The 51,226-nt window shown below is 59.1% G+C and carries 37 protein-coding genes and 2 pseudogenes (1 of these 39 running past the window's edge); 20 read left to right on the top strand and 19 right to left on the bottom strand.

The window, feature by feature from the left end; genetic code table 11:
• Positions 1-255: 255 nt before the first annotated feature.
• Both BK659_RS12110 and BK659_RS12105 read right to left on the bottom strand, forming a co-directional pair.
• Complete coding sequence (locus BK659_RS12110) at positions 256-1,092, bottom strand: mechanosensitive ion channel family protein (RefSeq protein ID WP_123425281.1); 837 nt, start codon at positions 1,090-1,092, stop codon at positions 256-258.
• Between the two features lie 135 nt (positions 1,093-1,227).
• Entirely contained in the window at positions 1,228-1,713 is a 486-nt protein-coding gene (locus BK659_RS12105; protein WP_019693270.1) for a YajQ family cyclic di-GMP-binding protein, read from the bottom strand.
• 142 nt (positions 1,714-1,855) lie between these two features.
• Here BK659_RS12105 and BK659_RS12100 point away from each other — a divergent pair, with 142 nt between their 5' ends.
• Genes BK659_RS12100 through BK659_RS12090 form a run of 3 tightly spaced genes read left to right on the top strand, consistent with a single transcriptional unit; the run spans position 1,856 to position 5,439 of the window.
• The gene (locus BK659_RS12100) at positions 1,856-2,773 is read left to right on the top strand and encodes a putative 2-dehydropantoate 2-reductase (protein ID WP_123425280.1); all 918 of its coding nucleotides are present in this window, start codon (positions 1,856-1,858) and stop codon (positions 2,771-2,773) included.
• A 45-nt stretch (positions 2,774-2,818) separates the two neighbouring features.
• Positions 2,819-4,855, top strand: coding sequence for an ATP-binding protein (locus tag BK659_RS12095; protein ID WP_123425279.1), 2,037 nt, complete (start codon positions 2,819-2,821; stop codon positions 4,853-4,855).
• A gap of 2 nt (positions 4,856-4,857) precedes the next feature.
• Entirely contained in the window at positions 4,858-5,439 is a 582-nt protein-coding gene (locus BK659_RS12090; RefSeq protein ID WP_123425278.1) for a cob(I)yrinic acid a,c-diamide adenosyltransferase, read from the top strand.
• Between the two features lie 129 nt (positions 5,440-5,568).
• On the opposite strand, the gene BK659_RS12085 is transcribed toward BK659_RS12090, so the two are convergent.
• The 4 genes from BK659_RS12085 to secA all read right to left on the bottom strand — a co-directional run bounded on the left by BK659_RS12085 (position 5,569) and on the right by secA (position 11,390).
• Positions 5,569-6,513 carry a Nudix family hydrolase gene (locus BK659_RS12085; RefSeq protein ID WP_123425277.1) on the bottom strand — a complete coding sequence of 315 codons (945 nt, stop codon included), beginning with the start codon at positions 6,511-6,513 and terminating at the stop codon, positions 5,569-5,571.
• Positions 6,510-7,142: a glutathione S-transferase family protein gene (locus BK659_RS12080; protein ID WP_123425276.1), complete on the bottom strand. Its 633-nt coding sequence runs from the start codon at positions 7,140-7,142 to the stop codon at positions 6,510-6,512. Before BK659_RS12080 ends, BK659_RS12085 begins: the two co-directional genes overlap by 4 nt.
• Before the next feature lie 156 nt (positions 7,143-7,298).
• Positions 7,299-8,516, bottom strand: coding sequence for a bifunctional glutamate N-acetyltransferase/amino-acid acetyltransferase ArgJ (gene argJ / locus BK659_RS12075; protein ID WP_054593724.1), 1,218 nt, complete (start codon positions 8,514-8,516; stop codon positions 7,299-7,301).
• A gap of 138 nt (positions 8,517-8,654) precedes the next feature.
• The gene (gene secA / locus BK659_RS12070; protein WP_123425275.1) at positions 8,655-11,390 is read right to left on the bottom strand and encodes a preprotein translocase subunit SecA; all 2,736 of its coding nucleotides are present in this window, start codon (positions 11,388-11,390) and stop codon (positions 8,655-8,657) included.
• A 306-nt stretch (positions 11,391-11,696) separates the two neighbouring features.
• Here secA and BK659_RS12065 point away from each other — a divergent pair, with 306 nt between their 5' ends.
• From BK659_RS12065 to BK659_RS12045, 6 genes and pseudogenes are all read left to right on the top strand, one after another.
• Positions 11,697-12,152, top strand: coding sequence for a DUF721 domain-containing protein (locus tag BK659_RS12065; RefSeq protein WP_123425274.1), 456 nt, complete (start codon positions 11,697-11,699; stop codon positions 12,150-12,152).
• A 294-nt stretch (positions 12,153-12,446) separates the two neighbouring features.
• Positions 12,447-13,478, top strand: a pseudogene (locus BK659_RS28455) (HAMP domain-containing protein); the annotation flags it as partial.
• A gap of 93 nt (positions 13,479-13,571) precedes the next feature.
• Complete coding sequence (locus tag BK659_RS28450) at positions 13,572-14,336, top strand: methyl-accepting chemotaxis protein (RefSeq protein WP_475847595.1); 765 nt, start codon at positions 13,572-13,574, stop codon at positions 14,334-14,336.
• A gap of 232 nt (positions 14,337-14,568) precedes the next feature.
• Positions 14,569-15,657: an N-acetylglucosaminyl phosphatidylglycerol synthase gene (locus tag BK659_RS12055; protein WP_185015350.1), complete on the top strand. Its 1,089-nt coding sequence runs from the start codon at positions 14,569-14,571 to the stop codon at positions 15,655-15,657.
• Positions 15,650-16,426, top strand: a complete 777-nt coding sequence (locus BK659_RS12050) for an N-acetylglucosaminyl phosphatidylglycerol deacetylase (RefSeq protein WP_123425271.1) — start codon at positions 15,650-15,652, stop codon at positions 16,424-16,426. The genes BK659_RS12055 and BK659_RS12050 overlap by 8 nt, the downstream gene beginning before the upstream one ends.
• A complete protein-coding gene (locus BK659_RS12045) occupies positions 16,423-17,418 on the top strand; it encodes a glucosaminyl phosphatidylglycerol flippase (RefSeq protein ID WP_123425270.1) in 996 nt (331 codons plus the stop codon). The genes BK659_RS12050 and BK659_RS12045 overlap by 4 nt, the downstream gene beginning before the upstream one ends.
• 203 nt (positions 17,419-17,621) lie before the next feature.
• On the opposite strand, the gene BK659_RS12040 is transcribed toward BK659_RS12045, so the two are convergent.
• On the bottom strand, positions 17,622-17,828 hold the full coding sequence (locus BK659_RS12040; protein ID WP_123425269.1) for a hypothetical protein: 207 nt from the start codon (positions 17,826-17,828) through the stop codon (positions 17,622-17,624).
• Positions 17,829-17,908: 80 nt separating this feature from the next.
• Positions 17,909-18,757, bottom strand: a complete 849-nt coding sequence (purU, locus tag BK659_RS12035) for a formyltetrahydrofolate deformylase (protein WP_123425268.1) — start codon at positions 18,755-18,757, stop codon at positions 17,909-17,911.
• 480 nt (positions 18,758-19,237) lie between these two features.
• On the opposite strand from purU, the gene mvaT reads away from it, so the two are divergent.
• Positions 19,238-19,612: a histone-like nucleoid-structuring protein MvaT gene (gene mvaT / locus BK659_RS12025; protein ID WP_005790963.1), complete on the top strand. Its 375-nt coding sequence runs from the start codon at positions 19,238-19,240 to the stop codon at positions 19,610-19,612.
• Between the two features lie 100 nt (positions 19,613-19,712).
• Here the strand turns inward: mvaT and sbcB are convergent, their stop codons facing one another.
• Complete coding sequence (sbcB, locus tag BK659_RS12020; protein WP_123425266.1) at positions 19,713-21,140, bottom strand: exodeoxyribonuclease I; 1,428 nt, start codon at positions 21,138-21,140, stop codon at positions 19,713-19,715.
• 173 nt (positions 21,141-21,313) lie between these two features.
• Here sbcB and BK659_RS12015 point away from each other — a divergent pair, with 173 nt between their 5' ends.
• The 6 genes from BK659_RS12015 (at position 21,314) to BK659_RS11990 (ending at position 28,197) form a co-directional block, all read left to right on the top strand.
• Positions 21,314-22,039, top strand: a complete 726-nt coding sequence (locus BK659_RS12015; protein WP_123425305.1) for an RDD family protein — start codon at positions 21,314-21,316, stop codon at positions 22,037-22,039.
• Entirely contained in the window at positions 22,036-23,016 is a 981-nt protein-coding gene (locus BK659_RS12010) for a stage II sporulation protein M (protein WP_123425265.1), read from the top strand. Before BK659_RS12015 ends, BK659_RS12010 begins: the two co-directional genes overlap by 4 nt.
• Positions 23,003-24,541 (top strand): DUF4129 domain-containing protein, encoded by a 1,539-nt coding sequence (locus tag BK659_RS12005; RefSeq protein ID WP_123425264.1) that lies wholly within the window; start codon positions 23,003-23,005, stop codon positions 24,539-24,541. The genes BK659_RS12010 and BK659_RS12005 overlap by 14 nt, the downstream gene beginning before the upstream one ends.
• A complete protein-coding gene (locus BK659_RS12000) occupies positions 24,538-25,698 on the top strand; it encodes a DUF4350 domain-containing protein (protein WP_123425263.1) in 1,161 nt (386 codons plus the stop codon). Before BK659_RS12005 ends, BK659_RS12000 begins: the two co-directional genes overlap by 4 nt.
• Positions 25,695-26,696, top strand: coding sequence for an AAA family ATPase (locus tag BK659_RS11995; protein ID WP_123425262.1), 1,002 nt, complete (start codon positions 25,695-25,697; stop codon positions 26,694-26,696). Before BK659_RS12000 ends, BK659_RS11995 begins: the two co-directional genes overlap by 4 nt.
• Positions 26,697-26,865: 169 nt before the next feature.
• On the top strand, positions 26,866-28,197 hold the full coding sequence (locus BK659_RS11990) for a DUF58 domain-containing protein (protein ID WP_123425261.1): 1,332 nt from the start codon (positions 26,866-26,868) through the stop codon (positions 28,195-28,197).
• A gap of 73 nt (positions 28,198-28,270) precedes the next feature.
• Here BK659_RS11990 and BK659_RS11985 read toward each other — a convergent pair whose 3' ends face one another.
• From BK659_RS11985 to BK659_RS11970, 4 genes are all read right to left on the bottom strand, one after another.
• The gene (locus BK659_RS11985; protein ID WP_123425260.1) at positions 28,271-32,587 is read right to left on the bottom strand and encodes an Ig-like domain-containing protein; all 4,317 of its coding nucleotides are present in this window, start codon (positions 32,585-32,587) and stop codon (positions 28,271-28,273) included.
• 47 nt (positions 32,588-32,634) lie between these two features.
• Positions 32,635-36,759, bottom strand: a complete 4,125-nt coding sequence (locus BK659_RS11980) for a Tc toxin subunit A-related protein (protein ID WP_123425259.1) — start codon at positions 36,757-36,759, stop codon at positions 32,635-32,637.
• A gap of 72 nt (positions 36,760-36,831) precedes the next feature.
• On the bottom strand, positions 36,832-40,497 hold the full coding sequence (locus BK659_RS11975) for a Tc toxin subunit A (protein ID WP_123425258.1): 3,666 nt from the start codon (positions 40,495-40,497) through the stop codon (positions 36,832-36,834).
• Positions 40,498-40,654: 157 nt separating this feature from the next.
• On the bottom strand, positions 40,655-43,753 hold the full coding sequence (locus tag BK659_RS11970) for an Ig-like domain-containing protein (RefSeq protein ID WP_259740246.1): 3,099 nt from the start codon (positions 43,751-43,753) through the stop codon (positions 40,655-40,657).
• Positions 43,754-44,225: 472 nt separating this feature from the next.
• Between BK659_RS11970 and BK659_RS11965 the strand changes: the two genes are divergently transcribed.
• Positions 44,226-44,597: a DUF6124 family protein gene (locus BK659_RS11965; RefSeq protein ID WP_123425257.1), complete on the top strand. Its 372-nt coding sequence runs from the start codon at positions 44,226-44,228 to the stop codon at positions 44,595-44,597.
• 43 nt (positions 44,598-44,640) lie between these two features.
• Here BK659_RS11965 and BK659_RS11960 read toward each other — a convergent pair whose 3' ends face one another.
• Positions 44,641-45,015, bottom strand: a complete 375-nt coding sequence (locus BK659_RS11960) for a tetratricopeptide repeat protein (protein ID WP_123425256.1) — start codon at positions 45,013-45,015, stop codon at positions 44,641-44,643.
• A gap of 221 nt (positions 45,016-45,236) precedes the next feature.
• On the bottom strand, positions 45,237-45,533 hold the full coding sequence (locus BK659_RS11955) for an Ig-like domain-containing protein (protein ID WP_123425255.1): 297 nt from the start codon (positions 45,531-45,533) through the stop codon (positions 45,237-45,239).
• Between the two features lie 245 nt (positions 45,534-45,778).
• Between BK659_RS11955 and BK659_RS11950 the strand changes: the two are divergent.
• Together BK659_RS11950 and BK659_RS11945 are read left to right on the top strand one after the other, a co-directional pair.
• Positions 45,779-45,889 (top strand): annotated as a pseudogene (locus tag BK659_RS11950) (pyruvate kinase); the annotation flags it as partial.
• Positions 45,890-45,934: 45 nt separating this feature from the next.
• Positions 45,935-46,306, top strand: coding sequence for a DUF6124 family protein (locus BK659_RS11945; protein ID WP_123425254.1), 372 nt, complete (start codon positions 45,935-45,937; stop codon positions 46,304-46,306).
• Positions 46,307-46,463: 157 nt separating this feature from the next.
• Here BK659_RS11945 and BK659_RS11940 read toward each other — a convergent pair whose 3' ends face one another.
• The 3 genes from BK659_RS11940 to BK659_RS11930 all read right to left on the bottom strand — a co-directional run bounded on the left by BK659_RS11940 (position 46,464) and on the right by BK659_RS11930 (position 48,022).
• Complete coding sequence (locus tag BK659_RS11940) at positions 46,464-46,823, bottom strand: PilZ domain-containing protein (RefSeq protein WP_123425253.1); 360 nt, start codon at positions 46,821-46,823, stop codon at positions 46,464-46,466.
• A gap of 307 nt (positions 46,824-47,130) precedes the next feature.
• Positions 47,131-47,505 carry a tetratricopeptide repeat protein gene (locus BK659_RS11935; protein WP_123425252.1) on the bottom strand — a complete coding sequence of 125 codons (375 nt, stop codon included), beginning with the start codon at positions 47,503-47,505 and terminating at the stop codon, positions 47,131-47,133.
• Between the two features lie 220 nt (positions 47,506-47,725).
• Positions 47,726-48,022: a hypothetical protein gene (locus BK659_RS11930; protein WP_123425251.1), complete on the bottom strand. Its 297-nt coding sequence runs from the start codon at positions 48,020-48,022 to the stop codon at positions 47,726-47,728.
• 246 nt (positions 48,023-48,268) lie between these two features.
• Between BK659_RS11930 and pyk the strand changes: the two genes are divergently transcribed.
• Complete coding sequence (pyk, locus tag BK659_RS11925) at positions 48,269-49,720, top strand: pyruvate kinase (protein WP_123425250.1); 1,452 nt, start codon at positions 48,269-48,271, stop codon at positions 49,718-49,720.
• Positions 49,721-49,797: 77 nt separating this feature from the next.
• On the opposite strand, the gene BK659_RS11920 is transcribed toward pyk, so the two are convergent.
• Positions 49,798-51,226: the 3' portion of an RHS repeat domain-containing protein gene (locus BK659_RS11920; protein WP_123425249.1), read on the bottom strand. 1,388 nt of this gene lie beyond the right edge of the window; only the last 1,429 of its 2,817 coding nucleotides appear in the window; its start codon lies beyond the right edge, outside the window; its stop codon occupies positions 49,798-49,800.

Below are 51,226 nucleotides of genomic sequence, written 5' to 3'. Positions count from 1 at the left end.
ACCCGTTTTCCAGTAGACCGTAAGGCTGCTCCGCTTAAGTGAACAGCATTACCATCACTGATGGGCCTTTTTTTGTGCCTGCTTTATGGCAATACAAAACCAACTTTAATAAATAGCCAGCTAATAATAAGCCAGCACCCTATTCCAGTTTCAGAGCAACAAAACAGCAGACTGTAAAAACACTCAAGGGGCTTATCGCCCCTTGAGTTCGTCGCCGATACTTGACCAAAAGGCCAAGTAACAAACCGGTACTTGTTACGCCGCTTCCTGAACCACGCGAATCACGCGCTGAGGAAACGGAATATCAATACCGGCGGCTTTCAGACGATCACGGGAATGTTCGTTGAACTGGAACAGCACATCCCAATAGTCGGCAGTATTCACCCAGACACGCAAGGACACGGTGATCGAGCTGTCACCCAAGGTCGAGACCACGGCCACCGCTGCAGGATCGGTCAGTACGCGTTTATCCTTGGCCAGTTCCAGCAGCACCTCACGGGCTTTTTGCAGGTCAGCGTCATAGTTCACACTAACGTCGAACACAACTTTGCGAGTCAGCTGACGGTTGGTGTTGGTGATGATGCCGTTGGACAAAATGCCGTTGGGCACGATGACCGTCTTGTTGTCGCCAGTGCGGATCACGGTATGGAAGATCTGGATACTGTCGACCGTACCCGCAGTGCCTTGGGCTTCGATCCAGTCACCGATCCGGAACGGACGGAACAACAGAATCAGCACGCCGCCAGCGAAGTTCGCCAGACTACCCTGCAACGCCAGGCCGATGGCCAGTGTCGCCGCACCGATAGCCGCCACGAACGAGGTGGTTTCCACACCGATCATCGAGGCTACGCTGACAATCAGCATTATCTTGAGAACGATGTTCGCAAGGCTGGTGACAAACCCCTGCAACGCCAGGTCGGCATTACGCATGGCCAGCAATTTGCCAACCTTGGCGGTCAGCTTGTTGATCAGCCACCAGCCAATGGCCAGGGTAATGACCGCCAGCAGCACACGGCTGCCGTATTCCATGATCATCGGGATCCAGGCCTGGGAAGCCTTGACCAGGTTGTCCACTTCAGCATTTATGTCCATTTGTCTCTCCTGATTCCCGGCTACCCGGCTTGTTGAAACTGAGCGGCAGAAAGATCGAACCGTCAGGGTTCAATCATTTCTGCCATTGCTTGGGCCTCGGACGTCAATAACGCCCGGAGGTTCCCTGAAGACTGATCAGTCGCGGAAGTTGTTGAACTGCAGCGGCATGCCAAATTCCTTGGCGCGCAAGGCCGCAATGGCTTCTTGCAGGTCGTCACGCTTCTTGCCGGTGATCCGCACCTGCTCGCCCTGAATGGCGGCCTGGACCTTGAGCTTGGCGTCTTTGACGTGAGCGACGATCTTCTTCGCCAGCTCCTTGTCGATGCCTTCCTTGAGCACGGCGTCCTGCTTCATCAGCTTGCCGGAAGCATAGGCGTCTTTTACCTCAAGGCACTGCACATCGATCTTGCGCTTGACCAGGGCCAGCTTGAGGATCTCGATCATCGCTTCAAGCTGGAAGTCGGCCTCGGCGGTCAGGTTGACGGTCAGGTCCTTTTCCTTGAACTCGAAGCTGCCTTTGCCTTTCAAGTCATAACGACGGTCGAGTTCCTTGACGGCGTTCTCGACCGCGTTGGTGAGTTCGTGTTTGTCCAGTTCGGATACCACGTCGAACGACGGCATGTAATTTCTCCAATAAAAAGGGCGCGCTCAATAGAGATGGAACACGCCTGGCTTGCGGTTAAAATCCGCGCTGATTATAACGGGTCTTTACCTTCCTACGCTGCGAGCCTCACATGCACCTGCCAATCCGAGCAAAACACTGATGTCGACCACCTGGCACGTCCTTGGCGCCGGCAGTCTGGGTACCCTGTGGGCCACGCGCCTGGCGCGGGCTGGCTTGCCGGTGAAACTGATTCTGCGCGACGCGGCGCGATTGCAGGCCTATCGTGCTGCAGGCGGGCTGACCCTGGTCGAACAGGGCGAAGCGCAGTTGTATGCGGTTCCCGGCGAGACCGTCGACAGCATCGGTCCAATACAGCTCCTGCTGGTGGCCTGCAAAGCCTACGATGCAGAAGCAGCGGTCGCACAACTGGCGCCGCGCCTTGCACCCGACGCCGAGCTGATTCTGTTGCAGAACGGTCTTGGCAGCCAGGACGCGGTGGCCGCACGCGTCCCGCAGGCGCGCTGCATCTTTGCCTCAAGCACCGAAGGCGCGTTTCGCGATGACGACTGGCGCGTGGTGTTTGCCGGTCATGGGTTCACCTGGCTCGGCGATGCCAGCCACCCCACCCCACCGATCTGGCTGGATGACCTGAGCGCCGCCGGCATCCCCCACGAGTGGAGCACGGACATCCTGACCCGTTTGTGGCGCAAACTCGCGCTCAATTGTGCGATCAATCCCCTGACAGTCCTGCATGATTGCCGCAACGGTGGCTTGCAACACCACCATTGCGAAGTCGCCACCCTCTGCGCCGAGCTGAGCGAGTTGCTGCAGCGTTGCGGTCAGCCGGCCGCCGCACAGAACCTGCAAGAAGAAGTCGAGCGGGTGATTCAAGCGACCGCCGCCAACTACTCGTCGATGTACCAGGACGTCGCCAACCAACGCCGAACCGAGATCAGCTATCTGCTGGGGCATGCCTGCACCGTTGCGTCGAGGCACCAACTGGTGCTGCCGCACCTCAACCAATTGCAGCAGCGGCTGATCACGCACTTGCACACGCACGGATTGCCCAGCGACTGAGCAGCGGCTACGCTGCCTTCCTGTTCCTTTTTAGCGACGACCCCGATGCCATTGCGCCAGCGCCTTGAAAACCTGCCGGTCGGCCAGAAACTGCTGGCCGCCCTGTTGGTGCTGTTGACCACCGTATTGCTGGTGGCCAACCTGACCTTTATCAGCGCCGCCTATTGGATCTCCCAGGAAAGCATGGCCCCGCAGGCCTTGCAGACCATCGGCCGCCTGGTGGCCAATCCGTCAATCGCCGCCCAGGCGCTCAACTCGCCAGAAGAAGCCCAAAGGCTGCTCAACGAACTCAACAGCTATTCACCGCTCAAAACGGCGGCGCTGTATGACGCTAAAGGCCAACTCCTGGCCCAGGTGCAGCACGGCGAAAAACTCAAGTTGCCCGAGCTCTATCGGAATATCGAAGCGTGGCAGGCCACCGAATTTCGCAGCAATCAACTGATCACCCTCCTACGCCCAGGCGAGGCGCCGGGCCATCTGCTGCTGGTAGCCAGCAGCGAATTGCCGATGGCTTTCTATACCGGTACTTTGACCGCCAGCCTCGGGATTCTGATATTCAGCGTGCTGTTGTGGCTGGTCATTGCCCGGCAGATCAAACGCCTGATCACCCGACCGATCCATGAACTCGAAGAATTGTCCCGGCAGGTCACTCGCGAAGAAAACTACGCCTTGCGTGCCTCTCGCGGTAACCACGACGAAATCGGCAGTCTCGCCGAAGCCTTCAATACCATGCTCTCGCGCATCGAAGCTCGCGAGCAGCAACTCAAGCGCGCGCGAGACGACTCCCAGGCTGCCTACGACCAGGCTCAGGGCCTGGCCGAAGAAACCCGTCACACCAACCGCAAGCTGGAGCTGGAAGTCCAGGTGCGGAGCAAGATCGAGAAGAAACTCACCGGCTTTCAGAACTACCTCAACAGCATCATCGACTCGATGCCTTCAGCACTGATTGCCCTCGATGAACAGCTCTACGTGACCCAATGGAACCAGGAAGCCAGCGCACTTTCCGGCACGCGCCTGGACGAAGCGCTGAACCAGCCGATCTTCCTCGCCTTTGAACCGCTTAAACCTTTCCTGCCGCAGCTCAAGGAAACCGTCGAGCAGCACAGCGTGGCCAAGATCGAGCGCGTCACCTGGATCAAGGACGACGAACCCAGGCATTACGCACTGACCTTTTATCCGTTGATGGGCGGCGCCGGGCGTGGCGTGGTCATCCGGATCGACGACATCACCCAGCGCCTGTCCCTGGAAGAAATGATGGTGCAGTCGGAGAAGATGCTCTCGGTCGGTGGCCTCGCCGCTGGCATGGCCCACGAAATCAACAACCCTTTGGGCGCGATCCTGCACAACGTGCAGAACATTCGCCGGCGCTTGTCGGCGGACCTGCCCAAGAATATGGAAACCGCCGAACAGCTCGGCCTCGAGCTGGACAGTGTCAATCGCTACCTGCAAAACCGCGAAGTACCGCAACTGCTCGATGGCATTCAACAGGCCGGCGCCCGGGCGGCGAAGATCGTCACCCACATGCTCAGTTTCAGTCGTCGCAGCAACCGCCAAATGGCCCCGTGCGACCTCCCGGCACTGATCGATCAAGCCGTGGAGATCGCCAGCAATGACTTCGATCTGGCCATCGGCTTCGACTTCAAGGGCCAGGCCATCACGCGCCAGTTCGACCCGCAGTTGGGCCCGGTGCCAGGCACCGCCAACGAACTGGAACAAGTGCTGCTCAACCTGTTGAAAAACGCTGCCCAGGCAATTCACCAGCGCGAAGACGACAGAGAACCCGGGCGAATTATTCTGCGCACCCGATTGAACCCGCCGTGGGCGGAAATTCAGGTGGAAGATAACGGCGTGGGCATGAGCGAGAACGTGCGAAAACGCACCTTCGAACCGTTCTTCACCACCAAGGAAATCGGCCAGGGCACCGGCCTCGGACTGTCGGTGTCGTACTTCATCATCACCAACAATCACAAGGGTCAGATGGAAGTGCAATCGACCCTCGGCCAAGGCACGTGTTTCACCTTGCGCCTGCCATTGGCGGGCACCCCGCTCGCCTCTCACGAACTCAAACAACTGGAGCGCTAAGCATGGGTTTTCGCTTGTCGAAGATTTACACCCGCACCGGCGACAAAGGTGAAACCGGGCTTGGCGACGGTCGCCGCGTGCCCAAGGATCATCCACGGGTTGAGGCCATCGGCGAAGTCGATGCGCTGAACAGTCAGTTGGGATTGCTGCTGGCCGGATTGGCCGAGCAATGCCGCGAACATCCTGACCTGGCTGAGGTGATCGAGGTGCTTGAACCTTGCCAGCACCGGTTGTTCGACTTGGGTGGCGAACTGGCAATGCCGGTGTATCAGGCCTTGAATGCGGCGGAAGTCGAACGCCTGGAAGCGGCGATCGATGCCTGGAACGAAGAGCTGGGGCCACTGAAGAACTTCATTCTGCCCGGTGGTTCCGCCTTGATTGCCCAAGCCCACGTCTGCCGCAGCCTGGCGCGCAGTGCCGAGCGACGTTGCCAGCATCTGAATGCGCTGGAGCCGTTGGCCGGGGTTGGCCTGGCGTATATCAATCGCTTGTCGGACCTGCTGTTTGTGGCGGCTCGGCTGATTGCCAAGCGTCAAGGGATTGCCGAGATTTTATGGCAGGCGGCGGACAAACCCAAGGTTTAGTCAGCTGAAGATCTGGCGTCTATCAGGCCGTCATCGCGAGCAAGCTCGCTCCCACAGTGGATTGGGGTGTACACAGATCCAATGTGGGAGCGAGCTTGCTCGCGATGGGGCCAGTAGCTACAACGCAAATCAGGCCTCAGGCCAAAACGCCCGAATCCCCGCCACGCCCTGCGCGCCCGCTTCCCAGGCTTTCTGCCGTTCAGCAGGCCCTACACCACCGAGCAGGAACACCGGTTTGCTGAAGCCTGCAATCAACTGCGAGGCCTGCTCCCAACCGAGTGGTAACGCATCCGGATGAGTCTGGGTCGGCTGAACCGGTGACAGGGTGACGAAGTCCACACCCATCTGCTCGGCCAGGCTCAGCTCCTCGGCGTTGTGGCAGGAGGCCGCCAACCAGCGCGAGGCTGGCAACGGACGCCCGGCGCTGGCGTATTTACGCAGTTGCGCGGCGGTGATGTGCCAGCCGGCGGCCGGGAAGTCTCCCAGCCACTCGAACGGGCCCTTGAGCATCAGCTGCGCCTTGCCGGCACACAACCCCACGGCGTCCACCGCCAGATCACGGTATTGCGGGTCGTAGCCATTAGGCGCACGCAACTGAATCAGCTTTATCCCACCGGCGATGGCTTTCTGAATACCGCGCAGCAGGGCCGGAGTTTCCAGGCCTTCCGGGGTGATCAGGTATTCGCCAGGCAGACGCGCAGCCGCCACGATCGGCTGGTTGGCGGCCGGAAACTCGTAGTCGCGCAGTTCACGCGCCGTCACCCACGCCAGAGGCTGGCCTTCAGCACCATGGGGTTCGCCGGTAAACGCCGAGACCTCCCAGACATCCAGCAACACTTGCTTGTCCGGATAGTCATGCTGAACCTTGATCAATGGCCGAGCGGCACTGACCACAATGCCCAACTCTTCCTGCAGCTCGCGGGACAACGCAGCTTGCACCGCTTCACCGTCCTCGACCTTGCCGCCGGGAAATTCCCACAGACCGCCCTGATGCTGGGTATCGGCGCGGCGAGCGATGAGGATCCTGCCGCTGGCATCACGGATGACAGCTGCCGCTACATGAACTCGTTTCACCGCACTATTTCCTCTAAACCGGCTTTCTGCCAGGCCTTGAAGGCTGGCCATTGGTAAATTGCTTCGACATAAGCGGCATCAACCGCCGGCAACGCTACTTGATAAGTACGCAAGCGCACGGCAATCGGTGCGAAAAAGGCGTCGGCCAGACTCACGCTCCCGAACAGGAACGGGCCGGTTTCGGTTGCAACCGCGCGGCATTCAGCCCACAACGCCAGCATCCGTTCGACTTCCACCGTCACTTCCGGCGGCATCGGCGACAGCGGCGCATCGTGGCTCAGGTCAAACGGCATGTTGCCACGCATGGCGAAGAAACCACTGTGCATCTGCGCGCACGCCGAGCGCGCCTGGGCACGGGCGGCAATGTCCTTCGGCCAAAGGTTGGCGTTCGGGAAACGCTCAACCAGATACTCGGCGATCGCCAACGAGTCGGCAATGGTGCCGTGTTCGGTTTTCAGCAATGGGACCTTGGCGGTCGGCGAGTGCTTGAGCAAGCGCTCGCGGGTGTCAGGCTGGTTCAGCTTGATCAGTTCTTCGGTGTAGGTCGCGCCAGCCAGTTCCAGCGCCAGAGCGCCGCGCAGGGACCAGGAGGAATACAGTTTGTCGCCGATGATCAGGTGGTAACTCATGTTCAGGCGCCTTTTTATGAAATGAACAAGCCAGTCTTGTGGTAACTGACAGACCCTCATCGCGAGCAAGCTCGCTCCCACATTGGATTTGTGTGCACCTCAATCTACTGTGGGAGCGAGCTTGCTCGCGATTGGAGCGATACGGTCTAAACGTAATTACGTGCGGTATTCGGCGTTGATCTTCACGTATTCGTGGGACAGGTCGGTGGTCCAGATGGTTTCGCTGCAATCACCGCGGCCCAGCTCGATACGAATGGTGATTTCTTCGCGTTGCATCACGGCCGAACCCTGGGCTTCGGTGTAAGTCGCGGCGCGGGCACCACGGCTGGCGATGCAGACTTCACCGAGAAATACGTCGATCTTGCTCACGTCCAGGTTCGGCACACCGGCACGCCCCACGGCCGCCAGAATGCGACCCCAGTTTGGATCGGAGGCGAACAGCGCGGTCTTGATCAATGGCGAATGCGCCACGGTGTAACCAACGTCCAGGCATTCCTGGTGATTGCCGCCGCCGTTGACTTCAACGGTGACGAACTTGGTCGCGCCCTCGCCATCGCGAACGATCGCCTGAGCCACGTCCATGCACACCTCAAACACCGCCTGCTTCAGCGCCGCGAACAGCGGACCACTGGCGGAGGTGATTTCCGGCAGTGCGGCTTTACCGGTGGCGATCAGCATGCAGCAATCGTTGGTCGAGGTGTCGCCGTCGATGGTGATGCGGTTGAACGACTTGTTGGCGCCGTCCAGCAACAGGTTCTGCAACACTTCGCGGGACACTTTGGCGTCGGTGGCGATGTAACCGAGCATGGTCGCCATGTTCGGGCGAATCATGCCAGCGCCTTTGCTGATACCGGTGACGGTGATGGTCACGCCTTCATGCTGGAACTGCCGGCTCGCACCCTTTGGCAGGGTGTCGGTGGTCATGATCCCGGTAGCCGCGGCCTCCCAATTGTTCTCCGACAGGTCGTCGAGGGCCGCTTGCAGCGCGCCTTCGATCTTTTCGACCGGCAGCGGTTCACCAATCACGCCGGTGGAATACGGCAGCACCAGGCTTGCATCGACACCGGTCAACTCAGCCAGTTTGGCGCACGTGCGCTCGGCGGCGGCCAGGCCAGGCTCACCGGTGCCGGCGTTGGCATTGCCGGTGTTGGTCAACAGATAACGTACCGGGCCCTGCACGCGTTGCTTGGCCAAAATCACTGGCGCTGCGCAAAAGGCGTTCAACGTGAACACACCGGCGACCGTGGAACCTTCGGCGCAGCGCATGACCACGACATCTTTGCGCCCAGGGCGCTTGATGCCGGCCGAGGCGATACCGAGTTCAAAACCGGCAACCGGGTGCAACGTTGGCAAAGGACCAAGACCAACAGCCATGAAAGCGCTCCTCTTAATGTAATGTCTGCACCGTCGTCGCCCTGTTCTTTTTAACGTGGCATCGGTGTTTTAAATGGTAAAACGCCGCGACGGCTGAAGCCGGTCGCGGCGCGGGTATTTCAATGTCTGGCAGAAATCTTAGTTGATCTGACCATGACAGTGTTTGAACTTCTTGCCCGAACCGCAGTAGCAGAGCTCATTGCGGCCCAGCTTCTGCTCGTTGCGCACCGGAGCGGCAGCGAGTGCCACATCGACCTCTTCGCCCAACATTTCCGGTTGCTCCAGACCAGGGGCTTCGGCGTGTTCGAACTGCATGCGTGCAGCCAGTGCCTCGGCTTCCTGACGCAGGCGCGCTTCTTCTTCGATCGGATCTTCGCGGCGAACCTGAACGTGCGACAGCACACGGATCGAGTCGCGCTTGATCGAATCCAGCAACTCGGAGAACAGCGTGAACGACTCGCGCTTGTATTCCTGCTTCGGGTTCTTCTGCGCATAGCCACGCAAGTGGATACCGTGACGCAGGTGGTCCATGGTCGACAGGTGGTCTTTCCATAGATCGTCCAGAACGCGCAGCACGATTTGCTTCTCGAAGGTACGCAGCGCTTCGGCGCTCGCTTGCTCTTCTTTCTCGTTGTACGCCGCCAGCAGCTCTTGCATCAGCTTCTCGCGCAGGGTTTCTTCGTACAGGTGATCGTCTTCATCGAGCCATTGCTGGATCGGCAGTGCCACCCCGAAGTCGCTTTGCAGGGCAGCTTCCAGACCGGCAACGTCCCACTGTTCAGGCAGCGATTTCGGTGGAATGCAAGTGCAGACGGTCGCGTCGAGCACGTCCTGACGGAAGTCGGCGATGGTTTCACCGATGTTATCGGCAGCCAGCAACGTGTTACGCATGTGATAGATCACTTTACGCTGTTCGTTGTTGACGTCGTCGTACTCGAGCAGTTGCTTGCGAATGTCGAAGTTACGACCTTCAACCTTGCGCTGAGCCTTTTCAATAGCGTTGGTCACCATGCGGTGCTCGATCGCTTCGCCAGGCTGCATGCCCAGGGCTTTCATGAAGTTCTTCACCCGGTCAGAGGCGAAGATACGCATCAGGCTGTCTTCCAGCGACAGGTAGAAACGGCTGGAACCGGCGTCACCCTGACGACCGGCACGACCACGCAGCTGGTTGTCGATACGGCGCGATTCATGGCGCTCGGAGGCGATCACCTGCAAACCGCCCGACTCGAGCACTTGCTGGTGACGCTTCTGCCAATCGGCCTTGATCTGGGCGATCTGCTCGGGTGTCGGATCCTCAAGGGAGGCGACTTCCACTTCCCAGTTACCGCCCAACAGGATGTCGGTACCACGACCGGCCATGTTGGTGGCGATGGTCAGCGCACCCGGGCGACCGGCCTGAGCGATGATTTCGGCTTCTTTTTCGTGGAACTTGGCGTTCAGAACCTTGTGTTCGATGCCTTCCTTCACGAGCAGGCTGGACATGTGCTCGGAGGTTTCGATGGTCGCGGTGCCCACGAGAACCGGACGCCCCTGAGCCATGCTTTCCTTGATATCGGCAACGATGGCAGCGTATTTCTCATCCGCGGTGAGGAACACCAGGTCGTTGTAGTCTTTACGCGCCAGCGGCTTGTTCGGTGGAATGACCATCACCGCCAGACCGTAGATCTGGTGGAATTCGAACGCTTCGGTGTCCGCCGTACCGGTCATGCCGGACAGCTTGTTGTAGAGACGGAAGTAGTTCTGGAACGTGGTCGAGGCCAGGGTCTGGCTTTCGGCCTGGATGTTCAGGTGTTCCTTGGCTTCGATGGCCTGGTGCAGGCCTTCGGACAGACGGCGACCCGGCATGGTACGACCGGTGTGTTCGTCGACCAGGACGACCTGACCGTCCTGGACGATGTATTCGACGTTGCGATTGAACAGCTTGTGCGCGCGCAGACCGGCATAAACGTGGGTCAGCAGGCCCAGGTTGTGTGACGAGTACAGGCTCTCGCCTTCGGCCAGCAGGCCAATGCGGGTCAGCACGTCTTCGATGTACTGGTGACCGGCTTCGTTGAGTTCGACCTGACGGGTCTTCTCATCGACGGTGTAATGACCGGCCTTGGTGACGACACCTTCGACTTCTTCGATATGCAGCTCCAGTTGCGGGATCAGTTTGTTGATCTCGATGTAGAGCTTGGAGCTGTCTTCAGCCTGACCGGAAATGATCAGCGGGGTACGGGCTTCGTCGATGAGGATCGAGTCGACTTCGTCGATCACGGCAAAATTGAGTTCGCGCTGGAATTTTTCTTCCATGCTGAACGCCATGTTGTCGCGCAGGTAGTCGAAACCGAATTCGTTGTTGGTGCCGTAGGTGATGTCGGCGGCGTAGGCGGCACGCTTCTCTTCCGGCGGCTGGAACGGCGTAACCACGCCGACGGTCAGGCCGAGGAATTCGTAGAGCGGACGCATCCAGTTGGCGTCACGACGAGCCAGGTAGTCGTTCACGGTGACAACGTGCACGCCATTGCCGGACAACGCGTTCAGGTAAACCGCCAGTGTTGCCACCAGGGTCTTGCCTTCACCGGTACGCATTTCGGCAATCATGCCTTCATGCAAGGTCATGCCGCCGATCAACTGGACGTCGAAGTGGCGCATACCCATAACCCGCTTGCCGGCTTCGCGGGCAACCGCAAAGGCTTCAGGCAGCAGTTTGTCGAGGGTTTCACCTTTGGCGATGCGGGCCTTGAACTCATCAGTCTTGGCGCGCAGCTGATCGTCCGAAAGGGCCACCATTTGCTCTTCGAAGGCATTGACGATCTGTACCGTCTTGAGCATGCGTTTGACTTCACGCTCGTTCTTGCTTCCAAAAAGTTTCTTTAACAAAGGCGCAAACATATCGGCAGGATCTTCCACACAAAGGGATGGAGGGCGGCCCCGTGAGTCGCCCGTGCAGCCCTCATGGCCGCATGCGAACGAGCATTCTACCCGGAAACGATGGTGAGGAAAGTGGCGTTGTTCCACGATGCATGCACAGCGCTGTTACGGGGCTCACTTAAAATAAGGGCTTTTTGCTGAACTTCAAGCCATTCACGGCATAAGTTACTCGTTGATTTAATGAGTAAAGCGGTCACAAAGCAATGGGTCAGGCGCATCAAGTGCTTTCTGCTACCATGGCGGCTCTGTTACTTCAGGTGCCCCCTCATGGCATTTCGCCCTCTTACGGCCAGAGCACCCGCCGTTCTGCTTCGCGAAGCCAAACCGTTAAAAGCCATTTTCGGTCACGCACAACGCCTGGGTCATTTACAGCGGTTACTGGAAAGCCAGTTGCAGCCCGCCGCCCGTGAACATTGTCACGTGGCCTCGTGGCGCGAAGGCAGTTTGTTGCTGATTGTCACCGACGGTCATTGGGCAACCCGTCTGCGCTACCAGCAAAAGCGTCTGCAACGGCAATTACAGATGTTCGACGAATTCGCCAGCCTGACGCGAATTCTGTTCAAGGTGCAACCGCCGACCGTGCAGCAAGGGGCGACTGGCCATACCATCAGTTTGTCGATCGATGCGGGCGCAACCATCCAGGCTACAGCCGATGGCATCAGCGATCCGAAATTACGTGCAGCGCTGGAACGCCTGGCGGCTCACGCCAAACCGAAGGTTTAGAAGCGGGATCAAAAGATCGCAGCCTGCGGCAGCTCCTACGTGGGTGGGCGCAGGAGCTGCCGAAGGCTGCGATCTTTCGCTTTTTGGCCGCCTGTCGCGTCGCCGATTTCAAGCCCCTAAGCTTTAGTCCTGCGCAGCCGATAGATACAAGCAAGAGACCAGACTGAAAATCAGGTCCGATAATTCCTTAAGGACAGACGGAAATATCAGCTTACGTGCGACAGCGCCCATTTTGCGCGCGCTTTTTAATGCAACACGCCCCAACAAATATGACCTTAGCGGACACCACAAGCCATGAACAAAAACCTGCGCTTCAGCCACAAAATCCTGCTTGCCGCCGCCCTCATCGTCATTGCCGCCTTCGCTTCGTTCACGCTGTACAACGACTATTTACAGCGCAACGCGATTCGCCAGGACCTGGACAATTACCTGCATGAGATGGGCGATGTCACTTCCTCCAATATCCAGTCCTGGCTCGCCGGGCGGATTCTCATGGTGGAAAACCTGGCCCAGAACATCGCTCTCAACCCCGAACACAGCAACGTTGCCAACCTGCTTGAGCAGAATGCCCTGGCGTCGACCTTCATGGCCAGGTACCTGGGCGATGCCAGCGGTACCTTCATCAACCGCCCGGACTCCAAGATGCCGGACGGCTACGACCCCCGGGTTCGCCCCTGGTACAAAGGCGCTGAAAACAGCAGCACCGCCACCCTGACCGAACCCTATATAGACGCGGCAACCGGCCAGACCATCATTTCCATCGCCACCGCCTCGAAAAAAGCCGGGCAAAGCATTGGTGTGGTCGGCGGCGACTTGAGCCTGCAAACCCTGATCGACACCCTGACCGCGCGTGACTTCGGCGGCATGGGCTATGCCTTCCTGGTCAGCGCCGATGGCAAGATCCTGGTCCACCCGGACAAAGCCATGGTGATGAAGTCCCTCAGCGAGGCTTACCCGAAGAACACCCCGCGCATCAGCGGCGGCATCAGTGAAGTCGAGGTCGACGGCAAAACCCGTATCGTCACCTTCACGCCGATCAAAGGCCTGCCATCGGTCAACTGGTACGTCGGTCTGTCGGTGGACAAAGACAAAGCCTTCGCCATGCTCAGCAGTTTCCGCACCTCGGCCATCATTGCCACGATCATTGCCGTGGCAATCATCATTGCCTTGCTCGGCATGCTGATCCGCATCCTGATCCAGCCACTGCACGTCATGACCCGCGCGATGCAGGACATTGCCGACGGTGAAGGCGACCTGACCCGCCGCCTGACCATCCAGAGCCAGGACGAGTTCGGCATCCTGGGCAGCGCGTTCAACCGCTTCGTCGAGCGTATCCATGGTTCGATCCGCGAAGTGTCGTCGGCGACCGAGCACGTCAACGAAGTTGCACTGCGAGTCGTCAGCGCATCGAACTCGTCGATGCTCAACTCTGACGAACAATCGAGCCGAACCAACAGTGTCGCGGCCGCGATCAATCAGTTGGGCGCTGCTGCTCAGGAGATCGCCCGTAACGCGGCGCAGGCCTCGCACCAGGCCAGCGATGCCCGCAGCCTGGCCGAAGACGGCCAGCAAGTGGTCGATCGCAGTATCGCCGCGATGAATCAGCTGTCGAGCATGCTCAGCGCCTCCAGCACCAACATTGAGTCGCTGAACAGCAAAACCGTGAACATCGGGCAGATTCTCGAAGTGATCACCAGCATCTCCCAGCAAACCAACCTGCTGGCGCTCAACGCGGCGATTGAAGCAGCACGGGCCGGTGAAGCCGGACGTGGTTTTGCCGTGGTGGCCGACGAGGTGCGCAACCTGGCGCACCGCACCCAGGAATCGGCGCAGCAAGTGCAGACCATGATCGAGGAGCTGCAAGTCGGCGCCCGCGAGTCGGTCAGCACCATGAGCGACAGCCAGCGTCACAGCCAGGACAGCGTGGAGATTGCCAACCTCGCCGGTGAACGCCTGAACAGCGTGACGCTGCGCATCGGCGAGATCGACGGCATGAACCAGTCGGTGGCCACCGCCACCGAGGAACAAACCGCCGTGGTGGAATCGATCAACGTCGACATCACCGAGATCAACACCCTGAATCAGGAAGGCGTGGAAAACCTGCAATCGACGCTGCGTGCCTGTTCCGATCTGGAGCAGCAAGCGGCGCGGTTGAAGCAATTGGTGGGGAGCTTCAGGATCTGACGCGCCCTTGAAGGCCCCATCGCGAGCAAGCTCGCTCCCACAGTGGATCTCCAGCGCGACAAAGATCCATGTGGGAGCGAGCTTGCTCGCGATAGCGGTCTGTCAAACACCACAAAACCTCACCAACACCCCGCCACACATCCCCAACCGAACATCTATTCTTCATAAGGGTCAACCCTAAGGAGAACAACGGATAGACGGGAGGGTCATCGTGCATATCGCTGACATCACCATGTTCTACGCACCGGCCAGCGGTGGCGTGCGCACCTATCTGGATGCCAAGCACCGTCGTCTGGGCCGCAAGCCTGGGATTCGTCACAGCTTGCTGATCCCGGGGGCGCATCCGAGCGAGCACGACGGGGTTTATAAGGTTCCCGCTCCAGCCCTGCCCTTCGGCAAAGGCTATCGCTTCCCTCTTCGACTGGCGCCCTGGCGTAATGCCCTGCACGACCTGCAACCGGACCTGATAGAAGTCGGCGATCCTTACCTGACAGCCTGGGCCGCTCTGGATGCGCGGCGCGAACTGGACGTTCCAGTGATTGGTTTCTATCACTCCGACTTGCCGCATTTGGCGAGCAACCGTATGGGCAACTGGGTCACGCCGAATGTCGAAGCTTATATCCGCAAGCTGTACGGTAATTTTGATCGGGTACTGACGCCAAGCCAGATCATGGCCGACAAGCTCATGGGGCTTGGGGTCAAAAACGTTTACGTCCAGCCCTTGGGCGTGGACCTGCAAACCTTCAATCCAGACGCCCGTGCCCCGGATCTGCGGAGGAAGCTCAAGATCGCCGAAGACACTCGACTGCTGATTTTCGCCGGGCGAGGTTCCAAGGAGAAAAACATTCCCGTTTTGCTCAATTGCATGAAGCGTCTGGGAAACCGCTATCACCTGTTGCTGGTCGGCTCCTCGATGCCGGCACAGGTACCGGATAACGTCACGCTGGTCGATGAGTTCTGCCCTGCATCACAGGTGGCCCGGCTGATGGCCAGCGCCGATGCCTTGCTGCACGCAGGCGATCAGGAAACCTTTGGTCTGGTCGTTCTCGAAGCCATGGCCTGTGGCATTCCGGTGGTCGCAGTGGCGGCTGGCGCCTTCAACGAAACCATCAACGAGCACTGCGGCGTACTCTGCGCCCCCAACAATCCAGTGGCGATGGCCAACGCTGTGCGCGAACTGTTTGCACAGCCTGACGATCTCGGCCAATACGCCCGCCGACACGTCGAACAGCATTACGCCTGGGACTCGGTGGTCAACAGCCTGCTGGGTCACTATCACGCAGTCCTCGGCGACACGTTGCCGCTGCTGGCCAATGGCTGAACCCATGAACACGCCCAGCCTGCTATTGGTGCTACATGACGTCACCCCGCAAACCTGGGCCGACTTTCAGCCGTTTGTCGCGGCGGTGGACGCGCTCGGCGAGGTGCCGATGACGTGGCTGGTCGTCCCCGACTTCCACAAACACAACGACCTCGATGCCCATCCAGGTTTGCGGCGCGTGCTGACCCGCCGCATCGAGCGCGGCGACGAACTGGTGCTGCACGGTTATTACCATTGCGATGACAGCCCGCTAACGGCGCGCCCCCGTGACTGGTTCATGCGCCGGGTCTACACCCATGAAGGCGAGTTCTATAGCCTTTCGCAACCGGCTGCGCTCGCCCGCCTGCGCGCCGGGATCGAATTGTTCAGCCGTTACGACTGGCCACTGGAGGGTTTTGTCGCACCGGCCTGGCTGATGAGCGAAGGCACGCGTCAAGCCCTGCGCCAGTTACCGCTGAGCTACACCAGTGATCCGCAGCATCTGTATCGCCTGCCGGACTTCTCCCGGATCAACGCCCCTGGCCTGGTCTGGAGCGCGCGCAGCGCCTGGCGTCGTGGGGCGTCGAAGATTGTCAGCGTTCAACGCGAACTGCGCTGGCAGCACACCCCGGTGATTCGCCTGGGCGTACACCCGGTGGACATCCGCCATGAGTTCTCCCGTACTTACTGGCTGCACACCCTTGAACGCTTGCTCAATGACGGCCGGGTGCCAATGACCAAAGCCCAGTGGCTGCACACGCAAAGCGCTCGGGTCAGTAGCGCCGCATGAGTCGCGTCCTATGGCTGGTCGCAGCCCTGCTCTGCGCAGTGCTGATCCCCCTGTTGCTGGGCGCAAGTGAACTATGGCCACGACTGCAGCACTTTCCGCTGACATTTTTGCTGACGATGCCGGGAATGATCCTGCTCTGCTGGCTCATCAATTCATTGCGCTTACGCTTGTTGCTGGGTAAACAGCGCAGCCGGATAGGTCGCCTGAAAAGCCTTGGGGTGGTGATGTCCACCGAGTTTGCGATTTGCGCGACTCCTGGCGGCGGCGGTGGACCGCTGACGCTGATGGCGCTGCTGGCACGCAATGGCGTGCGCCCGGCACATGGCAGCGCGGTGTTCGCCATGGACCAGTTGAGCGATTTGTTGTTCTTTCTCTGCGCGCTGATCGCCATTGTGGTGTATGCGCTGTTTCAGCACCTGAGTCAGAACCTGGAGTGGATGCTGACGCTCAGCGCCATTTCGATGGTGGGCGGCCTGTTCAGTTGCGTGGTGGTGGCACGCTACCATCGTCTGCTGATTCGCCTCAGCGGTCGCGTGCTCAAGCACTTCAAGCTCAACGCTGCCACCCGACGTCGTTGGGCACGCAAGCTGCTGCACTTTCTCGCGGCCTTCACGGACACACTCAAGTTGCCTGTTCACACACTGATCATGGTATTTGCACTGACCTGCGTGCACTGGTTACTGCGCTACAGCGTGTTGTATCTGGCCTTGCGGGGGCTGGGCACGGATCTCCAGTGGGCCTGGAGCTTTTTGATCCAGATGCTGTCGCTCAGCGCCGGGCAGTTCAGCCTGCTGCCGGGTGGTGCCGGAGCGGCGGAATTGACGTCGGCGGCGCTGTTGGCCCCCATGGTGGGGAAATCGACGGCGGCGGCAGCGATTCTGATCTGGCGAGCGATGACCTATTACTTCTACTTGCTGGCCGGCGCACCGGTGTTCCTGCTGATGGCCGGCAAACCACTGCTGAACAAATTGATGAAGTTCAAAGAAGCTTAGGGGTGAATTCCCAAAAGATCGTCCGAACGCGGCCCGAACCTTCGGCAGCTCCTACGGGGGCGGATGTACGCAATCCGTAGCAGCTGGCGTAGCCTGCGTTCGGCTGCGCAGCAGTCGTAAAATCAGGCACCACGTTTTTTCAGGTTAACCGAGGAGGCAGGATTTACGGCCGCTGCGCAGCCGAACGCAGGCTACGCCAGCTGCTACGGGTTATGCGTTGCGCTCGGAATCTTTTCAGGGCTCGCAGTTTCATCGTCAACGTCTGGCTTCAACTGCTCCCACAATTTCGCGGCGCCGGGAAACTCCGTGCCGTCTTCAGGGCTCAGCTCATCCGGATCGTACCGACTCAAGCAGCCCTCGCCCAAGGTCGCGGGCGCTTTGGATGTCGCTTTATCCAGTGGATCAGCCATCTCCCCTACCTCACTCTGAAAAAAAGGGCCTGAAGCGATTGAACGCTCAGGCCCTTGTTTTTTCAATCAGTACTCGGCAATCAGAACACTACGGTTTTATTGCCATGCACCAGCACGCGATCTTCCAGGTGATAGCGCAGGCCGCGGGCCAGCACCATTTTCTCGACGTCGCGGCCGAAACGCACCATGTCTTCGATACTGTCGCTGTGGCTGACGCGTACCACGTCCTGCTCGATGATCGGACCGGCGTCCAGCTCTTCGGTCACGTAGTGGCAGGTCGCGCCGATCAGTTTCACGCCACGCATCGAAGCCTGGTGGTACGGCTTGGCACCGACGAACGACGGCAGGAAGCTGTGGTGAATGTTGATGACCTTGTGGGCGTACTCGGTGCACAACTCGGGTGGCAGGATCTGCATGTAACGTGCAAGCACGACGACTTCGGCGTCGTGCTGTTTGACCAGGCGCGAGACTTCGGCAAATGCCGGCTCTTTGTTCTGCGGGTCCACCGGCACATGGTAGTAAGGAATGCCGTGCCACTCGACCATGCTGCGCAGGTCGTCATGGTTGGAAATCACGCAGGAGATTTCGCAGTCCAGTTCGTCGCTGTGCCAGCGGTGCAGCAAGTCCGCCAGGCAGTGAGACTCGCGGCTGGCCATCAGTACAACGCGCTTTTTCTGCGCGGTGTCGGTGATACGCCAGTTCATCGAGAACTCTTCGGCGATCGGCGCAAACGCCTCACGAAACGCCTCAAGGCCGAATGGCAGCGAATCGGCACGAATTTCGTGACGCATGAAAAACCAGCCACTGAGATTGTCCGAGTGATGGCTCGCTTCAGTGATCCAGCCATTGTGTGACGCCAGAAAGTTACTGACTTTAGCAACGATACCGACGCGGTCCGGGCAAGCAATCACTAGCCGAAAAGTGCGCATGGGGGGAAAACTCCAGAACTTCGCAAAGGCCGCCATTCTAGGGTCTGTACGAAAACTCGTCGAGCGGCGATCAGGCAAGGCAAAAACAGGCGAGGAAGCGGAGTTTAGGCCCCTAAATGAGCATTCCGAGCCTGTTTTTAACGCAGCCTGGTCGACGCGCAGACAGTTTTCGTACAGAGCCTAGCGATTGCGCAGCAAAACTGCAGTAATCCTGATGCCCTGCCCAGTAGAGCGCGTCCTCGCGCTGCCGGTTGGCTGCGTCTGAACGTTCAACAATGTTCTTGGGAAAAATACGCAAGCAGGCATTTGTGTGTATCGGTGATGAAACCCTGACAAGTTTTAACAGCGAGTGAGGCTTTTGCGCTAAACACTCTAATTAAATTAAATAAAAACCCGCTTAAATGTTTACTTGGTGAAACACCCTGACTATTATTGCGCCACTGTACCCTGTCATCCAGCGCCTAACATAAGGTAGTCCCCATGTCCTTGATCAACGAATACCGCGCCACCGAAGAAGCTATCAAAGAGCTGCAAGCCCGTTTGAAGAACCTGTCCCAAGACGACAAACTGCAAACCGAGCTGGAATTCGAAGGCAAACTGCGCACCCTGATGGGCGAATACTCCAAGTCCCTGCGCGACATCATCGCCCTGCTGGATCCGGAATCCAAAGTTAAAGCGCCACGCGGCGCTGTAAAAACTACCGGCACCAAGCGTGCTCGCAAGGTTAAACAATACAAAAACCCGCACAACGGCGAAGTCATCGAAACCAAAGGTGGCAACCACAAGACTCTGAAAGAGTGGAAAGCCAAGTGGGGCGGTGACGTGGTTGAAGGCTGGGCTACCCTGCTGGGCTAAGCCGCAACCCGCTTCGCAGGTTCATTTGCGAACACCAGAAAACGCCAGCATCCGCTGGCGTTTTTTTATGTCCGGCATTCGGGCATTTGTACAGAGTATTTCAAAGGTCCAAACGTTTGCGTAATGCGTCGGCATACTCACGCCACTCGTCCAGTACCTGCTGCTGAATCGCTGTAGCACTAAGTGACCACTCTGTCATCGCCTCATTAAACCGCTGCAAGGTATTGGGTGCCCCCCATCGCGCGTCTGACAAACGTTGCTGACAGAATAATCTCCAGCGCTCGTGTTCCTCGTCATTCAACGTGTAGGGAAAGTTACGTGCGCGATAACGAAATAATAATTCCGGCAGACGTTCATCATCGAACGGCCATTGCTCTTGTGCCAATTGCATCGGGTCAGCCGTTCTGACTTGTTCACATAAACGCCGATCGCGGTCGCCAATGAAGCCGTCGTATAACTGTTGCTCAGGGTCTTCACTTGGGGTGAAATCCTCACTGGCATAAATCGCCAGAACTTTATCTCGCCACACTTCTTGTGCGTCACTTAGCCGCAGCGCCCGTGTCTGATATAGCGCCATGTCCAATTGCAATCGTTGCTGGTCTTCACCGCGCACCACCGACAACGGCGCCACTACCGGGCAGCGATTGATGTGAATCAGTTTGAGCGGCACCGGTAACTCGCCTTCGGCCAGTTCCTCACGGCGGGTATACAACCGCTGACGCAAGGCTTCGGCGTCCAGGTCAAGTAGCCCCTGAGGGTCGAGATGCAGGTCGCAGACAATCAATGCATTGCGATTACGCGGGTGCCAGGCCAGCGGCAGGACCACACCCACATAACTGCGGGCGGCCGAGAAACGCCCGGAGATATGCACCATCGGTTGCAGCAAGCGGATTTGATCCATGACTTTCTGCTTGCTGCGCAATTTGAACAGCCAGTCGTAGAGTTTCGGCTGTTTGTCGCGGATCAATCGCGCCAGGGCAATAGTTGCGCGCACGTCGGATAACGCATCGTGGGCCTGACCATGGTCGATGCCATTGGCGGCGGTCAGGCGTTCGAGTTTCAACGTGACGCGGCCGTCCTCCTCGGGCCAGACGATACCGTCGGGGCGCAACGCATACGCCGCGCGCACCACATCGATCAAATCCCAGCGACTGTTGCCGCCCTGCCACTCCCGCGCATACGGGTCGAAGAAATTCCGGTACAGGCTGTAACGGGTCATTTCATCGTCGAAGCGCAAGGTGTTGTAACCGGCACCACAGGTTCCGGGGGCCGCGAGCTGCGCATGCACCCGGGTCATGAAGTCGGCCTCACTCAGGCCCTGTTCTGCCAGTCGGCCGGGAGTGATGCCGGTAATCACGCACGCCGCCGGGTGAGGCAGGATATCGTCGCTCGGCTGGCAGTAGAGATTGACCGGGTCGTCGATCTCGTTGAGGTCGAAATCGGTGCGAATCCCGGCTACTTGCAGCGGACGGTCGCAGCGCGGTGTGATGCCAGTGGTTTCGTAGTCGTACCAGAAGATGGAGGTCACGGGGCGTTCCTGAACTTGAGACGGGCGAAGTCTAGGCGCTCAAGCGCGGCGCCGACCAGCAATCTTGCTATTCAAGCATTTCTCGTTGATGCCTTGTCATACATAGTTATGTCGTTTGCTCTACGAAGGCTGCTAGCATCGAAACCGTATTGAATCCGACCATCAGGTTGATCATGCGCAAGAATTTGGCACTGCCAAGGAAAGCAACGCTGCCTCCGCCACTGGACACGCGGTATCAGGTTGAAACGCCGGAAGGCATCGATCTGCCTCTGCGACCTGCCGGGTTGATGCCCCGTGTACTGGCGTTTACCGTCGACCTTGGGGTACGCGGGCTGGTGCTGGGTCTGCTGTTCATTGCCCTGGCCTTTCTGGGGAAACTCGGCATCGGGTTGGGCTCGGTGCTGCTGTTTCTGGTCAGTTGGTGGTACATGGTGCTGTTCGAAGTCCTCAATCAGGGCTGCTCGCCCGGTAAACAGCTGATGGGGTTGCGCGTCGTGCATGACGATGGAACGCCCGTTGGCTGGTCGGCCTCGCTGATCCGCAACCTGTTGCGGTTCGTCGACATGCTGCCGTTTGGCTACGCCCTCGGTGCCATCAGTTGCCTGCAGCATCCGACTTTCAAACGGCTGGGCGATATTGCGGCCGGCACGCTGGTGATCTACCGCGAGCAACCGGTCACCCGACCACAGATACCGCCGGCCCTGGCGCTGCCCCCGTCTTTTGCGCTGACCCTCAACGAGCAACGTGCGGTGCTGGGTTTCGCCGAGCGTCAGGCGGAGCTTTCCAGCGAACGGGTCAATGAGCTGGCCGCCATCCTCGCCGAGCCGCTCCACGTTGCACCGTCCCACGCGGTCGCCGAACTCAATGGCATCGCTCGCGGCCTGCTGGGGCCGACATGAAACAGAGCCTTTTCGAAAGTCGCCATCAACCTGAGTGGGATCAATTTGCCCAACGGCTCGATCTGCTCGAGCGCGGTAAAGCCGACGCCAATGACTGCGCCTCGTTCCCCAAGGATTTCCGACAGGTGTGCCAGCACCTCGCACTGGCTCAGGAACGCGGCTACAGCAGCTATCTGATCGACCCCTTGCAACAGCTGGTACTGCGTGGACACCAACAACTTTATCGGTATCGCAGCCGGGTCGGCGCCCAGCTGCTGGCCTTTGTCCTTGCCGACTTCCCTCGACTGGTTCGTGCGCAATGGCCCTTTGTACTGGTCGCCAGCCTGCTGTTTTTCGGCTCGCTGATCGGCATCGGTCTGCTGGTGTACCGGTTCCCCGAGCTGGTCTACAGCCTGATCCCGGTCGAACAGGTTGCCGAGATGCAAAGCATGTACGACCCGATGGCCGGTCACCTGGGGCGCGCGGCGGAACGTGCCGCCAGTGATGACTGGGTGATGTTCGGTTATTACATCATGCACAACATCGGCATCGCCTTTCAGACCTTCGCCAGCGGTTTGCTGTTTGGCCTGGGCAGCGTGTTTTTCCTGTTCTTCAACGGCTTGATGATCGGTGCGGTTGCTGGCCATCTGACGCACATCGGCTACGGGGAAAACTTCTGGTCATTCGTCGTCGGCCACGGCACCTTCGAACTCAGCGCCATCGCCCTGGCCGGTGCGGCAGGTCTGCAACTGGGCTGGGCGCTGATCGCTCCCGGCCGTTTGCCACGCGGTGAAGCGCTGCGTTTGGCGGCGCGCAAAAGCGTGTCGATGATCTGCGGCGTCATGCTGTTTCTGCTGATTGCCGCGTTCATCGAAGCCTACTGGTCATCCCGTACCGGACCTGCGCCGCTGATCAAATACCTGGTGGGCGCGGTCCTTTGGGTGGTGGTGGCGATTTACCTGATATTTGCCGGACGCACACGCCATGCGCCTGACTGACGCCAGCGTGGTCATTCGCCCTCGTACCACTTGGGAAGCCATGGACCTCGGCGTTCTGCTGAGCCAGCAACATCGCCGCCTGTTGATGACCAGTTGGGCCATCGTCACGCTGCCGGTTTTTGCCCTGCTGACCCTGTTGCTGTGGGACTCGCCCACGATGGCCGTACTGCTGTTCTGGTGGTTGAAACCGGCCTTCGAACGACTACCGCTGTACATCCTCTCCAGCGCCCTGTTCGGCGAAACCCCGACCTTGAAGCAAGCGCTACGCCAATGGCCACGCCTGCTCAAACCACAGTTGCTGGCCAGCCTGACCTGGCGCCGCCTTGGCCTGAGCCGCAGCTTCATCATGCCGGTCGTGCAACTTGAAGGGCTCAGCGGCCTGGAACGCCAACAGCGCCTGGCCGTGCTGCAACAACGCGATGCTGGCGCCGCACGCTGGCTGACGCTGATCGGCGCTCATCTGGAAGCTGCCTTGTGGATCGGTCTGATGGTGCTGTTCTATCTATTGCTGCCCGCGCAAATCGAACTGGACTGGGACTGGCAAACGCTGATCGCCGCCACCGAGCAAGACTGGCTCTGGCTGGACCACCTGATCAATGCGCTTTACGCGTTGATCCTGATCGTTTGGGAACCGATCTATGTCGCCTGCGGTTTCAGCTTGTACCTGAACCGTCGCACCCGGCTCGAAGCCTGGGATATCGAACTGGTGTTCCGCCGCCTGCGCCAACGCCTGAGCAGCGTCGCGGCCAGCCTGCTGATGGTCGGGTTGCTGTGGCTACCCGCAGCTCAGCCACTCTGGGCCGCCGAACCCGTCGACGCCCCGGACAGCCCGCGCCTGCTCCAGCAACCGCTGACCAGCCAGGCCGCCAGCAACAGCATCAAAGCCATACTCGACGCGCCACCGTTCAAGAATCCGCAGACCGTCACCCACTATCGCTTCGGTGAAGAACAGCCCGATCAACCCGCCAACGCTGAAACACCGGGTTGGCTCAAAGCGTTTTTCGCACTGTTCGACAGTCAGCGTTTCGCCCATCTGGCGCAAGTCATCGAGGTGCTACTGTGGGCGTGCGTCATCGGCGCCATCGCGCTGCTGATCTGGCGCTACCGTGATTGGCTACAGACCTTTGTCAGTCGCCAGCCAAAACCGCGGACTACACCCGCCCACCCGACGCCGCCGCAATTGTTTGGCCTTGATCTCAACCGTGAAACCCTGCCAGACGATATCGCCGCCAGTGTTGAAAACCTTTGGCTGACCCAGCCTCGTGAAGCCCTCGGGTTGCTCTATCGAGCACTGCTCAGCCGTTTGCTGCACGATTTCGATCTACCACTCAAAGCCGCCGACACCGAGGGCCAGGTGCTGGAACGTGTCCAGCAGTTGCAACAACCGGCCCTGCAAGCCTTCAGCAACACATTGACCGTGCACTGGCAGAACATGGCCTACGGGCATCGCCTGCCACCGGTGCACCTGCAACAGGAATTGTGTAATGAGTGGCGAGCGTTGTTCGGCCCGGGAGCCATGCGTTGAACCGGCGAATGCTGACCCTCGGCCTGCTGATCGTCGGGCTGCTCGGTGCATTGGGCGTTTATCTGTACCAGCAGGCCACGCCCTACCAGGAAGTCATCGACCACGGCCCTTCCCCCGAAGCCCGAGCCAACCCGTATCTGGCGGCCGAACACTTCTTGCGTAAACAAGGGCTGACGGTGACTCACGCCAACAGCCTGGACATTTTGCCGCTGCTGGAACCACGTCAGCACAGCCTGTTACTGCTCGGCGATCGCGCCAACATGACCCCGCGCCAGGCCGATCAAGTGCTGAACTGGACCCGCGCCGGTGGACGTTTGCTGTTCGTGGCCGAAGCCTTGTGGGATGAAAAAAACGGTAAAAGTGGCGACTTGCTGCTCGACCAGGTGCAACTGCATCAATCCATGAGCAAAGACCTCGGCAACCCACCGCCCGATGCCGAAGCAGATCCTTACCCGAACCTGACCAAACTCTATCTCGAAGACGAAGACGCCCCGGCCTACGCCAGCTTCGACCCGCAGTTTCATCTCGACGACCCGAAAAACCTCGCCCAGTCCTGGGCCAACAGCGCCTTGGCCACCCACATGATGCAACTCAGCTACGGCCTGGGCTCCATCACGGTGGTCACCGACGCCGAACTGTGGAAAACCCCGAACATCGGTCAATACGACAACGCCTGGCTGCTCTGGTATCTGTATTCGGACACGGGCGTGACCCTGCTCTTCAATATTGATCACGACAACCTGCTGACCTTGCTGCTGCGTTATTTCCCTCAGGCACTGGTGGCGCTCGCCGTGTTGACGGGCCTGTGGATCTGGCATGTCGGGTTACGTCAGGGCCCCTTGCAGGCACCGACACCCAAACACCGCCGGCAACTTCAGGAGCACTTGCGCGCCAGCGCTGACTTCATGTTGCGGCGCGGCGGCCAGGACAATCTGCTACTTGGCCTGCAACACGACGTGTTGCGCCGGGCCCGACACCGTCACCCGGGCTTCGAACAACTCGGCGTTGCCGAACAATGGCAGGTGCTCGCACGCCTGACCGGTCAACCGACCCGCGCCATCAGCCAGGCACTCAGCCCACGGTCCAGACAGCGGCTCTCCAGCGCCGACTTCAGCCGTCAGGTCGCCCACCTGCAAACTCTCAGGAATGCCTTATGAATGAACCTATCGAGCCCGTCGGCCAGACCCACGCCGCCCAACAGCGCCAGCGCGCCAGCCAACTCGCGCAAGCCGTGCGCCTTGAGTTGCAAAAGGCTGTCATCGGCCAGGACACGGTGATCGACGATGTGCTCACCGCGCTGATTGCCGGCGGCCATGTGCTGCTCGAGGGCGTTCCGGGGCTGGGCAAAACCTTGCTGGTTCGCGCCCTCGCTCGTTGCTTTGGTGGCGAATTCGCACGGATTCAGTTCACCCCGGACCTGATGCCCAGCGACGTGACCGGGCATGCGGTGTACGACCTGCAAACCGAGCAGTTCAAATTGCGTAAAGGCCCGCTGTTCACCAACCTGCTGCTGGCTGACGAAATCAACCGCGCACCGGCGAAAACCCAAGCGGCATTGCTCGAAGCCATGCAGGAGCGCCAGGTCACTCTCGAAGGCCGCGCCCTGCCCATCGCGCAACCTTTCATGGTGCTGGCGACGCAAAACCCGATCGAACAGGAAGGCACTTACCCCCTGCCCGAAGCGGAGCTCGACCGTTTCATGCTCAAGGTGCGCATGGACTACCCCGACGCCGATCAGGAGCTGAACATGGTCCGTCAGGTCAGCCGCTCGACCCGCGCCGACATGCTCGACGTGCAACCGCTGCGCACCGTCCTGCAAGCCAAGGATGTACTGGCCTTGCAACGGATCGCCAGCGACCTGCCGCTGGACGAACAGGTGCTGGACTACGCGGTACGCCTGGCGCGCACCACCCGCAGCTGGCCCGGCCTGACCCTTGGCGCTGGCCCACGGGCCAGCATCGCGCTGGTGCGGGTAGCCCGGGCGCGGGCGTTGCTGCGCGGTGGCGAGTTCGTGATTCCGGACGACATCAAAGGCTGCGCGCTGGCCGTACTGCGCCATCGCGTGCGGATCGCCCCGGAGCTGGACATCGAAGGGCTGGAGGTCGATCAAGTGCTCAAGCAACTGCTCGATCAGGTTCCGGCGCCGAGGATATGAGGGATAACCGTTTGGCTTGGGTTCAGTGGGGCGCCGGGAAAGATCGCAGCCTGCGGCAGCTCCTACGGGATCGCGATGAGAATACGGTCGGCGTAGGAGCTGCCGCAGGCTGCGATCCTTTGATCTTCCGTGTGCATGATCCCTTCAACGAGTCACAGGGTTGCGAAAGATGAAACCCACCCGCCTCTTGCTGATCTGGCTCGCCGCCCTGCTCGGCCTGAGCATCGTGCTCGGCACACTCCGGGCGCTGGCCGTCAGCGTTGCGCCGAGCCTGCTGTCGATCAACTGGGGTTTGCTGTTGGCGTTGTTACTGCTGGCGCTACTCGATGCCGTTCGGCTGATGCGCCTTCCATCACCCAGGGTGCAACGCCAGATGCCCGGCAGTCTTGCGCTTGGGCGCTGGGGAGAAGTCTATGTGGAGATTGCGCACGACTATTCGCAGCCACTGAAGGTGCAACTGTTCGACCACGTCCCCGACGGCCTGAGTTTCGAACACCTGCCGCAATCGGTCGAACTGCAACCCGGCCAACACAGCCTGATCAGTTATCGCCTGCACCCTCTGCGGCGCGGCCATTTCGGCTTCGAGTGCTGCGAAATCAACCTGCCCAGCCGATTCGGTTTATGGTCCGCCCGACGCTACCTGAGCGTCAGCGACAGCACCCGCGTCTACCCGGATTTCGCCCGTCTGTACGGCGCGCAGCTACTGGCCGTCGACAACTGGCTCAGCCAGCTCGGTGTCCGCCAGCGCCAGCGTCGCGGGTTGGGTCTGGAGTTTCATCAGTTGCGTGAATTTCGCGAAGGCGACAGCCTGCGGCAGATCGACTGGAAAGCCACCGCCCGCCAGCGCACTCCCATTGCCCGGGAGTACCAGGACGAGCGCGATCAGCAAATTATCTTCCTGCTCGACTGCGGCCGCCGGATGCGCAGCCAGGACGGTGAACTGGCGCATTTCGACCATGCGCTCAATGCCTGCCTGCTGCTCAGCTACGTGGCGTTACGTCAGGGCGATGCGGTGGGCCTCTGCACCTTCGCGGGCGAGCAACCACGCTACCTCGCCCCGGTCAAAGGCAGCAGCCAGCTCAACGTGTTGCTCAATGCCGTTTATGACCTCGATAGCAGCCAGCACCCCGCCGACTACCAGGCCGCCGCCAGCCAGTTACTCGCCCGGCAAAAACGTCGGGCGCTGGTGGTGCTGGTGACCAACCTGCGCGATGAGGACGACGAAGAATTGCTCAGCGCCGTCAAACGCATTGGTAAACAACACCGGGTGCTGGTGGCGAGTTTGCGCGAAGAGGTGCTCGACACGGTGCGGCAAATGCCGGTGCACACCCTGGACGAAGCCCTCGCCTATTGCGGCACGGTGGACTATTTGAACGCCCGGGCCGAACGCCATGAGCGCTTGAGTGCTCATGGCGTGCCGGTGCTGGATGTGCGGCCCAGTGAACTGGGCGCTGAACTGGTGACACAGTATTTGAGCTGGAAGAAAGCCGGGGTGCTTTAACTGCGCATTAACCAACATGGCTCAACGAAACCAACCCGATCCTTGATGTCGTCTGTTCAAACACCCGCGCCTGCTACTCCAGAATCGTCAAGGTCACTGTTCTGGACGAAGGGCCTGCGTCCCCGGCATGCCGTACTTCAGCCTTGATTTGCGTGCTCCCGGATTCAGTACCTGTGAAGCTGATACTGGTCTTGCCATCTGTTCCGGTGTAAGTCGTAGCAAACGGTTCGCTATCAGCATCTTGTATCCACTCCACTTTCCTACCCTCTATGGGGTTCAAGCCAACGAGTGTCACTACCTTTGCTTCGATAGACGCTGATTCTCCTACGCTAAGCGTAGAGGGGTTAGCCGATAGTGCAGACACCCTTGCTGCCTGCAAAGGCTTCACCGTAATCCGCTGTGTCTTTGAACCCGGTAAGCCGGAAGCCTGCGTGGCCACCAGATCAAATCCCCCTATTTCGGATGTCGTAAAGGTAACCGACGCGACGCCATCGGCGTTGGTAAGCGAATCAGGCAATGAGCGCCCCGCGAAACTCCAATTGATCTTGATACCTTTAAAGGGCTGACCGCCGGGAGAGCGAATGACCCTGGCCCAGGCATTGACCTCATACCCCGTATAAGTGACTGGCCTGTCGCAGGTGAGCGACTCGATCACCGGTATCACCCCGCCATACACCAACTGCGCCGTATCCCAGCCAGCCACACCACCTTTCACCGCCGCCGACAATATGCCATGCCCCTCGGCGGCCAGGACGAAGGTCAACCTTGCAATCCCGTCTTTATCCGTTCGAGACGGCGACAGTGCCTGAGCTGCGTACTCCCACATCACCTCGACACCTTCCAGCGGCAGGCCCGTTCTACTGGAGACCACTTTGGCCAGTGCGTGAACCTGCGACTCCCATTCAACAGGCCACTGTGCGTTATCGGGTTCATACAGTTCACTGATCTTGCGTGGCTCGTTCAGCGTAAAGGTCAGCGTAAGCGTGTCCGAGTGCAACTCATCCCCGACCGTTGCCGTCAGCTCAGCGCCCCCCGGGGTTTTCGGATTGAAACGGATCCGGGCCACGCCATAGAAGTCGGTCACCGTAGTCACCCCCCCCAAGTCGGGGCTGCGCCAGGTCACGGTCCGACCGGCCATCGGCTTGCCGCTGATGGCCGACACCACCTTGACCTGCTCATCAAGCGCCTGCCCCCAATCCAGGGTCTGATGAACGCGATTGCTCACGATGATCTTCAAGACTTGCGCACCGCTGCCCAGCGACAACGCATTGGCCGGTGACAGGTTAGACAACCGCGACGCGGCCAGACGCAATGCAAAACTCCCGTCCTTCAGATCGCCACCTTTGAGCGTGTAGATCAACCCCTCGCTGGTTAACAACCGCGGCACCCCGAGCGCTGACGGCACGAAACTGACACCCAGTTCGACAGGCCCCGTGCCCGTCAACCCCAGCGTTACGTATTGATCCAGCAACGGGCTGTCGTCCGGTACCGACAACTCGATACTGTGTTCACCCTTGCGCCGCGGGAAATACGTCTTGTCGCCCCAAAGCTGTGGCGATTGCCGATCGAACTGAACAACAAGTCCCTGCCATGGATCGCTCGGCAGTACGTCGACCGTCATGGCGCGTTTGTCCGGATAGTCGTCATAAGGGCTGGAAACGAGCACCTCGACGACATGCGGCTGCGCGGTCTTTGGTGCGAGGGCATAACCGGACCAGCCACTGGCATCGGTTTGCACTTCACTCGTAGCCCCCATCGCCGTCCACTTCACAGGCACCTGCGCTACCGGCCGGCGGGTGAAGCTGGAGATCACCTGTACCCACTGCCAGGCACGATCCTGCTCGACGACCGGGTCCACGGCCGCTTCGTGCAGCGCCGCGATCCTGACTTTGTTGTGTGCCAGTTGCATCACGTTGGCCGTAGACGACAGCTTGAGTTGCGGCAGCTCCAATGCGAGGGAGAACTGGCCGTTTTTCTGACTTTTGCAGAAGTTCAGCACCCAGGTCGCGCCCCCGGCGCTGATGACCTGTGACAAGCCCGGCTCCGGCTCCACCTTGGCCTCCAGCTCCTCGACAGACGTGCCCGACCATTCCAGTTTTAAATCCAGCCCGATCAACGGGCTCAGCGCATGGGGCAAGAAGTTGTAACGATGATCCGCCCCCAGACACGGGAAGAGCGTCTGGTTGCCCAGCGTGGCCGACACCTGATCGAGCACGACGCGCCCTTCATCGGCCAGGTTCTCGGACAGTAAACGCCCGGAGAGCTCCCGAGCGCCCGATATCACGTCGCTGGTGAGCGACAACTCGAATAAACCACTGCGGCTGATGTTGGCCACGGAGCTCAATTGCCATTCCCAGCCACCTGCCGGCGTAGCTGTCGGCGCCCTGATGACCAACCCCAGACCCGGCTCTTCATTGCGCAAGGCCAAGATCATGGGTTTGTCCTTGACCGGGCTATCCGCCGTCGGCGTCACGCGAAAGGTATGCGTCTTGCCACGTCGACAGGCGATCCCGACGGTGACCCGGTCCACGGGTTCGTTATCCAGATGAAACGCAACTTGATCCTTCCATGGGCTGGTTTCCAATGCCGTCACCGCAAACACCCGCTCAACCGGCTGCATTTCCGCGTGTGCCCTGACCTTGGCGGTGATGTGGTAAGAGCCACCGTTTTCCGGTTTATCCAGCACACTGGCCCAACCGCCGTCCCCCGTGACCGTAGACACCGTGCCATTGGGGCCCACCCAGTCAACCAGGGCATTGACCACCGGATCACCGGGGCCGCTGGTGACGACATGCACCACCCGAACCATCAGCAGCACACTTTCCCCTTCATCCGCCACCGGGAACTTGTTGGCCTCTCGCACCTCGCCGATCTCGACCCTGTTGCGCGCCAGTGACATTGGTTTTTTACGTGAGGGGAGCAACAGCTTCGAACAGCCCAGCAACAGCTCGAACTTGCCGTCGAGGTCATCGCCGCAGGTCAGGGTCCAGGTCAGTTCAGCGGTGCTCACCGGAACGGGCTTTTCAAGCTCGGGATCCACCGTTACCCCTAACTCGAGAGGGGAGTCGCCTTCCCATTGCAGAGACAGTTCGGTACCCCGCAACGGACTGTCGTCAGGCAATTTCAAGGTCACCGGGTATTGGGTGCCGCGATTGGGGTAACCGGTCTTTTCGTCCCAGTGGGTTTCGTTGCCATCGATGACGGCCATGACCTCCTTCCAGGGATCCGTCGCCAGCACCCGAACGTCAAACGCTTGCGTGAACACGCCGCTGGCGTAGTACAGACTCGCTACCGACGCCTCGATGACAAAATCGCCACAGCCACTCGGTACGTATTCGAAGTACGCCCAGCCCTCTTCATCGGTGGGCGTGGTGATGACTTGCCGCTGCCCCTTCAATCCCCAGTTCACCGTCCGACCACTCAGTGCTTGACCGGTGTAGTACGACGCCACCTGAACTCCCAGGCGCACGCTTTGTGCGTACTCGAAAATCGGGTAGTAGGCCGCCTCCAGTACCTCGCCGAACGTGAGTCGATGATGCCCAAGCGACGCGTTGATGCAGTAGGCATCGGCAGTGTATTTGTTCAGCAGGTTGAACGAAAACACATGAGGCCCGTCGTCGCCGATCTCCGGACAGTCGAGCGACCATGGGGCATCGAGCGGATGGTCTAGCCCCCACATCGGCGTCGCAACAATGCTGCCTAATTGAGGGTTATTTTCGATATTAAGCGATGCCTCGGTGTCCAGCCAGGCGTTGCCCGGCACCGGCACAAAACCAAGCCGGTGTTGGGAAGCCCCGAGACACAGATACAACGGACGATCCGGCGACAGAGTCTGGTCGTCGACTGTCATCTGCTGCAGCACCAACGGTTCCAGGTGCAGGAGAATCCTGATTCGGGTGATGCGGATGAGCCGCTCATACTCATCGTCTTTGCTGGCCGGGCTGAACACGCTGACGCGAACCTTGTCGCGTTGTTTGAGCGGCAGCGTCAGCTCGACGTTGTATTCTTCAGGATCGAATAGCATCGGTCGCTGATCGTCAGCGTGCTCTCTATCGAGCAAGCCGGGAGGCAGTGTGATCACCTGTGCAGGTTCCGAACTCCCGTCAATACAGACCTCCAGACGACCGGCGGCGTAATGCCACGATTCGCAGAGAAAGCTCAGGAAGTAACGAGCGTCAGTGCGAAGGTCCTTTGGCACCTCTATAACCTGACTGACTGAAGACTCATTCCCGGTCATCAAAAGCCGTATCGGACTCCCTTCGTACTCATCGCCACCGAGGCTGGTCCACGTCGGGTTAGTCGGGCCTCGGATCCACCCCTGATTGAGGGGCTCGGTAAAATCGCCATTGACTACCAGACTCGCATTGGCCTGAATAATTGGTTCACTCATGTTTGCCTGCTCCTGTCCCTGCCCGGTTTACCCATGCGTATTCGCGATCAATCAAGCGCCAGCAGATCTTCCGTATCGAAGCGATTGACCAGCTCCTCGACCCTTCGCACAAACGTCGGGTCGCCGGCCTTGGCCGTGTAGCGAACCCGCACGATGATGTCCGTCAACGACGCCAGCATGGATTTCTGTGGCTCCTTGCCGGGCCGAGGAAAGCTCAGTGTCCAACGCGATACCGCCCCCGTGCATTCAAACGGATTGAGCAAGCCTTCATCGGGTTTCACCGTGGCCATGCCCGTGTCGCCGACGCCCACCGACAAAGCGATCTGCTGGCCGCTGCGCAGGTTGAACCGCACATCGGCGGGGGCTACTGCGTTGCCTGGCTTGTGCAGGTACTCCACCGAACGGATCGACGCCTTGGTCGCGGTGATGCTCTGGACCTGGGACACGATCGCCTTCACATTGTCGAACGGACTGACCAGCACCGGCAGGTCAACTTCCAGCGTGCTGATCTGCCGGCAGTAATGGCCTGGATGGTCACGGTCGAAGAGCAACTGCGTGAATTTGAAATCCAGCGTGCCGGTCTTTTGCAGGTCCGCCAGCGCATCCTTCCAGTAATCGAAACCTTCTTGCGGATCCTCCGTGTCACTGAACAATTGCCGCAGGGAGATGGTCTTGACCAACTCCAGACGGCGCTCATGGCGGTGCAGGTACTCACGCTCCATGCGCAGCAAGTGCACCCGCAGGTGTTCACCCGACGTGAGGCCGTGACGGTCGTCCAGCCAGACTTGTGGCAGGGGAATTTGCGCATCGTAATCGCCGGTTTCGAAGCTCAACGCGGCCTGTGCACTGAGGCACAAACTGACGACCGCGTCGTGAGCCTGATAGTGCAAGGCCTTGAATTGGCCCAGCAGCCAACCGAACAACTCGGCGTTGGTCGCCCGCTTCTTCATAAAGGTGTAAAGCGTCAGCGCGTGGGCATTGGCCCGCTCGGTTTGCCGCAGGTTGGCCCTGGCCGCTTCGACGGCGTGGCTTTGCGCGGTGATTTGCGCGTCGATTGCCCGGACCTCTGCCAGCGCCTGATGGCGTTGCAGGTCCCATTCGCCGCGACGGCGGCGGTAGGTTTCGGCAGTGGCGATTCGTTCAGCATTCAGTGATAAACCGGCGGCAGCGATATCGAAAGTCCCACCCACCGCGTCCATTATCCCCCCAGGATTCGACACCCCCCACGACACTGTCATCCCCGCGCCTACATGATTCGGAATGACTGTCTTAGCTAGAGCCCCCGCCGCCTTGTGCGCAATGCCCACTATCGAGGTTATTTTCGCCGCCAACAAGAAATCCATCACTTCATATTCCGCAGCACTCACATTGCTCTCATACTTTTGCGCATACGCATCCGCACGCTCCTGAGCCACCGCCCTGCTCTGCTCCAAGGCTGTCTGGGTCGCCTTCATCTGCTCGATGGTCTGCTCCTGCACGGTCTGGGCGTACGTCCCCAAATCCACCAGATGGCTGTGTTGCAATTCCTCCATCTCGGCCCGGTCCCGTTGTTCGAGCAGGCGCAGCACCTGGTTGCCGTGATCCTGCAGCGTCTGCACCGCACGCAGCGCGGCCTCGAACATCACCCGCCAACGAAACGCCACCACCACCAATTGCCCGCCCATCGGCCGCGGTGAGCCGGCGCCGCCAGCGGCCAAATCTCGTAAAAGCTGGTTGGGGTCTGTCGGCGGACTGAACAGCGGAATCAGCAGCGGCTTGCCGTCAAGGGTGAGGTTATTGCGCAGATTGTGCAGGCGGCTGCCGGGCATGGCGAAGAGTTCGAGTAACAGCTCATTGATCGGCACCTTAAACGGCTCGATGCAGATCAGACCAAGTGCGGGCATCACCTCGGCCTTGGCCGGTACATTCGCCAGGGTGAATACAAGGTTTTTTTCGAACGCTTCCAGCGCGGGCCGCGAGCGGGTATTGGCCATCAGCTCAGCGACGGTTGCTGGTTGCCAGCGGTTGACGGTCCTCGCCGTCGGGGCCTTGCCCATCAGGAACTCGGCCTGCACGTAACACAGCCTGGCTGCCACCAGGCTGTCACGGGTGAGCTGGCGATAGTACCCATCGCCCCAGGCCATCAGGTTCTTTACATACTCGGTGAACGCAACGATCTGAAAATGCCGGGGAGCCGAATAACCGATGGCATCCGGATCGGTGGGTGCCTCGGCTTCACAGTCCGGGTTGCCAGAGCTTTCAGCGTTCGCCAATGGCCGACAGCGCCAGTAAGTGGGTTTGGGGGGGATGGTTGTCGAATCCGCCGGTGCCTGTGGATCGAAGAGATAATGCAGCCATTGCTGCGCCTCCAGAAAACGGTTTTCGGCGCTTAAGCGTGAAGCCACCAGGTGCGGCAGGTGAAAAAACAACTCCCAGAAGAACAACCCGTTGGCGCCATCGAACGCGCCGTTGGGCTCGCTGAAGGAACCCGTGGCCGGCTTCGGCTCTTCCAGATGCTGGGTCTCCCAGTCCAGCACAGCCTCGACCGAGATGTTGGCGCGCTGCACCAGCTCGGGCCCGAACAACGAGTTCAGGCGTGCGTGTTTGAGGGTCGGTTCAGGTTGATTGAGGGCAAGGAATTGCGCGCCCTGGGCGTTGGTCTTGTCCAGCGACGGCGGAACAAACGACACAGCCGTGCCCACTGTCACCACATAATTTTTGCGCCCGAGGTTATCCGTTGGGGTAGAACCACCGAATTCAAAACTGATTGACTCTGTAAAACCGCCCTTATCCCGACGAACGGCCATCCAGTCGGTACTCCACCCCCCCATATTGGAGAAGGATTTTTTGATCGGTCCGGGATCTCCCTCTCCCCCGTTGATCAACGTCAAATCGAAGAAATTGTTCGTCCCGACGGCGCCCGGTTTCACCGCGCAACGGCCACTAACCAACAACACATCCTGCTCGGCAATACGCAAAACCATCGCCTGCAAAGAGTAGTAAGGCGTCAAGCTACCGGGGGTTAAGACGGAGTCGACAATAGTCGTAACGTTCTGCCGCAAGATCGGATGCTGCACAATCTCTGGTCCGACAAAACGATAGTTCGCCAAGGGCGCCAGCCAGCCGCCATCATCATTGACAACACTTCGGAACAGGACATCGCGGACCACGTACACATCGAACGCTGGATTGCTGCGATTGGTCAACAACACCCCCAACTTGCCTTTAGGGTGCTGGTCATCGACCAACACCGTGGCAATCAACCGGTAGCCAGCCGAAACATCCGTTGCCGGTTCAGCGTCGTCCAGAGGAAACGGTGGCGACCAATGACCGTTCTGCGCCATGAACGCCAGTTTGATCTCCAGTTTGAAAGGCACGGGAGGAGTGAAATCCACACTCGCTACGCGGTGGTCACTCCACTCCGCCCAGACCAGACACAAACGTCCGCCCCAGAACACCGGCCGCATATCCAGTATCCTCCCCCCGGCAGGGATCTCGACCGGCTGCCATTCGCTCCACGCCGCCGGGTTGATCGCCGGGCTACTGGGCGTCAGTTCCACCTCGGCCTTGCGCCAGAAGTACTCAGGGGGGTTAGCCCGGCTCTTGCCGACAAAGTAATAATCGGCGCGTGTGGGGGAGAGGTTGCCCGTGAGCGAGGTGCCGTCCATGTAACCGCTGATCACCTCCAGGTTGCAGGTCTGCTCGAACGTTTGCAGGTAATCCTTTAACGCCACTTGCACGGAATCAGTGCTCAGGCGCGTCTGGTTCAGGTTGTTTTCAAGGGTTTTGAACAGGCTGGTCTTGCGCCGACGCACATAGGGGTTGATGTAGTTCTCCGGGTACAGGGCGATCATCTGTAACGCCGCCCAGTCCGGGTAGTTGTTATAGAGTTCCCAGGTTTTCAGATCCCGTTTATCGAACTCGACGGTTGAATACCCCGGCTCCAGCTTGCGGTAAACCGCATGGATGTAGTGCTGGGCACAGCTGGTGGCCTCGGCGACCCAGGAGTTCTGCACCGGGTAACTGTCCAGCGGATCCATGCGCAGGAGCTCGAACAAGTCCCCCGGTGTTCTCAGGAAATTGAACTGATCGTCCTTATCACCGGGCCGGCCCTTTCTCAGTTGCCCGATGCAATATTCGACCAATGCCGTACGACGCTGTTCGAGCAGTCCGGCGATGTGCGAGTTGTCCATGATCCTTGCTCCTGAGGTACAGCCAGGTTGAGCGCGACCGGGCAGCCCGCACCCGGATTGAGGAAGTGCCCTTCAGCGGGGCAGTGCGCCACCGGCGAAGGTAATTGACTCAAACAAGGCGGTGATCTTGCTGTCGAGGCTGGTGACACCGACCTCGAATGTCCCCCCCGACGGACTTGAAACAAACACCCGCGTAAGCCCGTCCTGATTGGTCAATGCCTCGCTGGGTCGAATAACCATCTGAACCTGGGGTACAGGGAAGTCCACGTCACCCTGCGGTTTACCGCCCCACTGAACAGACATGCCAATACCCCGATTTCCATACCTATCCAAGATCACGGCAGACAGCTCGACTTCCTGACCGACCAGTACAACGCCGTCCGGCACCTGGGACATGAGTGGTGCCGGGAAAAACAGCGTGGTTTCATCGAGATCAATCTCCACACTGGGCGCCTGCTGTTTCGGATACAGGTCCAGCCAGTAACGCGGGGCGGCGGTGCCCATGACCTTGCCTGGGGTGAACACCGCCGTGGCCACCCCGTTGACGTCAGTTGCACTTTTGTTGATGTTGCCCAGTTCGGCCTGCCAGTACACATTGACCCCTTTCAAGCCCTTCCCGCTGAGGTCTTTAACGGTCACCGTGTAGGTGGCTTGTTCATCGGGTTTATTGGCCACCAACTTGGTACGATCCACCACGCACGTCGTCATCACCGTGTGTTCCAGCGCCTCCCCGTCGTGGGGAACGAAGGGCACGGGGGACGTCGAGAGGCTGAGCAGTGCATGCTCGGCCGCCAGTGAGTAAGCGCCTTTGTCAACCGCTGCCGGGAGTGTGCCCATCAATAAAATCGTCTGGGCATCCATGCCACTGCTGGCCGCCAACTCACGGACGCGGATCAGCAGATCCAACTGCACCAGGTTTTTGATCAGCTCCTGCTGCGGGTCGACCCACTTGGCACACTCGCGCACTTCCTGAATGCTCCAGGTGAAAAAAATCGCCAGCCGGATGGCCGCTGTCTCCTGGGCCAGACTCAAGGCATCCGTCCCCAGATCGTCGGGCAAGGCGTTGACCTCCCGCAGGTAATCGAGCAGCGCTGCTGGCGGCTGATCCCCCAACTTGAATGCCCGGGTGAGCACCGTCAGGTAGTACAGGGTACTCAAGGTGAACTCATGTTTGTCCTCACGCTTGAGCCAGACGCGGTAGCCGTAAGTCAGGTAGTCCTCCAGCAGTGCGGCGCTGAGGTCGAGCTTCATCACTACTGCACTGCGACGCCGCACATCGGCCAGTAACACCAGAAACGGATCGCCTTCATCCTCTTCTCGTCGCCGGTAGGCCGCCACCTCGTCACCCTCGGTCGTGCGCTCGATGGCTTGCCTGAGTACTTGATAAACCGTGCCCTGCGCCCAGGCGAGTACCCACACCACCAGCTCCGAGCGCAGCTGCGCGTGCACCGCCAGACACTCCCTGACCACCGACACCTGGCCGGCCCTGGCTTGCAGCAGTACGTCGAGCATTTTCTCGACGATCTGCGCGCGTGAGGCCGCATCGCCTTCGCCAATACCGGCCCTCACGGCCAGGTCGAGCCGTTCGCGAGCGTACGCCAGGTAATCGAGCTCTATCGCCTGCGACTTGACCATCACCAAGCCGTCGTGGTCGACCAGGGCAGTCAGCAAATCCAGCCAGTCAGCCCCGCCGGCCAGCGGCGGAACACCGGCCATCAGTAACGCCGTATTGGAAAACAGCGCCGCGGTCAGCAGGTTGCGCAGTTGTTCGAACAACTGGCGCTCAGCCGAAGACGCGGCTGCCGGTACCGTAATGGGCGCAACCACCAACAGCATCCAGGGCACGGGCGGCTCGTCCCAGCGATGCTCGTTGCACCAGCGCACACAGGCATCCATGGCATGAATCACGTTCAACACATCCGGTGTTGTGTCTTGCTGCTCGTTCGACTGGAGCCGAGGAGTCCCGGCCAATGCGTTGAGCCAGCGCTCCCCGCCCAGCGTCATGAGCAAGATGATGGCCTCCACCGGGGTAATCCCCAACAGCAGCGGTAGCTTCACCAGGCGATAAAAACTCGAGACAGTCGCCAGGTCACAGTGCAGCGTTTGTTCCTTTTTCTGAGCCACGGCAATGGCCTCGGCCAGGTGACGGTACGTGTGCAGGTTAATCCCCAGGCCATGGCAGAGCCGGCTGACCGTCATCTCCTCCGCGCCGGGGGCGGGGAACACCGGGAAGGGGCTGCCATCGAGCTTTAATGGTTCGGCAGAAAACGAGGGTGGATTGAAGACCCGATCAAACTGCGAGAGCGTTTCGCCACGACCGAAGATCGACAATTGGTCGATAAACACCGCGAAGTCCTCGACAGTACAGCCGCAACGCTCGCGCAACCCTTGAAACAAGCCAATGGCGCGCAGGGTGTCAGGCGATATCCAGCACGAGTGTTCTGGTGTCTGCGTCCGCGTCTCGGTATTGATGGCCGCCATGAGCAGTGCATCCACTTGCTCGGGGGGCAGGCCCAGCCATTGGTCCAGACGCAGCTTGCGGTTCATGCGGTCAATTCGTGAGTGGCTCCAATCTTTCAACCGATGAAGGATCTCACGATCTTCGCCCCGGAAATCGATACCGACAGAAGGCGACTTACCCGCGTTGAGATAGACCGAGCCCGACTGCGCACCATCCAACGGTACAGCGTTTTTCAGCGCTGTATTGGCAGACCGTACAGGGGCGAAGCTTTCAATCGAAAGCAGCGCCTCAAGCTCCAGCGCCTCGAGCTTTGTCCTCTCGCAGAAAAACCGTACCTGGTTGATATTCTGTCCCTCGATACCAGAGGCTCCAAAGTTCAGTAGATAAAATTCCTCCAGTTCATCGGGGTCTTCACTGAGAAAGGGATCCTCAGTCAACAACATCCTCTGGTAAGGCCCCAACCGAGAGGCATGCAGCAAAGCTCGCCCCGCATCAGCGCTCTGTCCATCGGGTTGCAGAAAGTACGGAAACGACAGGTCAACCACCCGCGCCACCTCCCCCACCGACAGGTCATGGTGGCGGGCGACAAAATCGATCGTCGTCCAGTCCCGGTAATAGGGCAGCCCATTGGGATAACGGGTCGTGCTCATGGCCTCGTCAACGTCCACCGGTTCCTTGCTGTTGGCCTGGATGAAGGTTTCCAGCACCGGGACGATGATGTCCACCGAGGACACTGCCTGATGCACCGCCTTGAAGTCGATCGACAAGTTCGCAAGATCTGTCCGTCGCCCGTTCAGCGGCATCTTCGGAAAGGGCTCAGTGTCGTCATCTGAGACAGACTCGATCCGGTCCCTGATCCACATCAGCAGCTCAATCAGATAGGCAACCGGTGAGGTCACGGACTCCAGCGCATCCGGTGGGCAAAGCCTGTCAAAGGGGGGGTAGAACAACCGATAAAAACTTGGCCCTGGTACCAATGACAGCAATCCGCTCAGTGCCTGGAGCGATTGTGTTTCATCACCGGTCAACGTCTGCTCGATGAACTGGCGCCGCACATGGATGGCCAGTGCATTCGCCCGCCGCAGATAGGCGTGCGCATCCTCTCGGCTCAACTTGAAGTCGCGCACCAGGCCTTGCACACCCTTTTCCACCAGCGGGAACACCGACCCACCCTCTTCGATGTACGTGCTCAGCTCGGGATATTTCTTGCGCCGCTCATCTTCGCTGAACACTTCATCGAATAGCTGTTGCAAGGGGCGATTCCGGGAAACAGCCATGGTGAAACTCCTTGTACCGATGACGGGGCGCTGAACAGCCTGACGAGGATGTTGCAGGGTTCAGTTCAATGGTTGGATTGAGCGCCAGAGCCAGGCCAGCGTCTACTGTCATAACTGACAGTAGAGCCGACCGCTCGTCGGAAGCCATGCGGGGGTGCTAATCAGACAATGGCGGCTGTGGGCCCACTTCGAAACGTTCGCTGTCGGCCCAGTCAGAGAACTCTCGATAGTTTCCCTCGCCATCCACAACGATTTGCGCGAAGCGAACCCAATTCCCCCCCGTCCTCAACTCTCCTTTGGCCGTTGCCTGCCAATCCATTCCAGCGATCGGAATGAAATTGACCAGCCCCTGCTCGGGATTGAACCAGGCAGCCACCCCCCCAACCCCCACTTGACCTTGCCCTGCAAACCCGACCGGGTCGGTGACCCATCGCCCTTGCTCAGGCTTGTCGATCGTCGGTAGATACGAACCCAGCAGGACTGGCCGTTCAGATGACGCGACGGACGTGAAGCCATCGCGCGATTGCACGGCAATCAAGTGGTGAGCCCCGCCCGGTCGGTCTAGCGTGACCCTCACGGACCACGTGCGATCGTTCAGGACCGGGCCTTGCCCCAACACCGTCAGTGGCGCATTGGCAAACGCCACCGCCACCGAATCCCCTGAATAACCAAAACCTGACACCACTACCTGCCGACCCACCCGTTCGTTATCGGCGGGGGTTTCGATAAACGGCGCAGCCGGCACAACGTTATAGGTCAGCCGAGGACTGTCCTTGGACGATTGTTCATTACCAAAGGTTTGCCTGGCCCAGATGGTTTTCGCCCCGATCGGCAACGTTACCTCGCCCTTCCAGCCACCGTTTTCGCCGACGAGAACATTGCTGAGCAAAGGCTGTTCACGGCCTTGCAGCCACACCTCGACCCGAGCACCGGGCAGGCCGGTGCCGGAGATCGTTGAAGTCCGCGGCAGATTGCCTCCCGACGCCGGCACCGTGATGGTCGGCGGCAACACCACCACCTCAAAAAAACAGTAGTCGCTGCGTAACTCGCGCGAGCCAATGCTCTGTATCGCGTCAATGGTGTACTTGCGAAACGCCAACCCCTCGAGCTCGATTGACCAGGCGCCGTCGCTGGTCAGCGGCTTGGGCTCCCCCAACGGCCTGTCGTATTGGGCATCCCGAAGCTTCATTGTGGCCCCCTTCACCCCGGCCGTGCCGCGAACGATCAGCTCGCGGCCGACTTCTTGATCCTTCTGGGGTTCGGTGATGACCGGTTTGAGGAGTGGCGTGAGTAGGGTGAATGTTTGGGATGTCGGCAGCGAGGTCAGTGTCGCAAAGGTCTGGGTCACGGTGACCGTATGGGGAACATCCGCAACAAAGGGCGTGTCGCGCCGAAAGGTCCAGTTGCCGCTGGCGCCGGACGGTTTGTGTTCGATGGCGCTGCCGCTGAACTTGATTATCACAATCGCACCCGGCCAGCAGGTGCCGGTGATGGTCGGCGACATCCCGTTCTCGGTCACGGTGAAGGCAGGTGCCAAGGGCGGGATGGTTACCTCGATTTCAACCGGAAGGGATGGTGGTTGCCCACTCAGACGTTGCTGCACACGAACAAGCCGTTTGTTCTCGGGCCCCCACAGTTGCGAAGCTTTGCTCGACCATGTGCCATTAACAACATTGACCTCAGGCGCGATAGAACTCCCCTGCGAATTCCTCAGAGACACCGTGGCACCGGTGTACCCCTTCCCAGAGAAGGTGGGTGTGTATTCTTTCGTATAGGTCACCTCAGTCGGGCTGGGCGGTGCCCAAGAGAAACTGAACGAAGAGGACTCGGAGGGGATCCAGTCATCCCCGTCATCCCCGTTACCACTGACCTTTTGCAAGGCCGACATCGTGTACATGCCTGGCGGCCAGTTACTGACAGTCGTTTCCCATTGCCCCCCGCTTACGGTGAAAGGGGGCAACGTCTGCCCACCCGGCCCGCTGACTTTACTGATTTCAACCGTGGCACCGGTAAACCCGGCACCGGAGAACTTCATGCGCTCATTGGGTTGTGGCGTTACGGTGACGACCAGTTTGGCTGGGCGGATTTTGAAGAGGCGAGCAACACTGGGCTTGGAATGGTCAGCGCTGCCAATGAATTGCTCAGCCACAAGGGAGATAGGCCCCGGCGGTACGGTGACACTGACATCCCAGCTTCCGCCATCCTTCACTGGGCCGAAGCCAAGAACGATGTGTTCGATGTAAAAGTCACGAAGAATCTCGACGGTGGCACCTGCCTCACCGCCCGTTCCTGAAATCGTAAACGTCTGATCCTGTACCGTGTTTTCCCCAGGCGGGGTGATAACCGGTGCATCGGGCTTCGTCTTCACGGTGACGGATACTGGATCTGACCAGCCAATATGCTGCGTGTTGAACGTTGTTTGAGCATGAAAAACAAACGAACCTTCAGGCAGGTCTTGGGTCAGTCTTACTTTCCAAATGCCATTGGCGACCGTACCGCTGCCATAGGGCCCGCCGGAGCCACCCTGCCGATATACCGTGACGGTCGTACCGTTAGAGCCCGTTCCCCAGACTTCCGGTCTACGCACGAGTACGACATCGTTTGTTTTCGGTGAGGAGATGAGTGCAGCCCCGGGGACAACAGTAATGGGGTAGGCCGTGCGACTGGAATCACCATCAGGGAACGGGACGTAGTACTCGACATAGACCGTATGGGGGCCCGGTTCCAGACTTCTTGTCGGTTGATACGTCCAGGAGCTAGTTGAGGACACAGCCCGCTCCCCGATATTGACATTATCAATTGCTATATAGACGACTGCCTTCGGGTTTGTGTCTTTGGTGCCTGAGAAGGTCGGCTTCTCAGGCACCGAAGAACCGGAAGTCAGTGTCGGCTTTGCTGCGAGGTCAAAATCCACATAGCGCTTCTCCGTCCACGTACCTCTCACATTAGCCTGGAAACTAAATCGCCCCCGGCCGTTATGCTTAGTGGCAGGCTCGGTCCTCCTAAGCTCACCGATATCGTTTGTAAGACCGCTATAACGTTGGCCACCATACTCATCGACCAGAAGATAGTTATGACGTCCCCATTCCCCCCCCACCCGAATGTCGAAGTACACCGGCGACACCAGCATGGAGTCCTGATAGGGGTAGAAAAAACTGGGTGTTGCTCGCGCGGTGGGCTCGTCGGCCTCGTGACCACCCTCAGTTTCTGGCGACGCCTGACCTTGCGTTATGAGTTCTTCCCGATCATCAGACATGAATTCAGCTCCTCAGCGGTGGTAGGCGGCCAGTGGGATGGCATTGAGAGATTCATACCCTCATCCCCCGGCACTGCCCACCTGTAAAAACTGACAGTCCCGACCAACGGTAACCGCCTCCCCGCCCCTTCCCCCCGTATTTTCAATCCTCAGCCCGCGGCTACAGCACCTTGCGCCGCAGCCTACAGATCCGCCAGAATCCGCCGGCTTGTGCGCCTTGTCCGCCACGGCTAACGTGAGTCCTGTCGCTGCCCATCAGCGATCGGGTTTAGTCGCTCGGAGGTGATAAGAAGGTGCATTGCACTCCATACGGTCAGGTAATTCCTATCCTTGCTCGTTATGGTGGCTGTGCGCAGGGCGCCCTCGGGCGCGCCGGTTTTTCTTGTCTCCTCCCGGTCGACTAACCTGCGTACAGCCGCCACCCCTTCGTTTAGTCGCGAATTGGTGGCAGCCCCACTACAGGAACAAGAAAATGTTCAAAGCCACACCGAATCCCCCAGAAACCGACCCCGTTTCCCCCTACGCCTCACTCGACTCGAAAGAACTCCACGCCGCCGCGCACCGTGCGCTCGATCATTACCTGGTGCTGCCTGAAACCAAGGCATTGTTAGCCGACCGGCGTCCCAGCTGCATTTTCGTCATCGCCCCCGATGTCGACAGCGAAACCCTGCTGGCCCATGCCAGTGAAACCCTCGCCTCGGCCAACGTCATGGCCAGCGATCTGGCATTCGACCTCGACGGCCCCAAGCGCAATACCGCGCTGGCGATTCAGCAGATGATTTCTCTGGCCGAGTTGGCGGTGAATCGCGCACTGGATCACCTCGATCCACCTGAACCCGCGTAGGAGCTGCCGAAGGCTGCGATCTTTTGGGAGCACTGATTACACATTACAACGGTGCTGGCATGCTTTTGGCGCTGCTGCGCGGCGGGTACCAGCCCAGCGACTGCAAGGTTTCCAGGCGCGCGCGGGCGCGGTAGGCGTATTCGTTGTCCGGGTACTGGGCGATGATGAACTGGTAGGTCTGGGCCGCATCCACGTAGAGCTTCTGGCGTTCCAGGCACTGGCCGCGCAGCATCGACACTTCCGGCTGGATATAGCGCCGCGCCCGGCTGGCGCGGTCGACCTGGGACAATTCGAGCATCGCGTCTTCGCAGTTGCCACGGTCATAGGCACGGTAGGCGTTGTTCAAATGATGGTCCATCGACCAACGGGTGCAGCCCACAGCACTGAGGACAAGGGCAGCAATGAGCACGAATCGCATGGGGGCTCTCCTGTCTTGAGCTCTGTATCGACCCGTTGGCGAAAATCTTCAATAACCGGGTGATGGAATTGAGCGTGTTGTAGCAGCAAAAGACATAGGGTAACGAACCACCCACTTCGGGGTATTGGCTGAAGGTGTGGTACTGAACATCCTGACCGAACGAAAAAACCCACTGGGCTGCCAAGGCTCAGTGGGCTTTCAAATGAACGAAAACGTTCCGGTCATTCGACCTTGAATTTTCGATCCCGCGACGCAGGCGAACCGACGCCGTTAGGAAGGGTCTGAAGTGCCGAAACCGTAATCAAACCCTTGGGCAGATTTTCAGGAGCAGTACCTGTCCAGGTACCGTCCGCCAATACAGGGGTTTTCAAAACCAAATGGTTGCCTTCTACCGTTGTAACGGTAACGACGGCACCTGCCTCGCCAGTGCCCTTGAACCTGACTTTGTTTTCCACTGTAGCGCCCGCTTTCGGTTGATCGATTACCGGCGCAAGCAGTACCTTCGTGTCCGTGGTCATGTTGTCATCTCCTTGACTCGTCACCCTTTGACGAGGCTCCCACGCATTCAACCCCGCCCCCAAACTCCTGCCTACCTGTTAGAACTAACAGTGCCGACGAACGGTAGGCTCATCGAAATCGGCGGGGCTGAATATTTTCGGAAATGTTCGTTCAATAAAGAAACCAATAAGTAGTGCAAACGAACAATGACTACAACTTCGGACCATAGCAGCCTCACTCAGCGCTTGAACTCAGGAGTCTCTGCATGACCGTCCGTCGTACCAAAATCGTCGCTACTCTTGGCCCGGCCAGTAACTCGCCGGAAGTTCTCGAACAGCTGATTCTGGCTGGCCTGGACGTCGCCCGCTTGAACTTCGTTTAGTCGCGAGTCGGTGGCAGCTCCAATAAAGGATTTACGATCATGTTCAAACCGACTCCAAATCCCCCAGAAACCGACCCCGTTTCCCCCTACGCCTCCCTCGATTCAAAAGAACTCCACGCCGCCGCGCACCGTGCGCTCGATCACTACCTGGTGCTGCCTGAAACCAAGGCATTGTTAGCCGACCGGCGTCCCAGCTGCATTTTCGTCATCGCCCCCGACGTCGACAGCGAAACCCTGCTGGCCCATGCCAGCGAAACCCTCGCCTCGGCCAACGTCATGGCCAGCGATCTGGCATTCGACCTCGACGGTCCCAAGCGCAATACCGCGCTGGCGATTCAGCAGATGATTTCTCTGGCCAAGTTGGCGGTGAATCGAGCACTGGATCACCTCTATCCACCTGAACCCGCGTAGGAGCTGGCGCAGCCTGCGATCTTTTGACGTTGCTTTTCAAGATCAAAAGATCGCAGCCTGCGGCAGCTCCTACGGGGATCGACGTATATCCATAAGTCCCGGGTGTACACGATCGGCGTAGGAGCTGGCGAAGCCTGCGATCTTTTGCGGATAAGGCTTAAGCCGAAGCCGGCAGCGGATAAAAGCTGAAGTACTGTCGCAAGGCGCTCACCAGGTGCCCATATTCGGGCGGTGCGCGTTGCACCTCGAAACCGGCGTCGTAATGCTGGGGGGTGGCGTCTTCATGGCACCACAGGCAACGGGCGCGCAGGTCGATCACCTGCAAAACACCCTCGGTGGCGGGGATTTTCAGGCGCAGCTCGAACGCTGCGCCGACCATCATCGGCAACGGGCAGATGAGCATCAGGCCATCTTCGGAGAGACTGCCGATAAAGCCGATGGGTTTGTCGGTGACGCTGTTGAACACTCTCAGAAAATACGGCAGTTGATGCCGCTCGATCCGGCGGTCAGTGAACATGCTGAATATCGCTATGGAAAGGCCCTTAAGCAGAGCCGCACTACTACTTCGCAACGGACCTGTGGCAGGTGCGCTGTCCCCGATCCTGGTGCGAACGTCACTGTTGCGCGCTCGCTTTACCGCTGCCGTTCACGGGTGCTACCGCGTTTAAGTTGAACATTCTAAAACGCGCTAATCGAAGATTAGCTCAAGGCTGGCACGTACACCCGTCAAAAGATCGCAGCCTGCGGCAGCTCCTACACGAGGAGGTCTATGCCACCGTAGGAGCTGCCGAAGGCTGCGATCTTTTGGGAGCACTGATTACACATTACAACGGTGCTGGTATGCTTTTGGCGCTGCTGCGCGGCGGGTACCAGCCCAGCGACTGCAAGGTTTCCAGGCGCGCGCGGGCGCGGTAGGCGTATTCGTTGTCCGGGTACTGGGCGATGATGAACTGGTAGGTCTGGGCCGCATCCACGTAGAGCTTCTGGCGTTCCAGGCACTGGCCGCGCAGCATCGACACTTCCGGCTGGATATAGCGCCGCGCCCGGCTGGCGCGGTCGACCTGGGACAATTCGAGCATCGCGTCTTCGCAGTTGCCACGGTCATAGGCACGGTAGGCGTTGTTCAAATGATGGTCCATCGACCAACGGGTGCAGCCCACAGCACTGAGGGCAAGGGCAGCAATGAGCACGAATCGCATGGGGGGTCTCCTGTCTTGAGCTCTGTATCGACCCGTTGGCGAAAATCTTCAATAACCGGGTGATGGAATTGAGCGTGTAGTAGCAGCAAAAGACATGGGGTAACGAACCACCCACTTCGGGGTATTGGCTGAAGGTGTGGTACTGAACGTCCTGACCGAACGAAAAAACCCACTGGGCTGCCAAGGCTCAGTGGGCTTTAAAGTGAACAAAAACGCTCGGTCAGTCGATCTTGAATGCTCGAGGCGGCGACCAGGGAGAATCGACGTTGCCCAGGGTCTGGCGTGCCTGAATTTTATGCACACCTTTGGACAGCTCTACACCAAAAGTACCTGACCAATGACCGCTCTGTTCCGGGATGAGTTTCAAATACAAATCGTCGGGGTGCCCTGCCTTTGCGATGGTAACAATAGCATTTGGATGAGCGGTTCCCTCTACCTTGACTTTGTTTGGCACGGTTGCGCCCTGTTCCGGTCGAGTGATTACCGGCGCAAGCAGTACCTGTGTGTCCGTGGTCATGTTGTCATCTCCTTGACTCGTCACCTGTTGACGAGGTTCCAGCGCATTCAACCCCGCCCCCTAACGCCTGCCTACCTGTTAAAACTAACAGTGCCGACAAACGGCAGGTGCTTCTCATTGGAGGGTTACGAAAATTTTCAGGATTGTTCGTTTCAAGAAACAAACGAATAAGTAGTGCAAACGAACAATGACTACAACATCGGACCATAGTAGCCTCACTCAGCGCTTGAACTCAGGAGTCTCTGCATGACCGTCCGTCGTACCAAAATCGTCGCTACCCTTGGCCCGGCCAGTAACTCGCCGGAAGTTCTCGAACAGCTGATTCTGGCTGGCCTGGACGTCGCCCGCTTGAACTTCTCCCACGGCACCCCCGACGAGCACAAGGCTCGCGCCAAGCTGGTGCGCGACCTCGCCGCCAAGCACGGCCGCTTCGTCGCCCTGCTGGGTGACCTGCAAGGCCCGAAAATCCGTATCGCCAAGTTCGCCAACAAGCGCATCGAGCTGAAGATCGGTGATCAATTCACCTTCTCCACCAGCCATCCGCTGACCGAAGGCAACCAGCAAGTGGTCGGCATCGACTACCCGGACCTGGTCAAGGATTGCGGCGTGGGTGACGAGCTGCTGCTCGACGACGGCCGCGTGGTGATGCGCGTTGATACCGCCACCGCCACCGAACTGCATTGCACCGTGACCATCGGCGGCCCGCTGTCGGACCACAAAGGCATCAACCGTCGCGGTGGTGGCCTGACTGCCCCGGCCCTGACTGAAAAAGACAAGGCCGACATCAAGCTCGCCGCTGAAATGGAAGTCGACTACCTCGCCGTGTCCTTCCCACGCGACGCCGCCGACATGGAATACGCCCGCAAACTGCGTGACGAGGCCGGCGGTACTGCCTGGCTGGTGGCGAAGATCGAACGCGCCGAAGCCGTGGCCGACGACGAAACCCTCGACGGCCTGATCAAGGCTTCCGACGCGGTGATGGTCGCCCGTGGTGACCTCGGTGTGGAAATCGGCGACGCAGAGCTGGTGGGGATTCAGAAGAAAATCATCCTGCACGCACGCCGCCACAACAAAGCGGTGATCGTCGCGACCCAGATGATGGAGTCGATGATCCAGAACCCGATGCCGACCCGCGCTGAAGTGTCCGACGTGGCCAACGCCGTGCTCGACTACACCGACGCCGTAATGCTCTCGGCGGAAAGCGCCGCCGGCCAGTACCCGCTCGAAGCGGTCCAGGCCATGGCGCGGATTTGCATCGGCGCTGAAAAGCACCCGACCAGCAAAACCTCCAGCCACCGCATTGGTAAAGTGTTCGAAAGCTGCGACCAGAGCATCGCCCTGGCCGCCATGTACACCGCCAACCACTTCCCGGGTGTAAAGGCGATCATCGCCCTGACCGAAAGTGGCTACACGCCGTTGATCATGTCGCGCATTCGTTCGTCGGTGCCGATCTACGCGTTCTCCCCGCACCGCGAAACCCAGGCCCGCGCGGCGATGTTCCGTGGCGTCTACACCGTACCGTTCGACCCGGCATCGCTGCCACCTGAGCAAGTCAGCCAGGCCGCGATCGACGAGTTGCTCAAACTCGGTGTGGTCGAGAAAGGCGACTGGGTCATCCTGACCAAGGGCGACAGCTACCACACCATCGGCGGCACCAACGGCATGAAGATCCTGCACGTTGGCGACAAGATGGTCTGAGTGATCGGTTGCTGACAAACGAAAGCCCCGCCATGTGAATGGCGGGGCTTTTGCGTTTGCACCGCGCAGCCAATGCTTTATTTCAAGTAAGCCGTCGCCGGTGCATAACTCACGATCTGCGTTCTTTTTGCCATCGTCGACTGGGGATCAATCACTTTTTTCTGAAGGTGGCGCCTTTCCGAATAAGTGATAGGTTCGAAAATTTTGCCGATTTGCGCAGGACCTTTATACCGTTTCGCCTCTAAGGCAGCTGATATGAGCTCCTGAAATCCGCTATGCCGTTGCTGCGGATCTTGCAAGTCTACATCCAGAAAGATAAAGCTCCCTCGTTCCTGTGTTTGCTCGAACCAATCAATTCCCATTTTTGAAGTCTGACGGATAAACCAAGCTGCGATCGTAGTTTTCGCCGCTGCCGGCAGGCCCTCAACCGACAGGGAAAACTCGTCAGGGGTTTTCTGCAAAAGATCTGTCATAGCTGAAACGTCAGCCGTCGGCACCAGCCTTTTCGCGTTCTTTTTCAAGAACTCATCCAGTGGTTTGCCGTGTGCGTGTAGACGTTCCATTTTCCCGCCAATATTCAACAAAGAGACATGGTCCTTCAGATAGTCCGCCCAGCTCTGCAACATGACCTTCGCATCATCGATAGTTCCTCTGTAGAAGTGGGCATCATCTATAAATTCTTTGGCACGCCCCTCATCAACGACAATGCCGTTCCCGATTCTTTTCATTAAACCCGAATAGTCCATCTCGGCCGCCATACCGAAGACACTCAACCCATTATTGAGCAAATCGATAGTTACCAAGCTCCGGCCCGGATTGGCATTACCAAAACGCGGAAGAAACCGGCTGCGCACCTCGTCAAAACCGTAGATCAAATCAATAGGCGGACTGAGCCCATTGCTATCGTTCAAGGTGACGGGATTGTTCCTGACGAACCGGTAAAAATTGAGACCATCAATGTTTGCGGCCGGGTCAGGATTTATCCAGCGCTGCAACCAAGGCGCGTAATAACGCAAACCATAATAATAAAGCCCACTCGCATCGCGCTCTTTACCTGCATAACGAATGGTTTTGTAACCGGCCTCAGGGCTGCCGTTATCCACACTCCAGGCCGTTCCTCCGTAAGGGTAGTAACGCTCCTGACTCAATACTTCACCCGTCTGGCTCAATCCGACAGTGCTGGACTCCAGATGATCAGACAGGCTGTAACGCCAAAACTCATGTTCAACCCCAGCGGGTGGCTCTGACTCCCAATACATGATACTGACGTGACTGTGCCCTCCAGTCACCCTGATGACCTGATAAGTCCTGTCATTGATTAAATCAGTATGAAGTTCAAGCCCGCCCGGCAAATAGCGCACCTCTTGTGTCACCACCCCGCCCTTGCTCAAGCGCATTGCAGTTTTACGTAACCGCTGCCCGTCGCTGTCATAGCCATACACTTCACTATCGTGCTGGCCATCAGGCCTGATGACCGGGGTTACGCGATACAGTTGGTTCCTGCCA

The sequence above is a fragment of the Pseudomonas brassicacearum genome (assembly GCF_003732225.1).
Lineage (GTDB): Bacteria > Pseudomonadota > Gammaproteobacteria > Pseudomonadales > Pseudomonadaceae > Aquipseudomonas > Aquipseudomonas brassicacearum_E.
Note: the sequence above shows the minus strand (reverse complement) of the source record. Positions and strands in the feature narration are given on the sequence as shown.

Bases quoted from the DNA above. Each gene is read 5' to 3' on its own strand.
- BK659_RS12110 (WP_123425281.1), bottom strand. From the start codon at position 1,092: ATGGACATAAATGCTGAAGTGGACAACCTGGTCAAGGCTTCCCAGGCC.
- BK659_RS12105 (WP_019693270.1), bottom strand. From the start codon at position 1,713: ATGCCGTCGTTCGACGTGGTATCCGAACTGGACAAACACGAACTCACC.
- BK659_RS12100 (WP_123425280.1), top strand. From the start codon at position 1,856: ATGTCGACCACCTGGCACGTCCTTGGCGCCGGCAGTCTGGGTACCCTG.
- BK659_RS12095 (WP_123425279.1), top strand. From the start codon at position 2,819: ATGCCATTGCGCCAGCGCCTTGAAAACCTGCCGGTCGGCCAGAAACTG.
- BK659_RS12090 (WP_123425278.1), top strand. From the start codon at position 4,858: ATGGGTTTTCGCTTGTCGAAGATTTACACCCGCACCGGCGACAAAGGT.
- BK659_RS12080 (WP_123425276.1), bottom strand. From the start codon at position 7,142: ATGAGTTACCACCTGATCATCGGCGACAAACTGTATTCCTCCTGGTCC.
- argJ (WP_054593724.1), bottom strand. From the start codon at position 8,516: ATGGCTGTTGGTCTTGGTCCTTTGCCAACGTTGCACCCGGTTGCCGGT.
- secA (WP_123425275.1), bottom strand. From the start codon at position 11,390: ATGTTTGCGCCTTTGTTAAAGAAACTTTTTGGAAGCAAGAACGAGCGT.
- BK659_RS12065 (WP_123425274.1), top strand. From the start codon at position 11,697: ATGGCATTTCGCCCTCTTACGGCCAGAGCACCCGCCGTTCTGCTTCGC.
- BK659_RS28450 (WP_475847595.1), top strand. From the start codon at position 13,572: ATGCTCAACTCTGACGAACAATCGAGCCGAACCAACAGTGTCGCGGCC.
- BK659_RS12055 (WP_185015350.1), top strand. From the start codon at position 14,569: ATGTTCTACGCACCGGCCAGCGGTGGCGTGCGCACCTATCTGGATGCC.
- BK659_RS12050 (WP_123425271.1), top strand. From the start codon at position 15,650: ATGGCTGAACCCATGAACACGCCCAGCCTGCTATTGGTGCTACATGAC.
- BK659_RS12045 (WP_123425270.1), top strand. From the start codon at position 16,423: ATGAGTCGCGTCCTATGGCTGGTCGCAGCCCTGCTCTGCGCAGTGCTG.
- BK659_RS12040 (WP_123425269.1), bottom strand. From the start codon at position 17,828: ATGGCTGATCCACTGGATAAAGCGACATCCAAAGCGCCCGCGACCTTG.
- purU (WP_123425268.1), bottom strand. From the start codon at position 18,757: ATGCGCACTTTTCGGCTAGTGATTGCTTGCCCGGACCGCGTCGGTATC.
- mvaT (WP_005790963.1), top strand. From the start codon at position 19,238: ATGTCCTTGATCAACGAATACCGCGCCACCGAAGAAGCTATCAAAGAG.
- BK659_RS12015 (WP_123425305.1), top strand. From the start codon at position 21,314: ATGCGCAAGAATTTGGCACTGCCAAGGAAAGCAACGCTGCCTCCGCCA.
- BK659_RS12010 (WP_123425265.1), top strand. From the start codon at position 22,036: ATGAAACAGAGCCTTTTCGAAAGTCGCCATCAACCTGAGTGGGATCAA.
- BK659_RS12005 (WP_123425264.1), top strand. From the start codon at position 23,003: ATGCGCCTGACTGACGCCAGCGTGGTCATTCGCCCTCGTACCACTTGG.
- BK659_RS11995 (WP_123425262.1), top strand. From the start codon at position 25,695: ATGAATGAACCTATCGAGCCCGTCGGCCAGACCCACGCCGCCCAACAG.
- BK659_RS11990 (WP_123425261.1), top strand. From the start codon at position 26,866: ATGAAACCCACCCGCCTCTTGCTGATCTGGCTCGCCGCCCTGCTCGGC.
- BK659_RS11985 (WP_123425260.1), bottom strand. From the start codon at position 32,587: ATGAGTGAACCAATTATTCAGGCCAATGCGAGTCTGGTAGTCAATGGC.
- BK659_RS11980 (WP_123425259.1), bottom strand. From the start codon at position 36,759: ATGGACAACTCGCACATCGCCGGACTGCTCGAACAGCGTCGTACGGCA.
- BK659_RS11975 (WP_123425258.1), bottom strand. From the start codon at position 40,497: ATGGCTGTTTCCCGGAATCGCCCCTTGCAACAGCTATTCGATGAAGTG.
- BK659_RS11970 (WP_259740246.1), bottom strand. From the start codon at position 43,753: ATGTCTGATGATCGGGAAGAACTCATAACGCAAGGTCAGGCGTCGCCA.
- BK659_RS11965 (WP_123425257.1), top strand. From the start codon at position 44,226: ATGTTCAAAGCCACACCGAATCCCCCAGAAACCGACCCCGTTTCCCCC.
- BK659_RS11960 (WP_123425256.1), bottom strand. From the start codon at position 45,015: ATGCGATTCGTGCTCATTGCTGCCCTTGTCCTCAGTGCTGTGGGCTGC.
- BK659_RS11955 (WP_123425255.1), bottom strand. From the start codon at position 45,533: ATGACCACGGACACGAAGGTACTGCTTGCGCCGGTAATCGATCAACCG.
- BK659_RS11945 (WP_123425254.1), top strand. From the start codon at position 45,935: ATGTTCAAACCGACTCCAAATCCCCCAGAAACCGACCCCGTTTCCCCC.
- BK659_RS11940 (WP_123425253.1), bottom strand. From the start codon at position 46,823: ATGTTCACTGACCGCCGGATCGAGCGGCATCAACTGCCGTATTTTCTG.
- BK659_RS11935 (WP_123425252.1), bottom strand. From the start codon at position 47,505: ATGCGATTCGTGCTCATTGCTGCCCTTGCCCTCAGTGCTGTGGGCTGC.
- BK659_RS11930 (WP_123425251.1), bottom strand. From the start codon at position 48,022: ATGACCACGGACACACAGGTACTGCTTGCGCCGGTAATCACTCGACCG.
- pyk (WP_123425250.1), top strand. From the start codon at position 48,269: ATGACCGTCCGTCGTACCAAAATCGTCGCTACCCTTGGCCCGGCCAGT.